The following is a 57,671-nucleotide window of genomic DNA, read 5'->3' as shown; positions in this document are numbered from 1 at the left end:
TGGATATTGAAAGTATTCTATGGTTAGAGAATTTCTTAAAAGAATATGATGGTGCAGTTATTCTGGTATCTCACGATAAAGCTTTTCTAGATGCTGTGACGAATAGAACAATAGAAGTGACCTTAGGCAGAATAGAAGACTACAAAGCCAACTACTCCAAATACCTAGAACTTCGCAAGGAACGAAGAGTACAGGTAGAAAATGCTTATAAAAATCAGCAAGAACAAATTAGACAGATTGAGCGCAACATTGATAAGTTTAGAGCGAAGGCCAATAAAGCGAGTTTTGCTCAATCGCTCATCAAGCAGCTAGAGCGTATGGATAAAATCGAACTCGAAGATGAGGATAATTCCAAACTTAATATCAAATTTCCAAAATCGGTACCCTCAGGAGTGCTTATCTGCGATGTCAAAGAAGTGTCTAAAAGCTACGGTGCTCAGCAGGTTATTAATCATTTCAGCTTTAAGGTTGAGCGCGGAGATCGCATAGCCTTTGTAGGTAAGAATGGAATGGGTAAATCCACTTTAGCGAAAATTCTCGCCAATGATATCGACAATTATCAAGGTACTGTAGAATGGGGACATAACATCGTCAAAGGTTATTTCGCACAGAATCAGGAAGCTGAATTAAACAATAGCAAAACCGTATTTGAAACTATAGACGAAGAAGCTGTCGGGGATATGCGCACCGCCGTGCGTGCCTTGCTAGGAGCATTTCTATTCAGCGGTGAAGATGTCGATAAAAAGGTGAGTGTGCTATCGGGAGGAGAACGAGGACGACTAGCTATGTGTAAACTCATGCTGACGCCAAACAATTTTCTCATTCTCGACGAGCCGACAAATCACTTGGATATTAAATCTAAAGAAGTTTTGAAACAAGCATTAGAAAAGTTTGATGGTACCTTTATCGTAGTATCACATGATAGAGAGTTTCTGCAAGGATTGACCAATAAAACCTATGAATTTACCAATAATGGTATCAAAGAGTTTTTAGGGACAATAGATGAATTCTTGGAAAAGAAAAAGGTCGATGGATTTAGACAGTTTGAACAGGATAAGATAGATAGTGGTCAGAAGTTAGTTGTCAATGGTCAGTCAAAAGTTGTCACTCAGAAACAAGAGTCTATTAATAAGGTTGACAATGGTGTCAAAGAGATTGAGAAAAAAATAGAAAAGCTGGAAGGAGAGATAAAGAAATGGGAAGTGAAAATGGCTTCGGAAGAGTTTCTTGAAAAAGCTGCGAATGATAGTAGTGCTTATGATGCTTATAATAAATTAAAGATGGATTTGGAGCTTGCAATGTCCGAGTGGGAAGCCTTAGTTTAAATTTAGTATGACCAATTTCAAAATACAACTCCTCCTACTCACTCAGCTACCTATTGCATGGATTGCAGGGTTGAAATTATTTTCCTATTCTGAAGAAACTTGTTCGATATCCGTTAAACTCGGTTTTCTAAACAAAAATCCATTTAAAAGTATGTTCTGGGCGGTGCAGGGCATGGCAGCAGAGCTCTCCACGGGGCTGTTGTGCATGGATATTATACAGAAATCGAATCAAAATATTTCTATGCTCGTCATTGAACAAAAAGGTCAGTTTTTTAAAAAAGCTAAAGGAAAAATTATCTTCACTTGTACTCAAGGAAGTGCGATTAAGGATACCATTCAAAAAGCAATTGATACAAAAGAATCACAAACCATTATGCTCACTAGCATAGGAAAGGACGAAGCCTGTGATAAGGTTTCGGCTTTTGAGTTTGTTTGGAGTTTTAAGGTGAAGTAGAGTTTATCTCCTGTCCTCTGTCTCGCTATATTGATAAAGGTTGCCTTTATTCCATACGGTCATGGTATTCGGAGTTAAGTCCCAATAGACCACGCATTGATTTTGCATATGCCATTCTCCCTGAACGACGCCTTTGGATATTTGAACTTTGACACCTTTATAAACTCCCCATAATACGCGATACATATCTTCATATACCAATAAGTCGTCCCAGATATCGTATTTCAAAGGAGTATAGTTCTCTAATTGCCAAGCCTTGCCATTTGTAAATAAATAAAAGTTCCCTGCATTATCAGTATAGGCTAGCATATTTCTTTTTTGCAGTTTTGTTTTGGGAGCAGTGGAGAGTAGGGTATGTGTTTTTCCATTATGATATAAACTCCATTCGTCAACGTTATTTTGGTAAGTAAGAAAATCATTGGATACTTCATAGCGATCAATATGGTAGGACTCCAATTGAATCTTTTCGCCACGGTCGAATACCATAAAATTATCGATATTATCGTGATAGGCGATGATGCCACGCCCCATTTTAAAGTTATTGGGGGTTATATTTTCAAGGTCAAAGACAGCATGCTTATAAAAAACTTTGAACTTATAATCTAAGGTGTGAAAAGCGACCATATTGTCGCTAACTTGAAAGCGACCTGTATCTGAAAAATCCATAAGCTGATAAATCGTGTCATAAACATAAACTTTGAGTCGGTCGTAATTGTCGATATACGCTAAGACGCTATCTCCTAGCTTAAACGCTCCTTTTGTAAAAGTTTCTACTTTTTTAGAGGTTTTTCCATTGAACACCCCTAATTGTAATCCTTGAACATAAGCCATAAGATAATTGGTCACTTTCAAGACATCGGGTGGAACAGGGAAAATTGTGTACTTTTTATGATCAACAACAAGTTTAAAGTTCCCATTTCTGTCGATATAGGTAATATAGTTTAAACTTGGGTAAAAAGATTGAATAGGTAGAATCTCCTGTTTGGAAATACTACCATTCATATAGGTGAAGAAGAATTTTCTATCATCAAAAATTCCCGCTGTGCCCTGGCAAAAAAGCTCAGCATTGAACATTAAAAGAAAAATAATGAAATACCTAGACATCATTACACAAAATTAGACTTGTTTTCTCATATGGGTTTAAAAAAAGAGGCTTTACTCTTTCAAGTAAAACCTCCTCTTTCTAAAAAACCTAAAACAAAAACTAAATTATTGCACTAACTTAATTTGCTATTACAACGCAGAAATCTTTGTTTTAGTATGTAAATTATTTTAATCTCTTGCGTATCATGCGTATCTGACCTCTATGATTTATTTCATCTTCAAAAGCATGAAACCATTTGAAATAATTGTTTCCCTTTTTATTATCCCAAAAATCAGACTCCTCATATAGCCAAGAATCTTCTAGCTTCTGAAAATCTTCTAAGGTCTTTTTTCTAACCTGAGCTAATTGTTCGATATAAAATTCTAGGGAATGACCTTTAATTTTTTCTCTTCCTAGATTTCCAAGTTCTAAGGCTGGACGCCAACATTCCAATTCTTTATCGTCAAGGGCCCTATTCTCAATAGTTTCTTTATGAAAGTCAAATTCTACTGCAGCTATATGCAAAAGCAACATACCGATAGTGTTTGCATTTTCATCTAATAAGAAATCTAAATCTGAAATCGATAAATCTTTGACTGCATCGAAGGTTGTGATACGGGCATAGTTCATCTGTGAAACCAAATGTCCTATTTGAGGCGAAAAGCCTTCCAATGGCTGAATTTTAAATAAGTGATCGAGTTCTAAAAGTTCGGGGGTATACATCTATATTTAAAATTACTCTTGACCAATCTTGCTATGTTTCTTTCCATAAATATAATAAATAATCAGACCTAAAGCCAGCCATACAGCAAGTCGAATCCAATTAGTCCTATCTAACCCCGCCATCATGAGTCCACATGAAACAATACCCAAAATTGGTACAATTGGCATAAGTGGAGTCTTAAATCCGCGAGGTAATTCAGGGTTTGTTTTTCTAAGAACAATGACTCCGACACACACTAAAATAAATGCAAACAAGGTTCCTATACTTGTCATTTCACCTACTATATCGATTGGCACTAGGGCTGCAATAGCCCCTACGAAAACCAATAATATTAGATTGGCTTTGTATGGGGTTTTAAACCTTGGATGAACTTCAGAAAAGACCTTTGGCAATAGCCCATCTTTACCCATCGAAAAGAACACACGGGATTGACCCATTAGCATGACTAAAATTACAGAGCTAAATCCTGCAAGAATAGCAACTGTTACAGCCTTAGCTAGCCAACTAAAGCCAGTCATATATTTTTGAATGGCAAATGCGATGGAAGCCTCCTTTCCATTCGTTCTAAAATCATCGATAGTGGCTACTCCTGTCAGAACATGCGCAAAAAGAACATAAAGTATGGTGCAGATAAGTAGTGAGCCTAAAATGCCTATGGGCATAGTCTTTTCAGGGTTCTTTGCCTCTTGGGCTGCGGTAGACACAGCATCAAATCCAATAAAAGCAAAGAAAACCACACCGGCTGCACTGACTATACCCCAGAATCCGCCAAAATCACTTTTGGCTCCATGTGTATTAATATATGTAGTAACCTCCGGAATATAAGGGGTATGATTAGCAGGATTCATAAATCCCCAACCTATACCTATAATTAAGATCACTATAGCTACTTTGGCTATGACGATAATACCATTGATAAAGGCAGACTCTTCTGTGCCCTTAATTAAAACTAATGACAGTAAACTCACTATAAGAAAAGCGGGAACATTTACGATACCATGATGAGTAACCATATGCTGACTGATAGCAGGTGCAAGATTCGTAGCTATATCTTTTGGTAAAATAAGAGAGCCATTTCCTTGTAAATTGACAACCATTTCTTTAGTTAAAACATTCTCTAACCGACTGATATCCATTCCAGGTACATATTTCAAAATGTTGATACTCTCCATTGGCGAATGACACCACTCATAAGGAATAGGATTCATATTCATGACATGAATCAGAAAATTGTTAAAATATTCACTCCAAGCTATACCGACTGTGGCAGCACCTACAGCATATTCTAATACGAGATCCCAGCCAATAATCCATGCCAATAATTCTCCCATAGTAGCATAAGTATAAGTATATGCACTACCAGCTATGGGAATAGAACTAGATAATTCGGCATAGCATAAACCAGCGAATGCACAACCTAATGCAGCCAAAATAAATGCTATGGAAACAGAAGGTCCTGCATGCTCTGCAGCTGCTCGTGCCGTATTGACAAATAACCCCGCACCGATAATGGCTCCTATACCGAGCATCACTAGTGATGGCGCGGTTAAGGTTCTTTTGAGAGTATCATGTCCTTCTGCTTTAGCTTCAGCTATGAGCGCACCTATTGGTTTTACTCGTGAGAATAGTCTTTTCATTTATTTCAATGTTTTGAGTTTAGATAAATATAAATTTAAATCATTTTTAATCTCTGGGGCTAAAATATAAAGTCCTAAAATATTAGGGAAAGCCATCGCTAGTATCATCATATCTGAAAACTCCATAACGTTAGCTAGACTTGCAGAACTTCCTATCACCACAAAGCACAAATATATTAGGTTATAAGTCATTTTCATTTTTTTTGTTTCACCAAATAAAAAAGTCCATGCTTTCAATCCATAATAGGACCAGGATATCATGGTAGAGTATGCAAAAAACAATATAGAGATTGTTAATACATATTTGAACCAAGGCACTACTGATGAAAAGGCTGCTGAAGTGAGCTCAGAGCCTGTCAATGTGCCACCGGCACTATCAAAACCTGTAAAAATGATAATTAAGGCCGTCATGGTGCAAATAACCACGGTATCTACAAATGGCTCTAGTAAACTTACGATTCCTTCGGTCAATGGTTCATCGGTCTTTACAGCCGAATGGGCTATAGCGGCCGAACCTACTCCTGCTTCATTGGAAAATGCAGCTCGTTGAAACCCGACAGCTATTGCTCCAGCAGCACCTCCAAATAAGGCTTTGGCACTGAAAGCACTAGTAAGTATTTTCATGAAAGCCTCATCAAGTTGAAATATATTTTTGCCAATTATTATCAAACCAAAAATTAAATAGATCGCCACCATCAATGGAACTAATTTGTCGGTTACATTAGCTATTTTTTTAATTCCTCCTATAATTACTATTCCTACAAAAATAGCTAGCAGCACGCCAAATACAAAACCATTGCCAGCGAATTGCGGAAAGACATTGGCCAGTTGGGCGTAGGATTGATTTGCCTGAAACATATTACCGCCGCCGAATGAACCTCCGACACACAATACTGCAAATATTATAGCTAAAAATTTTCCGAGTTTTTCTTTATTGTGCTTTGCTAGACCCTGAGCGAGATAGTACATGGGACCACCAGAGACTTCCCCTTTCGCATCGATATGTCGGTATTTCACACCTAAGGTACATTCTACAAATTTAGAAGTCATGCCTAATAAACCTGCAATAATCATCCAAAAAGTAGCACCAGCTCCACCGAGACTGATAGCGACGGCTACTCCTGATATGTTGCCAAGGCCTACAGTGCCTGATAATGCAGTAACTAGGGCTTGAAAATGAGAAACCTCGCCTTTTGAGCCTTTCTTATCATAGAGCCCTCGAGTTATATCTATAGCATGCTTGAACAAACGAAAATTGATAAATCGAAAATAGATAGTAAAGAAAATTGCTCCTAGGACGAGCCATAAGACTACTATTTTAATATCGAAACCTATAAATGTAAAAGGCTTAAAGAAAATAACACTACTCAAGACTTCTACAGTGGGCTGCACCGTTCGGTCTATTTTTTCTTCCAAACTACCAGCGGCTAGCATAGAAATCGGAGATAATGAAGCTAGAATAATAAAACTTGGATTTAATTTCAAAATGCTTTGGTTAAGTTAATTTATAAAAAACAAATATAGGCTCCTATTCAATTTTAAATTTATTTTTTTTAAATACGTGCTATCTAAATATTTAATAAGTTTGCATATATTAAAATTTATATCCATGACGATTCAAAAGTTGTTTATCATCATTGCTATTATATCTCTTGCTATTTCTTTCTATAGAAAACATAAAAATAAAAGCGATGGACTTTTACTAAATTTCTGTCAATACTTCTTGGGACTTCTTTTTGTTTTCTCGGGATTTGTCAAAGCAATTGACCCACTAGGAACGTCATATAAAATGCATGAATATTTTGAAAGTTTTGCACGCGATGGTATGCCAGCTTTATGGGAACAAATGGCCCATTTTAGTGTGCCTATTTCTATCATAATGATTGTAGCTGAAATTGTCTTAGGGTTTGCTATAATTTTTGGTTGTAAAATGAGATGGGCAGCAATAGGTTTATTGGCCATCAATTTATTTTTCCTATATCTTACAGGCTATTCCTATTTATCGGGATACTGCCTTACAAAGCAAGCAATAATAGTTCCTGCTGTTTTATTAGCAGTCCTGTTTTTGTTTTCATTTGTGCAAAATCACAAAAAGCGATGGCAGGGTTTGACACTTCTAACTCTTGCTGTCCTCTTATATTTCTTGTATTGCAAAATGGGAGGAGCCTGTGCTACCTGTGCCTTTGACAAAACTAAGATGAAGGTGACGGATTGTGGTTGCTTCGGTGATTTTATGAAATTAAAACCATGGGAGACATTTTACAAGGATATTTTCTTGACCATCATGTCGCTCTATGTTGTAGCGTTTTCTCATAAGCTTACCCATGTTCTCGATGAGAAAAAAGCATGTGCATTGACACGGATTTCCCTTTTCTTAGCTACTTTGTTCTGTCTTTATAGTACTTATTGGGGCGAGCCTGTTATCGATTTCAGACACTATGCCGTAGGTAATGATATCAACGAAAAAATGAAAGAAATCAGACCTCGAAAAGCTGACTTTATGTTTATATATAAAAATAATGCTTCAGGTGAACAAAAGGAATTTGACATGAACAATATTCCTACGGACACTGCTTGGAAATTTGTAGATAGAAAAGAAAATGTCATTGATGAAGGGGAACCAGCACCTATTAATAATTTGCGATTTGAAGACCTCGAGCACAATGATGTCACCTATAGTATTCTCAACGAAGAAGCAGAGTCTTACTGGGTAGTGTGCTATGATGTGAATAAGACCAATATGAAAGCATTTGATGAAAAGATCATTCCTTTTGCAAAAGAAATGCGAAAAAAAGGAATCAATGTATATTGTATGGTAGGAACATCTACCCCAGAATTTGATAAAAAAGCAGGGGAACATATGGATATGGTTCGTGCGGATGGTACGCCACTCAAAACTATGATTCGCTCTAACCCTGGAATTATCAAGGTGAAGAAAGGAGTAGTGCTCGAAAAGAAGCATTATAGAAGTTTATAGTTTCTAGCCAATAGTTAAAAGTTAATAGTGAAAATTTTCCAATGCTTTTGCTGTTTGAAAAGAAGTATGGAGTTTATATAACTATTAAAAATTTAGAATTAATCATTCAACATTAAAAATTGGGTACCTACAGAGATTATACCGAAATAGAGGAGAAGCTTAACTATGGAACTCATTTCTGCGGTTTAGTTTTTTACTTGTTTGCTTGTCCATACCTAGTATATCAGGCTGCTATGAAGCCAGATCATGTTAGTATTTCAGGCTTGGTTATTTATTCCATTGGCCTTATTGCTGTATTCTCTACTTCATCTCTCTACCATTTCACTAAAAATAGAGAGCTCAAAACTAAATTTCGCACCTTAGATCATATGGCTATATTTTTACTCATAGGTGGCACCTACACGCCTGTAGTAGGGAAGTATGTGGCTAATCCATTAGGAGCCGTTTTTCTCATTATACTATGGAGCATTTTGATTGCTGGTATCATGTTGAAATTTTTCTTTATGGGGCGATTTAAAACTTTTTCGATTGTTCTATATGTATTCTTAGGTTGTATGGTTTTGTTTATTATAAAGCCTATCCTTGAAAACATGCCAGATGATGTATTTCGATATATTCTATTTGGAGGCATAACTTATTTAGCAGGTGTGGTTTTTTATATCAACAAAAGACGAGAATATACACATACGCTGTGGCATTTATTTGTATTAGCTGCTAGTCTTTTTCATTTTATAGCGGTATTTAAAATAGCTGTTTGAGGCTGTAATAATTATATTATGGGAATTAACTGCCTTCGCTCAAAATATCAACTATGTTAGACAAATTAGAAGGCGAAACCATAGCATTGTTAGCGAGGCAAGCTACAATCCCTGAAATGGAGCGCTATATAGCGCATGTGCTAATCGAAGCAGGGGTCACATCATATAAATTAGCTTGGCTAGACGAACAAAAACGCGAGACTACTTGGCTAGAGCATCAGTATCATTACCAATTTCAAACGCAAAAGGAGCTTGTCAACTATCAGCAGAGAGACATTCTGGTTTGTTATTACAATACAGATTTAGATATAATAAAAATATGGTCAAGTATTCGAGCTTTAGTATTGCATATTTATCTTACGACAGCTTATAGAACTAAAAATGACCGCCGCTATATGCGTCAAGACCTTGAACTAGCCGCTAAGATGCAGCAAATGCTTGTACCTAAAAATCTTTACTGCAATAAATCCTTCTGTGCCTCAGGGCTATATGTGCCTAACTATCAGGTAGGTGGAGACTTCTACGATGTCATCCCTATCAATGATTATAAAATAGGGTTTTGTATAGGTGATATATCTGGAAAGGGAATCAATGCTGCCATAATTATGGCTCACTTTATAGGCTTTATTCGCTCTACATTGATGCGCGATATAAAACTGGAAGAAGCCATCCAACTCATCAACGCTAAAATATATGAACTGACAGATGGCGAAAAATTTATTACCCTATTCCTAGGTGTATATAACACCATAGACAAACGCCTCGTCTATATCAATTCTGGTCATCCACCTATACCTCTCTATGATGAGCAGGAAACCCTGTGGCTAGAAACTGGCACTACCTTGCTCGGTATGTTCCGAGACCTACCATTTATAGAACTCGGCAAGCTGCACTTCCAAAATAAAAAACAACTCCTCCTCTATACTGATGGACTCCTTAATCTTACTATAGACCACGAACCTTTTCTCTCCACTCACGAACTCAGTTATATCCTCCATCATGAATGCCTAGGAAAATCCACACATGAAATTACGGACTATTTCCGCGAAAAAGTCAAAGGGATAAACGTGTCAGAAGATTTGAAGGATGATATTAGTGTTTTGGCTGTTGAGGTGGGGTAGTTTAAAATAAGAATATGAAAACAAGAATTCTAACTATTCTATTTTTACTGACCTGTTCATGTCTATACTCTCAGGTCATTTTAGAACATCTGACTAAAAAAGACGGACTGCCGAGTAATAATATCAGCACTATTAGTCAAGATAAGGAAGGATATATCTGGATAGGGACAGATAATGGTGCCGCAAGATATGATGGCAAAACCATAAAAACATTTACAGTAGATGATGGCTTAACCTCGAATGAAGTGACAGGCTTTTACCCAGACCCATTGGGAAGAGTATGGATAACTTGTTTTGGGGGTGACCTTTGTTTTTATTTAAACGGGAAAATCTATAATAAAATAAATTATCCTAGACTGAAAAATGTCCCGCGCTATTTCTTTTCTAGAATTGATTTTTTAAAACAAAGGGATTCATTTCTCATTAATAGCTATGAAAAGATGGAAAAACAATCAACTAAAGACATTAAAATTGAAATGAATTATTATACGCTTGAGTTAAAGGAGACTCTAATAAGGGATTTAAAAATCAAAGACTGGGATTATAGTTTACAGGGTTCTATTCATGAATTAAAACTAATTGATTCAAGTTACCCATCTATTCTGCATAATTTTAATACTTTAGAATTGAAGATGAAATGTATTGTATTTTATAGTATTGGAGATTTTAAAGTAGTTCAGTTATTAGATTTTACCACCTTCATTCTGGATAAAAGAGGTAAGGTTGTATTTAAGGGTAAAATAGATGGTGTTGTCAGCTTTCCAGTTTTTAATGATAGCAATGCATTTTTCTTCAAAGCCAACAATCATTTGTATTTGTTTACTAATAATAAAAGAGTAGTAAAAGGGCCCTATTTTAAGAGTTTAATAGCAGCTTTTTTAGATAATAATGGTCAGTTATGGATCTCCACATCTAATGGTGTTGTCCGTTTATCCTCAAATACCTTAAGTCTTCCCAAAGTGATTAATGAGTTAAAGCGTCCTGTTTATACCATTAAAAGTTTTGAGGGCAATATTTATGCAGGATTAGATGAAAATGAGGTGGTAAATCTTACGAATGACCAATATTACAGATATCAAAAATTTTCTGAAGGCGCATCAAGAGTTTTAGACTTCTTTAAACTAAATGATGAAGTTTTTACCATAGGAGATCAAACTAGTTATAATCTAAAAACACAACTTCCATTAGACAAGTTTGTCAATTCTTGTAAAAATGCTGTTCAATTAAATAAGAACGAAATTTTATACTCTAATTTTAGAGGGCTAAGACATTTAAAGTATACTAATGGCAAGGTATTAGAATGGGAACCATATTTAGGTAGAGTATTTAATGCATTTCAATCCAATGATAAAAAAATCTGGATTGGTGCAGAAGCAGGTTTAAAATATTCAGATTCAACAATGCAAACTTTCGTAGGAATGAAGTTGCCAGTGCCTAATGCAGAAATGGTAAAACATATACAACAGGATAGTTATGGCACTATGATATTCTCCACTAATAATGGAGTGGTTTTTTGGAGTCAGGGGAACTATTTTCACTTAAACAAATTGAATGGATTATTAGACAATTCCATTAATAGAGCCTATCCAAGTAGGAATGGTAACTATATTAATGTGTGCACTAACTTGGGATTTAATCGAGTAAAATATAGAATAGAAGGTAAGAAATTATATTATACCATTAGTTCCTATACTGCGTCTGATGGTTTGCGGTCTGAAGTAGTATATTCGGCGCTTGAGAGCGAGAGTAATATCTACATTGGCACTCGTGAGGGTATTACAATTATTCCAATGAGAGATTCAATAAAGCAAGTTTCAATCCCCATAAAATTAGAGAGCTATTTAGTTAATGATTCCTTTTACGAATTTAACAATAATGAATGGAATCATCATCAAAACACCTTTCAGTTTAATTTTTCTGCCTTCTATTATCAGCGAAATAGAGAAATGCAGTTTTCTTATCAATTAACGCCTATAGATCAAGCGCCTGTCATTTCAGACAATCCGTCTATCATATATCGTGGTCTAGCGCCAGGAGATTATACCTTGAAAGTTTTTGCTTTTGACAAACACTATCCAAAGTTGAGAAAAAGTAAAGTCTGGACTTATCGTTTTACCATTTCCCCACCATATTACAAAACATGGTGGTTTATTTCGCTGATGACGCTATTAGCAGTTTCAGGAGGATTTCTTTTGTATATCAGCTATTTGCGAAGAAAACAAAAACAAAATCTAGAGGTGCAAACCCTATTGAAACAGATGGCGCAGCATAGATTGGAAGCTTTGAAAGGGCAGATGAATCCTCATTTTATTTTCAATTCTTTGAACACGGTGCAGCATTTTATCTCTACTCACAACGAGCGAGAAGCTATGGACTTTATCGCCAAATTCAGTTCTCTGATAAGAAAAATGTTAGATTTGGCTCGGGTAGATAAATTAAGTTTAGAGAAGGAGATTCAGTTTCTAAAAGACTATGCAGAAATAGAGAAGATACGATATGTGAATAAGTTTGATGTGGATTTTATAGTCGACGTAGTGGATAAAAATGATATAGAACTACCTTCCATGCTAGTTCAGCCACTTCTGGAAAATGCCATAAAACATGGCGTCTCTAATTTGAAAGAGCGAAGGGGACGAATAGAAGTGGTGATTATGACTGTAGATGAACATTGGTTGAATATTAAGATAAAGGACAATGGCAATGGATTGGTCAAGCGAGAAGAAAGTTCAAAATCGTATACATCAGCAGCCTTGGATATCATCCGCGAACGATTAGAGGTCTATGAGGTAGATGGAAGAAAGGGAAGATTGGATATTCGGTTTTCTGAAAATGGAACAGTGTCGGAGTTGGTGGTGCCGATTTAGATTATTATCATTGGTCATAGGATTTAAGCGAAAGTTTTATTGTATATCCTCAGTCTCGAGTTTGTCATTTCGACTGCAGGGAGAAATCCATTTGCCTCCAGAAAGGAAGACATCTCTCTTCGCTCGATGTGACAAACTCGGAAAATACCAATTGAATCAATTATACTTTTTACTTGAACAAACCACACTTCGCTTTTGTCATTTCGGGCCTGTCTCGACAAAGGAGGGAACACGAAAAATCTAATTACCTACCAAACCATAGACATCTCCCGTTGGTCGATGTGACAAAGCGAAAGTGCATAATTTTAAAACAATTGCATGTTGAAATAAAAGTATAGCTTCATTTCATTTGTATGAAGGACCTTGGAGAATTTGGGTAGTACCTCCCTTCGCTTCTCTCCTATGTCGATATAAAATTTTATGACACGGAAATTCATCTAATAAAATTACAAAACAATTTTTATTTTTATCCAATGAAACCAACAGGAACACACAATTATTATGTTTATATTTTAACCAATTACACTAAAACAGTTCTATACATTGGCGTGACAAATGACCTAGAATCCAGACTAGACCAGCACAAAACCAAATCGAACCCTAACTCATTTATCGCAAAATACAACTGTTGCTATTTGGTTTATTATGAAAGATTTCAATATATTCAGCATGCTATCGAACGAGAAAAAGAATTAAAGAAATGGTCGAGAGTAAAAAAGAATAAATTGATAGAAATTATGAATCCTAGTTGGAGTTTTTTAGAGGAAGAATGGGGTTTGTAAGCTAGATTGATTTATTGCTATTTTGAATTAATGTGTTGCAAGTACGACACTTGGCTTTTGTCATTTCGACCGCAGGGAGAAATCTAATACTTCAGTTTAATGTAGACATCTCCCTTCGCTCGATGTGACAAAGCACGTAAGTATGTTTGAAAAAACAATTAGGTTAACGCCAATATAGATGATTTCTCATCTGTCTTTATTTACTTTAGTGACAAACTTGATATATTCCACTTGAATTAATTAGTCAATTGCTTTGGAAACACCACACTTTGCTTTTGTCATTTCGACCATAGTGAGAAATCAATTCACCTTTAATTCTTTAGACATCTCCCTTTTGTTCTCTCCTTCGTCGAGATAAACTTTTGTGACAAGGCGCGTAACTATGTGTGGAAAAACAATTAGGTTAACGCCAAAATAGATGATTTCTCCTCTGTCTAAATTAACTTTAGTGACAAACTCGATATATACCTCTTGAATTAATTAGTCAATTACTTTGGAAACACCACACTTTGCTTTTGTCATTTCGACCAAAAGGAGAAATCAATTCACCTCTGAATTCCAAAACCTTTTTATCTTTAACCCATGAATCCTCAAAAAATCAAAGCCATTATCGTCGATGACGAAGATCGGGCACTCCAGCTCAATGTCAATATGATATCAACCTACTGCCCTCAGGTAGAGATACTCGGTGTTTTTGATTCAATCGATGCGGCGTATGAAGGCATACTACTTCACAAACCAGATTTAGTATTTCTGGATATAGATATGCCTCCTTATACTGGATTTGATTTGCTGCGAAGATTACATCCTGTGTTTTTCGAAGTCATATTCGTGACGGCTTTTAATCACTATGCTATTGATGCCATTCGATTTTCAGCTTTGGATTATCTGATGAAACCAGTAAAGATAGATGAATTGCAAAATGCGGTGCTTAAAGCATCAGAACGTGTTGCTGGCAAAAATAAAGATGCTGTAACCATCCAACCTTTAGACCAGATGAAAGAAATCACCAAACTGGTTATTAATTCGCAACGAGGAACAGAAATACTAGATATAAAAGACATTCTCTATTTTAAAGCAGACAATACCTATACTGAATTTTATACGACCCAAGGAAAAGTCCTAAGTACGAAGACTATGAGCGAATACGAAGATATGTTTCAAGATAAAAATTTTTTCCGTATTCATCGCTCCTATATGGTCAATCTCTATCAAGTGAAATCTGTGGACAAACTAGAAGGAAGTCAAATTGTGCTAAACAATGGCGAAACCTTGCCACTAGCTTATCGCAGAAAACATGAATTCTCCGAGCGATTGAAATCATTGACTTAATTGCGCTCACAAAAATATTACCTACGCTTACTAGAAATTAGATATCGCTCAACGGATGACCGATTATTTGCCTGTGCCTATTCTGCATTTTTGCGGTATTATTTAATTTTAAAATTTACAATTATGAAAAAATTATTTTTAATTTTAATGCTAATTTCTCAAATCAGTATGTCTTCTCAGATTACGGACAACTACAACAATGCAGCGTTGTGGACTGAATTTGATGACCCTAGAGCAAGAATGACTTTTAATGCAGGAAGATTAGGCTGGAATTTAACATGGAATGACGCGCTTGTTAATATTGCTCAATCAAACCTCAGATGTTCTAGAAATCTTAATGGATTAATTTCTACCAGTCCTAATTTTCGTGTAGCTGTTACATATCGAATTACTACTGCTTTACAAACTGGGACTACCGTTTTGGCAATTACAGAAAATAACACCCAATCTCTTGTTACTAGGCTTACAAATACAACTTTCAACTGTAATCAAAATTCTTCGATTACAATAAATATGAATGGAAATGCATTTTTCATTCAAATAAAACCAAACAATGCAGTAACACAAAATAATGCAACTTGCAACCCTATTTTCCAGCAACAGATTAACTTTAACAATCAATTAAATGTAGATAGGAGAATTGAGCTCACTCAAATCGGGAATAGATATAGATTTAGGGTTTTAAATCCTATCACTGGTGCTGAATTACTTAATCAGGTATTTTGTTCTCCAGTTACACCTTCCAATTTGAACTTTATACAACATGGAAATCACCCTTGGGCTGGCGTTAATGGAGGAATAATCGAAGTGGACGATTTGTTTGTTGACAATCCTTCAACTATAGTAGACCCTACCATCAATGCATTTCCTTCTGTGACGATAAATGGTCCGACTGGGGTCTGTGAATTAGACGACCAACCAATAACATTGACGGCTGTGGCTCCAGGTGGCACTTTCGTATGGAATAATCCTCCAACAAATGGAGCAAATCTAAGCGTATCTATACCGGGAACATATACCGTTACAGCTACAGTAAACAACTGTGTTAGTACAGCTACAGCAAATATTGTGGATAACTGTCCTCCAGGATGCGAAGACCCTTGCAGTTGGAGTAAAACAGGCAACAATGGCATAACATCGGCTAATTTTTTGGGAACTAGGAATAATATAGATTTGAATTTCAGAACTAACAAAAAGCTAAATTTGAAATTGGGTAGTTCAGGTAATTTAACACTTAATGAAGGTAAGTCTTTAATGTTTGGCAAGATTACAAATAACACTACTGAGAATCGTTGGGGAATAGAGGAGTTTGATGGTGGATTAAATTTTTGGAAACCGTGGCCTTCAGCTAATAACGGAAATTACAAACTTTTTTTATCAGACGACAAGGTAGGAGTTGATATTGGCAATACTCCGACGTGGGCTAAATCACTAACCTGGAATTGGCATAAATTTCAAGTAAGAGGATGGGGGTTATCAGATGGATGGGCAACATTTTCGGACGAAAGATTAAAGAAAAATTTTATGCCAATCGAAAATGCGATTGAGAAATTGAAATTATTAAATCCCTATCAATATGATTATGACTTTTCAGATTTTCCTGGCGATACAACTAATATTAAAGGTTTAAACATTAATAAGCATCCAAACATGAATGGAATGACAAATAGGTTTGGTTTTAAAGCACAAGAAGTTGAAAAAGTACTACCAAGTCTTGTTCATAAGCCTTTAAACTCAAAAGGATTCATGGCAATGGATTATGATGGTTTTATTCCAATTACTATACAGGCCATCAAAGAACTCAACGCTAAAGTAGAAAAGCAAAATAATGCTGTGATTGAGAATGAAGAACTTAAAGCTAAGATAGCAAAGATGGAAGAGAAATTTGCACTATTAGAAAAAACGATCGCTCAGTTATGTGAGAGTGGCTGTGAAGGTCTGAAAAAAGCTGGTTCTAGCTCTGATTCAAATGTTCTTTTTCAGTCTATTCCTAATCCTACAGACAATGAAGCATTGATAAACTATCACTTATCTAGAGAATATAGAGATGCATCTATCACTGTATCTAGCCAAGATGGCAAGCAATTGATGTCAGTAAAACTAGATACTAAAAAAGGTGCGGGGTCTGTTAAAATCAATTTAGGAGACTTAGCTAATGGCACCTATCTCTATACACTAGTAGCAGGGGAGCGTGTCATAGACACCAAAAGACTCCAGATTATAAAATAAAACAAAAACAACAACATTTGAAAATCGAGAAAGGTCGTCTGCCATTGGTGGGTGACCTTTTTTCATCAGAATCAAAATCTATAAACTAGGGTGAATAAACTTATAAAATTACGCTTACAATAAAAATAGCTACGTTCACAAGAAAAATATTTGCCTGAATTAAATGAGTTATTTTTGTATAAATTATTAATTCTATAGTCCTTGAGCTATATCTAAATGTATAAATTATGAAAAAATTAATTCTATCAATATTCTTATCTACAATTGTCTTAATCGGAAATAGTCAAATAGTTTTAACAGATAATTACACTAATTCTGCAATATGGTCTGAACTCGATGATGTGGACAATCAGATTAACTTGAATAGTGGTCTTTTGATATCAAATACGACATGGTCTCTATCAAATCCCGATCAATCAAATGCAAGAATATATAGATCTCTCGGAACTACATTGAGAAATACCGATAGATTGAAAGTAGATATTGATTTCAAGGTAAGCCAAAACCTGAGCAATCAAAATGGATTAATTTTGTTTTCACTGTGTCAAAATTCAAATCAACCCTACGTGACTCGAAATTCCGATTATAGTTACGATTGTAAAAAGAATTCATCAATTTGTGTTTCACTCGGGGATGGTTTTATATCACTGCAGCTGAAAGGACTAAACTCTTTTCAAAATAATACATCAACTTGTCCCAATTCTTTTTCTAGAGATATTTATGGTCTAAACTTAACAACAGGTGTTAAGTATTATTTCAGATACATAAAACAGATGAATGCACATAGAATTCAAATTTTTTCTAATCCGACTAGATTAAATACTAGCAAAGTGTTTGATACGCTTTTATGTTCTTCTATTGCATCAGATAGTTTAGCATATTTTATGCATGGCAATCAATCTGTCGCTGGCTGGGACAGAACTTTTGAAGTTTCAATAGATTCCACTTCGATAGAAAAAATAAGTAGCGATAATACAACAAACTGTAATTCTTCAAGTATAGCAGATCTTGATAAAAATAATACTGAATTATGGGCCTATCCAAATCCAACGAATGATTTTATTAATATAAATTATACTAAAGCTTTAACGAATAAATCGAGCCGTATAATTATGCATTCAATAATAGGGCAGATTATAAAAGTATATAATGCGGAATCAATATTAGGTAGGAATAGCATGACAATCTCAACACTAGATTTGCCATCTGGCACCTATTTTTATTCTTTAGAGCAGGATGGACAAAGGGTAGCTACTAATAAATTGCAAATTGTTCGTTAGAGATATGTCCTCACACCCCAAACTGCCTCCAATGATGATCCAAATGCTTCCATTGGCCTTTGCGCCACTCATGCGCTGTCATAGAGCCGAAGAGTCCATGCGGTCTTTGGTCTAGAATGTCATCGGTTGTATGAACAAAAGTATGAATGTCTTCAAGCAAGGCTTGTTTTTCTTTTTCAAAATCAAGTCCTTTGTCATTCACTAAAAAATCGGGAGACGTAGGAGAATCTTTTTGAAACGGCTTATCTCCTACAACTGCTGACTTTATCCACTTACCAAAAAATAATTTGAAGAAAAAATTGGGGTTTAGCTGATGCTTACCTAATGGTATTTCTATAGCTTTTCTGCAATGCAACAACATTTCAGCGGCATTCATCTTGCCCCATTGAGGTTGAGTGTCAGGCTTTAAATTGTTTAGCCTATCAATAATCTTTGGAGCAGAACTTTGATTTAGTATAGACATTCCGTATATTTTAATCACAAATCTAAATAAAAACCTTCAAATTTAATTTGCTATATTTGTCTTTCATATTTTGAGGGGATCAATACTGACATTTATCGTCAGGATTGGTAGAGGGCTTGCATGCAAGCGGAATTATTTGGGGGATTAGCTCAGTTGGTAGAGCGCTTGCATGGCATGCAAGAGGCCATCGGTTCGAATCCGTTATCCTCCACCTAAAAATGTGGTCATAGGTTTCCCGCACGAGCGGGATTATCCTCCACTTAACTAACTAATAGCTAATAATGAATAACGAATAGTTGATTATTCAAGGTATGTTATTAGTAGGTATTTGAATCTAACTAAAATTAATAACACCTATTAGTTATTAACTAATTAATTATTAGCTATAAAAATGGTTCCTCTCGAAATTCAATCTATCTCCACTAGCTTTTCTACACGCAACGGTTATAATGTAGTGCTCAAGGAGATTGGAGGTGTTCGCAAATTTCAAATCATTGTAGGAGGTGCTGAAGCACAGGCTATGGCTATTTCGTCAGAAAAAATTATCACTACTCGACCACTTACCCATCATTTCGTTCAAATGATTTTGAATGATTTTGAAATCATGCTCAAGCACATAGTTATTTACAAATATGAAGATGGTGTTTATTATGCGCATGCGGTATTGGAAGACAATTTTGGACATATTAAATATATAGATTGCAGACCATCGGATGCGATATGTTTAGCTTTGAAAATGGAAAAACCTATACTAGCTGTTGAAGAAGTTTTTGAAGATATCCAACAAAGCTATGCCGATAAAGTGGAACACCCTCACAAGTCTTCAAATAATCAAGACTTAGCACAAATCGAGACATCGCGACTAAAATCTATGCTCAAAGAAGCCATAGGTAGAGAAGACTATGAAATGGCAGCCAAGATACAAGAGGAATTGAATAGGAGATAGGTTATAGTTTAGTTAATTACAATTTTCTATGTCAGATTGTATATTAATTCGAGAACTTGTAACTAGTAACTCACAACTAGTTTCTAGCTTCTAATTTCTAACATCTTACTTCTAATATCTCACTTCTCACTTCAAAACAACTATCTTAGCCACTTAAAATGTTATCTGTATGTCTATCAAATTGCGCTTAACAGTAATGAATTTCTTGCAGTTTTTTCTCTGGGGTTCATGGCTGACTTCTATAGGCACTTATCTTACTTCGCTTAATTTTAGTGGAGGAGAAATTGGAGCTGTATTTACTACACTTGGCATCGCAGCCTTTATAATGCCAGCAATTATGGGCATCGTAGCCGATAAATATTTAAATGCAGAAAAATTGTATGGGATATGTCATGTTTTAGGTGGACTTACATTAGTCTGGGCAGCAAATGTCTCTTCTCCTAGTGAGATGTATCGAGCTATGCTTTTGAATTCCCTCTTTTACATGCCTACTATATCACTTTGTTATTCTATCTCCTACCATATATTGTCTAAAAGCCGATTTGATGTTATCAAAGATTTTCCTAATATTCGTGTATGGGGCACCATAGGTTTTATATTAGCTATGTGGATAGTTGATTTTATGGGATGGACAGCCAATAATTACCAATTATATCTTGGCGCTATATCTTCAATTGCTTTGGGAATGTACGCCTTTTCTCTTCCTGCTTGTGAAACTCAACCTGACAATGCTAAAAGTCTCACTTCAGCTTTAGGTTTGGATGCATTGGTTTTATTTAAGAGTTCCAAAATGGTTATCTTTTTTGTCTTTGCAGTTTTATTAGGAGCTGCTTTGCAAATCACGAACGCTTTCGGTCAAGATTTTTTAGTTAGCTTCAAGAGCATAGAAGAATATTCGAATTCATTCGGAGTGCAACATCCAGGCTTTCTCATGTCCATTTCCCAAATATCAGAGACCGTCTTTATTCTCTCGATTCCATTCTTTCTTAAAAAATTTGGAATAAAAAAAGTTATGCTGATGGCCATGATAGCTTGGTTTCTCCGATTCGCTTTATTTAGTATAGGCAATCCAGGAACTGGACTAATCTTGATAATTTTGTCTAATATTGTGTATGGAATGGCATTTGATTTCTTTACCATTTCTGGATCTTTATTTGTTGAAAAAGAAACCGATGCTAAAATTCGTTCGAGTGCACAAGGACTTTACCTAATGGCTACTAATGGAATTGGTATTATTCTAGGAGGTTATTTTAGCGGATATGTTGTCGATATGTACACGATTGATAAAGTAAGACAATGGTCTCAAATATGGCTGGTTTTTTCTAGCTATGCATTCATCATGGCTATTCTATTTTTTATTCTATTCAAGCATAAACACAATCCTGCTGATTTTGAAAATGTATCGCACTAGGTAATTAATAATTTAAAATGAAAGTTATCAATTTACAGATCAGGCATCTAGCCTACTTAGTTTTTTTTACTCTTGTATTCAATCTCTCCTCTTGCTATTTCTTCAAGGCTATGAAGTATAAAAAATATCCATTGGAAAAATTGGATGAATTCCCTATGGTGAAATTTCAACGAAGCGAACAACCTTTTAAATTTTATCAAGGATCAATGAAGCCCGCTATTAAAGCCGAACTTGATAGTTTGCTATATGGTTCGAATAGATATGCTTTTTTAGTTATTCGAAATGATTCTATCTTGTATGAATTCTACAATAATAAAATTGCGGATAGCACTCTGATTCATTCTTTTTCTGTGGCGAAATCCTATGTCAGTGCCTTAGTAGCGATGGCAGTCGAAGAAGGAAAAATAAAAAGCTTAAACGATCCGATAACGATTTATCTTCCAGAATTATTGAAGCGCGATATCCGATTTCAAAAAATAACCATACAGCATGTGCTCAATATGCGCAGTGGGATTAAGAGTTCGGAAAATTATTTCAATCCAATGAGCGACGTTTTACGATTGGGATTCGGGAAGAATGTCAATGGTAAAGCCTTGCGAATTTCTATAGAAAAAGAACCCAATCAAAAATTTGAATACAAAAGTATCAATACACAATTGTTAGGAATGATTGTAGAGCGCGCCACGGGTCGCAAGTTACAAGACTATTATTACGAAAAATTACATAAACCATTGCAGCTAGAGCATGATGCTACTTGGATATACGACGATGAAAAACACAAATCATTGAGAGCATTTTGCTGCATGAATTTGAGTGCGCGAGATTATGCGAAATTTGGCAGACTAATTTTAAATAAAGGAAATTGGCAAGGCACGCAATTGGTGAGCAAGGAATGGGTTGAAACGAATCTTAACCTTGATAATAGAAAAACAACAGAAGGATACAAAAACCAATGGTGGAGCAATATTGGATATAAAATATTCAATGATAGTATCGCTATGCAGAAATTTGTGCTTAATAATCCAAATATTATTAAAGTAGATCGTACAATTCATGCTATTAATCCTGAAGCGATATCTAAAGACCAGAAAGATGAAGTGAAAAAATATAGTATGGTTACCTACTTTAAAGATGGCATTCATGCCCAAGGCCTTATAGGTCAGTATATTATTATATCTCCACTAAAAAATACAATAGTTGTTATTTTATCGAATACCCTCAATCCCAATCAACCATTGAAAAGGGGAGGATTGGAAAGAATAGAATCTATACTTGAATCTGAGTTATGATTATTAGAGAACTCATTTCCATACTAGAACAATGGGCACCATCCGTCTATCAAGAATCCTATGATAATGCTGGACTGCTGACTGGTTCACCGCTTTGGGAAATTTCTAAGGCACTTATCTGCCTAGATTGCACGGAGGAGGTTATAGAAGAAGCAATTCGAGAACGCTGCAATATAGTCATAGCCCATCACCCCATCATATTCTCAGGCCTAAAAAAATTGACGGGAAAAAACTATGTAGAGCGAACAATCATTAAAGCGATTAAGAATGATATCGCTATCTATGCTATTCATACTAACCTGGATAATATTCATACTGGTGTAAATCATATGATGGCGGAGAAGTTAGGTTTATTAAATTGCAAAATTCTGAGTCCAAAAAAGAACCATCTCCGAAAATTGGTCTGTTTTGTGCCCAGTGAAGCCATTGAAAAGGTGAGCCAAGCTATCTTTGACGCTGGGGCTGGTCATATAGGAAATTATAGTCACTGCGGATTTTCGACTGAAGGCAGGGGCAGTTTTATGGGAAATGAATTATCTAGCCCCGCTATTGGCAAGGCTATGACGCTTGAAAATTTATGCGAACAACGATTTGAAACCGTATTTCCTGTTCATTTAGAGAATAAAGTGATTCAGGCTATGCTCAACGCACACCCTTATGAAGAGGTGGCTTATGATATTTATTCTATCGAAAATAGACATAACCAAGTAGGGTCTGGGCTGATAGGGGAACTCCAACAAGAAATGAAACTTGAAACATTTTTACATCAAATCAAGGATGCGTTTTTACTTAAATCCTTAAAATATAGCAAATTAGATCGACCTATAAAGACGGTTGCTCTCTGTGGTGGTTCGGGTAGTTTTCTGCGATTCGAGGCAGCTAGCGCTGGTGCAGATGTCTATCTCAGCGCTGACTTTAAGTATCACGAATGGTTTGATAATGAGGAGCAAATCAGTTATATAGATATCGGGCACTATGAGTCTGAGCAGTTTACTAACGAACTAATTTTAAACTATTTGGAGAAAAATGCACTATCTTTGCAGTCCCAAATTTCTAAGGTCAATACAAACCCAGTAAATTATTTATAAGATATGTGCGCAAAAGCAACAGCTACTAAGAAAAGTGAAGCAAGTGTAGAAGAAAGATTAGAAGCACTTTATGCTCTACAGCAAATAGATTCTAAAATCGATAAAATCAACTTCATAAAAGGCGAGCTCCCTATGGAGGTGCAAGATATGGAGGATGAAATGGCGGGATTGATGACGAGAAAAGGCAATCTGGATTCAGAATTAGCTGAAATAGAAGAAGGAATCAGCGATAGACAGAGAATCAAGGAAGAAACCAAACTTCTAATAACAAAATTAGAAAAGCAACAGAATTCTGTTAAAAACAACAGAGAGTTCGAATCTATTAGCAAGGAAATCGAATTAGCGAAATTGGAGATAGAACTATGCGACAAAAAATTGAAAGACTTCAATGAGAAAAAGAATTCCTTCTCGATTCGAGTAGATGAGGTAGCGAAATTAATTGCAGCTAAAAAAGATGATTTAGCTCTGAAGCAAGAAGAACTTAAAGTAATAGAGGCAGAAACAGACTCGGAGCTCGCTAGTTTAGTAAAGCAGAGTGAAGCAGCTAAAAAGCTAGTAGACGAGAGATTGTTATCTGGTTATAATAGAATTAGAAAAACCTATAGAAATGGTCTAGCCATAGTAACTATAGATAGAGACTCCTGTGGAGGATGCTTTGCAAAAATACCACCACAAAGACAACTTGAAATCAAGCAAAGAAAGAAAGTGTTAGTTTGTGAAAACTGTGGTCGAATCTTCGTTTATTCAAAAGAAAGGGAACTAGAAGATATGAATAAGCCAGTAGAGGAAGCACCAAAAGTGACTCGCTCGCGCTCTAAAAGAGTTAGACAAGATTAATTTACTTAGCGAATAGGTAATAACTTAATAGCGAATAAGTTTTGCTTATGTTACCTTGGCTTTTTCTATCTTCCTTCAAGACGACGAACAATCAAATGATAAACTATTCGTTGTTAGTTATTCGTTAATCATGCCTTTATTATTCGAAAATAAATCCGATGCTGATATCCAGCTCATGAAAGATTGGGCGGAGGTGAGGCAATACGTAGAAAGACATTTCGAGAAGAAACCAGATATTCAGGTTTGTCTATTCTTGATAGGACTCAATGAATTCGGAACAATCAGAGAATTTGAAAAAGAGGAGAAGCAAGACCTGATGCACATAGGAATGTGTACCCTACTGCTCGGAGAATATTATGAATACGAGTATACAGACGCTGATGGATGGCCTCATTTTAGAGATTTACAACCATTATCAGCTATGTTTATAAAAGAGCAAGAAGCTTTTCTTAAACAGAAGATTGTGAAGTATTTTAAGGAGAAGGTGTATTAACAAGGAACTACTAATTTCAATTTACTCGGCAAGACTTTAATTATCAGATCATCTCTTTTCGATTTCTTAGGGTCACCATCTACCTGATAGCCCATTTTTTTATTCTTAAAGTTGATGATTGTAATTTCCTTAGTAGTGAAAAATTCTAGGGCTGAACTCCATTGTGGTTTTTTGATTAAAATACAAAAACTAGCCCACGGCAGTCTCCAGAACGCCACGCTTTTGAGATAGACGACATCGAGTTCACCATCAAATGCACTCGCCCAAGGCAATAATCCTATATTGTATCCGTAAAGATTTGAGTTGAAAATATTGAAGAGATAGGTTGAAACTTCATATTCTTTTTCTCCTAATTTATACTTGATAATTTTGGCTTTGAGTTTGAAAACTCTGCGTAAAGTCAGATAGGCATAAACAAAAAGGGAACGTTTTTTTTTAATCTTAAAATCCTTAGCCACCTTAGCATCCAAGCCCATACCAAAATTGCTAAAGAAAAATTGGTCATTGATTTGTGCTACGTCTATTGCTTTGGTTTTAGCAGCATTTATAGCATCAAAAGCTGCACGAATATCCCTCGGTTTATAGCCTACATGTGTAGCTATTCCATTACCACTTCCAACAGGAACTATGGCTATAGGTATATCTCTATCTATCAATCGCTGACCGAGTTCTAGTAGGGTGCCATCCCCACCAACTGATACTATCATATCCCAATTTTCACTAAGCTTAGCTTCATAAAGCTCCTCAGTCATTTGGGCATCTATAAATAATAGCTTGGCTTCATAGTTATCATTATCCAGAAACATATCGATGCACTTAGGGATATTATACTGCGATACCGTACCAGAGAGATTGTTGACGATAAAAAGAATTTTTTTCTTAGGTGTTGCCACGAATGCACGAATTTAATTTTTCACTCTGTTGCTTAGAATTGAGAATTCAAAATTAAACATTTTAATATGCTTTTAAACTAATATCTAAACTTTTATATGAATACGTGAGACTACCTACGGATACATAGTCTACACCTGTCTCTGCATAACTCACTATAGTTTCAAGGGTTATGCCTCCACTGGCTTCCAATGGTATTTTCCCTGCTACAAAATCGACCGCTTCTTTACACTTCTCTACCGAAAAATTATCTAGCATAATACGATAAACACCTCCTGCTTCGCAAACTTGTTTGACTTCATCTAAATTCCGAGTTTCTACTTCGATAGGAAGGTTTACTCCTATTTCTTTAATATATTCTTTGGCTCGAGTTATTGCTGGGGCTATGCCACCACAGTAATCCACGTGATTATCTTTCAGCATAATCATATCGTACAATCCAAAACGATGATTGACGCCACCACCTATTTTGACAGCTAATTTTTCAAAGTAGCGAAAATTTGGGGTTGTTTTTCTGGTATCTAAAACTTTACATTTTGTATGCGCTATGAGCTTGGCAAATTGGCGAGTTTTTGTCGCTATACCACTCATGCGCTGCATAGTATTGAGCACCAATCTTTCCGCAAGTAAAATTGAAGTTGCACTCCCATGAACTTCTAAACCAATATCACCATAATTCAATTCATCGCCATCTTTAAGCAATATCTGTACTTCAAGATTTTTATCTACTTCTTGAAATATGTTTTTAGCAATATCTAAGCCTGCTATGATTCCAGCATCTTTGATAATCAATCGCGCTCGTTTTTTTTCTTTGGGATTTAGACAGCTAAGTGCGCTATGGTCTCCCTGAGGAATCACACCATTGGGGTCCTGGGTATCTTCTAGAATGGCTAGGCGTATAAATTCTTCAATGGTCATCGTCTTTCTAATTCTTAATCTGTACAAAAATAACTAAGTGATTTTAAGATGGCTTAGCTTATTTTAACTCTGTATCACTTCTTTTCGCAGAAATTGACAAAATAGAAGTCTAATATGAATCTATCTTTGTACTAGTATGAGTTTGCTAACCCGAATAAATCTTAATGAATGTCAAATACTCCACAGAGAAGGGGAGAATCTAATTGATATTTCCTTTTTTGATCAGCTACAAACCGAGGCTATTTTGTCGTCAAAAAGATTTAGTATGAAGTATGTAGTGGATGGTGAAGAAATATATAGAATCAATGAAAGTATATATAAGGTGCAAGCCAAGCAGTATATTCTGGCTAATCATCATTTCAAAGGGTCTATCGAGATTAATAAACCTACCAAAGGAATATGTATAGACCTAGATTTTAAATTGATATCAGAAGTTTTAGAATTTCTGCAAGAGGACAACAAAGAGGTCTCTATTAGTGAGTTAGAAACATTTTTTAATTCAGCCAGCTTTTTAGATAATAAATACGATGCGCATAAAACTATTTTAGGAAACTACCTGATAGCCTTAGATAAAAAATTTCATGAATTCAATCGTGAACAAATGCATATATCGAAAGATCTTTATTATACTCTCGCCGAAAAATTAGTAGAAGATCATCTCCCCATTTATCAAAAACTTCAAAATATTGATGCTGTCAAAGTCTCTACAAAAAATGAAATCTACAAAAAAATAGAAGCTGCTAAACAGCATATAGATGAAGCTTTTAAGAGTGATTTAGATATGGAAAGTGTTGCTAGAAAGTGTTGTATCTCTGAATACCATTTCTTTCGCATGTTTAAAAAAATAATGAATATCAGTCCTTATCAATACTTATTGCAAAGAAGATTAAAGTATGCCGAAGAAGAAATACAAAATGATACTAAAAATATGACAGAGATAGCCCTCGATGCTGGCTTTTCAGATTTATTTACCTTTAGTAAAACGTTTAAGAAGAATTTTGGAATTTCCCCTAGAGCCTATCACAAACTCTATTTTAAATATTAATACATGAACAAAACAGTTTTAATTTGTCTTATATCCCTAGGATATATGCCCAATCTTGTATCGCAAACCACATTTTCTATACAGGGAAAGGTCACTATGGAGGATCATTCAGAACTTCAAGATGGTATAGTTAGTTTATTTCTACAGCGCGACAGTTCTTTGTATAGGACGACACTCATCGATTCTATGGAAATCTTTTTTTTAGATCAGTTAAATCCTGACATCTACATGCTAAAGATACAGGCAAATGGAGCAGAAGACAACTTAATTTATAATCTAGCTATAAAAGAGAATAAAATTCTACGAGAAATAGTTTTAAAAAGAAGAATGTCAAAATCATTAGCTACCGTTCAAATATCTGGAACAAGTAGTTTCGTGCAGAAAAAAATTGATCGTCTTGTTGTAAATCCAAATGCCATTCTATCTAATGCAGGCTTGACAGCTTTTGAGGTTTTGAGTAAATCGCCGGGTATTAGTATCGATATGAATGATAACATTACCGTGAGGGGAAAGCAGGGTGTCCTTATATTTATAGACGACAAACCTACCTATATGAGCAGTGCAGATATAGCAAATTATTTGAAATCGTTGCCTGCTAGTTCTATAGCTACTATTGAGATTATAACAGCACCGCCAGCCAAGTATGATGCCGCAGGTAATGCAGGCATTATCAATATCAAACAGAAAAAGAATAGTACTAAAGGATATAGCGGCGCATTAAGTCTCAGTTACGGACAAGGATTCTATGCCAGAACGAATAATAGTTTAAATTTGAACTACAGAATTAATAAGTGGAACTTTTATTCCATAGCATCATATTCAGAAACAAATTTTTACCAAGATCTTACTATTAAACGAAATTATTATGACTCAAAAGGCAGCTTGGCTTCCGCATTTAATCAGAATAGTTTTTTAAAAATTGAAAAAGATGGCACCAACCTAAAACTAGGGGCAGACTATTATTTATCAAAGAAATCTACTTTCGGATTTTCTGTCAATGGGTTTTTAAATAAAGACATTCACCTCATAACGAATGAATCTAAAATCTATAATGATCAAAGAGAAGTTGTCCAGCTAGCGAGTGCTCAGAATCCATCAGATAGAAGATTTAGAAATCTAAGCTTCAATTTGAATTATCAGTTAAAACTTGATTCTATGGGTAAGGAATTATCCTTAAATACGGACTATCTAAGATATGATTCTCGTCATGATCAAAACTTGTTTAGTGTATTTAGGCGACCTGATTTTAGTTTTATTAGTCAAAGTAATTTAGTGAGTGATTTGCCCGCGAATATCAATATTTATTCAGCTAAGGCAGACTATCTGCATCCCATAAATAGTTCCATAAAAATAGAAGCAGGATCGAAAGCAAGTTCTGTTCAAACAGAGAATATTGCTAACTTTTTTGATGAGGTTAATAGTATAAGAATAAAGAATGAATTATTCTCCAATGATTTTAGCTATAAGGAAAATATTCTTGCTGGATATCTGAACTTTAATATAGAAAAAAACAACTGGTCTATTCAATCAGGATTGAGGGCAGAGAACACAAGTATAAAAGGAGTTCAAAAAGGAAATTCGGTCAACAAAGATTCGAGTTTTATCAGAAATTATTTGAGTTGGTTTCCGACATTCTATTTTAGTTATAATCTAGATTCAATGAAATATCATACACTCGGATTTTCCTATGGTCGCCGAATCGATAGACCAGATTATCAATCTATGAATCCATTCACCTACCCTTTGGATAGATTTACTCTTTATTCTGGCAATCCGTTTTTGAATCCTTCATTTACTCACAATCTAGAACTATCCTATAACTATAAAGGGGTGATTACGGCAGCAGTTTTTTATTCTTCTGTAGAAGACATGATCACCGAAACGATAGAGACAGGTTCTAATATCTTCTATAGTCGTCCAGGTAATATAGGGAAACAAAAAGTTCTAGGGATGTCTATTGATGGCGGAATACCTATCACCAAATGGTGGACACTACAGTTTCATTCGGAATTAGTATATAGCCAGTTTAGAGCCAATCTTTACAATATTCAGCTAGACAACTCAGGTACCTACTGGCAAATAGCCCCTACGAATCAATTTCAGTTGCCTAACAAATGGTCTGCAGAGATTTCAGGATCATATCAGACTTCTGCTCCTTCTGGACAGTTTGTTATTATTCCTGCTGGCATGGTCAATATAGCATTAGCTAAGAAATTATATAATGACCGATTGACGATTAAAGCCTCATTGAATGACGTATTTTTCACCTTTCAACCAGGAGGAGAAATCAAAGGCTTGAATAACTCCGATGCGAGTTGGTTGAGTTATTTAGATACTAGAGTTTTTAATTTATCGGCTTCTTATCGTTTCAAGGAAGGGAAGGCTTTAGCCGCTCGGAAACAAAGTGCAGCAGAGGCGGAGCGGGCGAGAGTGAAATTGTAAAATTATTTGAATTGCTCTTTTATTGTAATCAATAGCCACAATTTTTAAATTCTAAGAAGGTGAAAATTCTCAATTTTGAAAGGTTAATTTAAACTATTATAAGCGATGAATCGAAATTTCATTTTACTCCTAGGTGCACTAGCTATTTTTCTGTTCTCTTTCAAAGCAGACAGTTATATTCCTAATAAAGCAACAGCAGAAGTGGAACAAATAGAGGGGTTTTATGTTTTTACGGATAGCAGACCTATAATGCCATACGATACGCTTGGGAGGGTAGAAATAGGATTCTTAGTAGTTACAGAGTATTGTCCGACAAGGAATAATCTGATTCAGCGTGCTAGAAGAAAGTATAAAGATGGTGACGGAATATTTATTCACTATAGTACAAAATTTTTATCACTTGATTATGCTACGGTTATAAAGTTTAAGTAGGGTAAAAAGTTCATTTAATAAAAGGATAAGTTCCACGAAAATGGGCTGCTGCCTTTATCGTTTTTTTACTATTGTAGAAATAATTCGTATATTTTTCAGAGGTCTATCTTTACTATTAGTAGGAAGTGAACAAATCTTGTCCACTATATCCATACCAGATATCACTTCGCCATAGACGGTATATCGCATATCCAGATGAGGAATACCACCAATTGTTCTATATGTTTTTTCATGCTCTAAAGGCTGAATATAATTATTCCTTTTATATGCTTTAGTCAAAATGGAATCATCGGCTATTTTTCCTTGGACAATATAAAACTGACATGCAGAGGACGCCATGTCAGGTCTATCGTCTCTAGCTTGCGCAAAGGCTCCTCGCTTATGATAGTAGGATGTAACAAATTCTGCAGGAATCGTATAGCCTAAATCTCCATCGCCTAATGTAAAGGTGTCTGAACAATTTTTTGAAACAGGATCGCCACCTTGAGCTACAAAGCCTTTAATCACTCTATGAAAAAGTAAACTATCATAAAACTTTTCACGGCATAGTTTGATAAAGTTATCCCGATGCTTCGGTGTAGAATCATAAAGCATAACTTTAATCATTCCCTCCGTTGTTTTTATCTTCACAACGTAGGTCTGTGTATAGAATTCTGCTCCAAAGATTGTACTTAGGATTAACAGAAATATTCTTTTTTTGAATAACTTATAAAACGCTAAGCGCAGCATCATAACTTGGCTCATGAGCTATTTCTGAAACTAGTTCACTATGCAATACTTTATTGTTCTCATCTAGCACCACAATAGCGCGAGCATGTAATCCTGTAAATTTGCCATCTATAATTTCTACACCATAGTTTTTCCCGAAACTACCATCAATAAAATCAGATAACATAACTACATTACTGATTCCTTCAGCACCACAAAACCTCTTCTGTGCGAAAGGCAAATCTCGTGAAATACATAGAACAACGGAGTTGTCTAGAGAAGCTGCGTGTTGATTGAAAGTGCGAACTGAAGTAGCGCATACACCAGTATCTACACTGGGAAATATATTGAGAATTTTTCGTTTACCAGCATAGGAATCTAGATTCGCTGCGGTCATGTCGACAGTGGTGAGATTAAAATTTGGAGCTTGACTGCCATTGGCAGGAATGTTTCCAGAGGTATTGATAGCGTTTCCGCCTAGAGTGATTTGAGCCATGATGATTTTTTTAATTTAAACAAATGTACTAAAAATTTATCATAGATAAAATTATATGCTTAATCATGTCAAAGCGGTATTATTCTAATCTAGGCTCGAAAATTTGGAGGTTATCAATCCCAAGAATAGTTTTAACTGTTTCGCAACGCTGAAGAAGTATTGATTTATCATACTCCCACTGAAGCAATTTTTCGAGTTGTATGCGATGTTTTGAAGCACAATCATATGTTCGATCAATATACTTTTTTATTTGACTATGGTTAGGTTTTTCTTTATGAAGTGTTTTTTCTAAATCTCGTTTGCAGATTTCGTAGTAATCAAAAACGAGATTAATAACACAATGCGTTTTCCTATCCATCATAAGAAAGCAATGTGTATTGTGAGGGTCTAGTACAGTAGAAAGTAAATAGTTTGTGGAGTCACCAAAGGTATTAACATCTACAAAATAATTAGCTGTCATACGAAAGGGCTGAAAATTAGCTCCATAGATTCTCTTTAATTTCATTTCCCTTTCCCACCAATCAAGATGCCGTAATTCCTTTTCAATGGAATCCAAGTCCTCTTTATCAAATCGGGGAAGGATTGCCGTTTTGTTGTCCCTTAAAAGTATTCTATTACCTGTCCAATGGATGTATGGCCATTCAAATAAACTCAACTTGCGTGTATCTGTAGTATTGGTGAATAGTGTTTTATTCGTGAATACGTTAGAGTCATTAAAAAAATTGGCATTTAATTTTTTATCATCTAGCAAGCTACTTTCATCGTTGTATTTCCAGAAAAACTCGTTGTATGGAAAAGCATTAATTGTTGAGTAATCCTTTTTATAATTATTAGGATTGTAGTTATAATAAGGAAGCTCAAAACTTTCATTATAATCATAAGCATAGAAAATCATATCTGTAGAAATCGTATAATTTGCTTTTCTTCGAGAATTGAATCCACTTTGTTCTCCGCTACTACTATATTCTATGTTAGATTTGAATTCCATCTGATGAAATTTTTTATCCTGATAGGTGGCAACAATTTCAAAACCTATATTTTCTATCTTATCTGCACTAAATAAAGGCAAGAAAGGTGAGCGCTCTGCTACAGGACATACAAGAGAAATTTTTTCCACTTGTAATTTGGTTTTATTGAGCCAAATCCGCGTAGCAAAGTAATATTCCTCTAATTTTTTAGGTTGTAAATAGATGGTATATATGCTATCTTTATATTCATTTGCATATACATCTTCTATATCAATATAAAATTTTTCTTTTAGTTTCTTCTTATTGAGCCACAATGGAGATGTGGGATAAATATCTGATGAATTTGTAAACAGTTTGAGGTCTAAAATAGAATAGGAACTTTCCAAGGAGGTAAAAACTCGATGTAATCTCTTGATTGGTTTTAGCCCTAACCTCCCTGTCTTCATATCAAATCGTTCTACATTGTAGTCTTTGATTTTAGCATTATAATAGCTCTCCACGAGCTCTACCTGTTCTCCGTCTACATAGCTTTTCAATCGGTAGTAGGCTTTTGAATTGTGTTCTATTTTCGCATTAGCTTTTTTGACTTTTTGTATGAGCTCTACTATGTAATCATTATTGCCAGGTCGAATGGTTATCTCACCAATTTGTTTTGAATTTGGATGGAGCTTTACTATATTGGATGAATCAATGGAGCTCTTAGAAAAAATTAATCTTTTATAACCGAGATATCTTATTTCAAAACTGTCATTAACAGTACTACTAGTTAACTGAAATTTTCCAATTTCATTTGTCTTTAAACTTTTATTCTTTGTCTTATTATAAATAGTAGCCAAAGGAATTGGTTCTCCTGATAGGGCATCAACCAAGATGAACTCTTGCTGAGCACTTAAACTTTGAAAACAAAGAAAAGCTAGTATTATTACTATTTGTCTCATATTTTTTCATACAAACTTAAGCTAGAATTTCTAAGACTATCTATGTGTATGTATCAATTCGATTAAAAAATGTGTAATCTTTAGAAAACTATTCTTGAACAAGCAATCCATAATGGAAGATAAAATTTAGATTCGTAAAGTAATAAAAAATTCTTTCACTTTTCCATATTCTATTTATCTTTGCCAAAATTTTTAAATCTGAAATGAAAAATTTACACAAACCATATACATGCACATCCGTGGTAAGATACGATGGAGATATTGTCTGTAGGCAGCGTAGATAGTATTGTGTATATATATAAAATAGAAACCGCTGCCCTTTTGTGCAGCGGTTTTTTTTTTGCTCGTTGCAATTAAAAATAAAAACTAAAATATGAAACGTATAAAATTATTAGTCAATATTATTCGAAAGCGATTGTCGCTTCTCGGTATTGCTTTATTGTTACTTTTTATTAGTGTGGCCATTCGCACCTTAGAACCCAAGGTTATACAAGTTATCTTTGATTATCTCCTTCAAAAGAATTTGACAACAAGTGATATCACATTGAATTGGATAATACAGTTCATACAAATATTTCGATCCTACAGTCTCCTGTATCAGATTTTGATTTTAGCTGGGTTGTATGTGTTGATGGCTGCTTTGCGCAGTGTTACTATCTTATCCTCGCGTGCTATCAGTTATAATGCTTCTGAAAAATCAGTTCAAGAATTTCGTGTGCGACTCTTTGAGCATATTCAAAAAATACCTATGAGCGCATTCAATATTCTCAATAAAGGGGAACTCATTCAGCGGTCAACCGGCGATATGGATACAATAAAGAATTTTATTTCCAATCATACTATAGAATTGATTCGTTTGCTCACCTTGTTTTTTTTCTCGGCCTATATGCTTTTTCAAATTAACTGGCAATATGCGCTATGCTGTGTATCGCTGACACCTCTTATTTTCATCTCGACCTATCTGTTCTTTAACTATGAAGGTAAGGTGTGGCAAGAACACGAAGACGAAGCAGACAAACTGACGAATATAGCACAAGAGAATTTGAACGGCATTCGGACGGTCAAGGTCTATAATCAGATGGCTTCGGAAATGGAAAAGTTTAATAAACAAAATGAAGTGAAACTAAAAGTAGGACTCAAACATATGCGACTGCATACCATATTCTGGCCAGTCAATGATATGCTACTTTATGTGCAAACGGCTATTTTTATTTTACTAGGAGGCATTTATGTAATGAACGGAGAAATGAGCCTAGGGGCGCTCGTGGCGGCTTATACATATAATAGTATGCTGGGGTTTCCTATCAAACAAGCAGGGAGAGTGCTCTCACAAATGAGTATGGCCTTCGTAGCTATCGATAGAATACAAGATATATTAGCACAACAAGTAGAGAGTAAAGATGGCACATTGGCAAAAAATTTGTGCGGTGATATTCGCTTTGAAAATGTTTCTTTTCAGTATGATGCAACTAGCAAAGCAGTGTTATCGAATATATCTTTTGAAATGAAAGGTGGCGAAAAGCTTGCTATCATGGGTAAATCTGCGTCTGGTAAAACTAGTTTAGTGAAACTGCTCACAAGATTGTATCAGTTAAGTGATGGAAACATAACTGTGGATAGTAAGAATATCGCTCGGTATGAGTTGAGTTCATTTCGCAACAGAATAGGTTATGTCATGCAGCAGTCCACTTTATTTTCAATGGACCTAGGTGAGAATCTCGCTTATGCTAAATCGGAAGCGAGCAGTGAAGAAAAAGAGCAAGTGCTAGAACTAGCAGGATTTGAGAACTATCATACCATTCTACCTAAAGGTATGCATACCCAAATCGGTGAGAAAGGAGTTAGTCTTTCCGGAGGTCAGAAACAGCGCTTATCATTAGCCAGAACATTAATCAAAGATCATGATATTCTCATACTAGACGATATCACATCCGCATTGGATAAAAACACGGAGAAAAAAGTTTTAGAAAATGTAATGCGCCAAGCAGTGGATAAAACAGTATGGATCATTACGCATAGATTGTCCACGCTGAAATATGTTGATAAAGTTCTAGTGCTAAATGAACAGGGCAAATTGCAGTCTTTCGGTGAACCAGAGTTGGTTCGAAAAACGGATAGTTATTTGAAAGAATTGGAAGAAATAGAAAAGAACCAGATTGCTGATATGACAATTTGAAAAATTAGAATTTGAAAATTTTAGAATGACTTCATCTTTGAGTCTTAGTGTCTTCGTGGCAAAAAAACTATTTAAAATTAAAAATTGAATGAAATGCAAGAATTAGAATTTAACCAAGATAAAACGATATTTCCTTTTCTCAAACGAATGTTTGTCTATGTATGGACCTACGAGAGAAATAAATTTATACTCATGCTCATAGCGGCAGGTATCGTAGGTTTTATAGATTCTCTTTATCCCTATTTGTTTTCGCAGTTTATCAATGATTGCTTGGTGAATAATAACAAAAGTAATGCTAGTCTTGCGAATCCCTGTCTTCAGAAGTATCTATGGTATCTAGCGGCTATGATAGTAGCAACCTGTAGTTTTGTATTTTTATTTATTTATGCAGCTGGCACTATCTCTGAGCGCACTATTTTTAATATGCGCAAGCAACTTTTTGAAAAATTGCAATTTATGACTTTTTCTTACTTTGATAAAAACTCAGCGGGTTGGTTGCTGAGTAGAATTTCATCGGATACCGATAGAGTATCAGAGGTCATTTCTTGGGGACTCATAGGCATGGCATGGGCTATCGTATCTATCGTCTTTAGCATAGGTATCATGCTGAGCACACATTTCCTTATGGGTTTAATGATTTTACTTTCTATACCTGTTATGATTTATCTCAGTAGTCAAATTCGCAAACTCATACTGAAATATTCAAGACTGAGTAGAAAAATAAATAGCGAAATGGTGGGGCTTATCAACGAGCATATTCATGGAGTAGAACTTAATAAAATTTTGTCGAACGAAGACAAGGCGGTGCAAATTTTCCAATCCAAAGCCATAGAACATCGCAAAGCTTCGTATAAATCCGCTTTCTATTCAGCTGCGTTTTTTCCAATTATCATAATTGTAGGAAATATCGCTGCAGCAAGTGTTTTAGGCTATGGAGTTGTAGATATTATCAAGCTCCAATCAGGATTGACTATCGGTGCACTCTCAGCATTTTTCATTTATTCTATTCAAATATTTGAACCTATATCGGATATATCCAACTATTATTCCATAGCGCAAAATAGCTTGAGTGCTGGAGAACGAATTTTCAATTTGTTGGATGATAGTATAGAAAAAGGCCATGAAAATTTTTTGAATGATTTTACAACTATTCGAGGAGAAATACGATTAGACCATATTCATTTTGCTTACAATGATGAAAAGAAAGTTCTTTCAGATTTTAATTTACACATAGCACCTGGTGAACAGATAGCCCTTGTGGGACCTACAGGTGAGGGTAAATCAACTATAGCTTCTATCTTAGCTCAGTTATATAAACCACAAGAAGGCAAACTGTATGTCGATGAGCAAGATGTATCAAAAATGTCTTTATCTAGTTTTAGACACCATGTAGGGATAGTGCTTCAGCAGCCTCATGTGTTTTCTGGTACGATAGCAGATAATGTTCGCTATGGAAATAAAAAAATCTCCAATGAAAAAGTGAAAGAAATTTTCGAATGGATGGGCTGTGATGATTTGGCTAATAGAATAGAAGAAATTCTGCAACCAGATGGAATCAATCTATCTATTGGTGAAAAGCAGTTAATAGCTATTGCAAGAGTATTTGCTTACGATCCTAAAATTTTGATACTCGACGAAGCTACTTCTTCTATAGATTCTATCACAGAACAAAAATTGCAAAAAGCGGTTAAGCAAGTTCTCAAAGGAAGAACATCAATTGTAATCGCTCATAGATTGTCTACCATCATAGAAAGCGATAGAATATTGTATATTCAAAATGGGCAAATCATAGAACAAGGAAGTCATCAAGAACTCATGACTAAGAAAGGAGTATATTGGAAATTGCATCAGGTTGCGTAGAGATTAAATAGTCCACCCTTTATTTTCCATTACTTTTTTACAGCTCGAACAAAATCCTTTTTCTTCGTCTAGGGGATTCTCGCCTGAGGCATCGCGCATATAGCATGTTTTTTCTGGACAATGCGGAAGACCTTGAGTATGTCCTAGTTCGTGAATAGAGACTTTGTAGAGTTGTTCTTCGAGTTTAGATTTATCTAATCTATAGGTGGAAACTACACAAACATTGCCTGGACTATGCGCCAGACCCATAATACCCCAGTCCTTGATGAGTTTTTTCGTAACGCTGATGTCGCGATGCGTCATGAGTATTAGGATGGTGTCCACACCATATCGATAACGATAATAATTCAAAATACTATCCGCTCGATAGCGGTCTCGTGGTTGATAATAGGCTACGGATGGTAAGTTTATATTCTGCAATAATCGCGAAGATGGAAAGTTTTTTTTGAGATTGGCGAGATTCTTCTTCGCAAGGCCTCGATTAAAGTCTCCAAGAGGTTGAATGATAAGAACTCTTGGTTTCGATACAACAAATTGTACGGTTCTCTTAATATCTTTTGGAACTAAAAATAGGATCAAACAAATAACAACAACAAAAATTGAGACGATTAATTTTCTCAAGACATTATATTTTTTTTATACATAATATAATTCGGATTCGAATGGCGATTGGAAATTTTAAAATCCTTATGGTCTATGATTTCAAAACCATTTTTTTGATAAAACTTAATCGCACGGTGATTCTCTATCCATGTATATAACCATATTCCTTTTTGATTATTTTGTTTTGCTATTTCTAAATTAAAATCAAAGAGAACTTGTCCGAGTTTTTTGTCCAAGGATTTTTCATCAATATAAATTCTATCTAGTTTAGCTAAGGGTTGGTCGAAAACTTTTGGATAGTTGGTCTCTAGACTTATCTTGGAATATCCTACCAATATATTCTCATCGTACAAAAAATGAAAATAGGTATTCTTGTCTTCTAATTCGGAGCGAAGTCTATTCAAAGAATAGGCATAGCGAAGATAGGTGTCGATATCTTTAGAGTCTGCACTATGCCCATGAGACTGTACAAAGGTGGATTTGGATAAGGCTGCAAGTGATTCCAAATCAATGGCAGATATCTGTTTAATCGTTATCAATTCCAATATATTTTTCTACAAAATACATGTTGATCTCTCCTTTATTCTTAGCTTCAATTTTACCTCTATAATGGCATTCAAATTTTTCTTTGACAATAGAATAGGTCGTTTCACTGATGTTTATTTTACCCGGCTCACTGGATGACTCCATTCGCGAAGCTAGATTCACGGCATCACCCCAAATATCGTAAGCAAATTTTTTAATTCCTACGATACCAGCTACCACATTTCCAGTATGCACACCGATGCGTATTTCGAAAAAAGTTTCTCCTTTAGCTTGTTTTTCTTCTTTTCGATTATGAATGAAATCTCTAATCTCTATAGCCGCTCGTATGACATCTTCTGCATGATTTACACTAGGAATGGGCAAGCCACCTGCACACATGTAGGCATCGCCAATGGTCTTTATTTTTTCAATGTTGTACTTTTCAATTATTTTGTCAAAAGCTCTAAAACAAAAATCAATTTCCTCAACCAATTCATGGGGAGATAGTTTTTCACTCACTTGAGTAAAACCTTTAAAATCCGTAAATAAAATTGTGACGGAATCAAAAGCCTTGGCATCTGAACTACCTTTTTGTTTTAACTCTTCCGCTACTTCTTCTGGTAAAATGTTTAATAAAAGCTCATCGCTCCTCTTTTTTTCCTTTTTTATTTTATTTCTTTGAAAGAAAAATATACTCGCAAAAACTAGCATTATCAGTCCTCCCAATGATGAGAAATATATCAACTGACGCTGCTTTGCTAATTCGACTTCCTTAACTTTTTCTAGTTGTTTTTTCTCAGTGGCACGCAATTCAGCGTCTTGTTCTGAGGAGAAAAGAGAGTCTTTTAGTTGTATAGATTCAGAAAATAGCTGGTATGCTTTTTTATAATTGTTCTTGAAGGCATACGTTTTGCCTAATTCTTTTTTTACCAAGATTAAATCGCTATTATCATCGCATTTTATGCAGTAGTCAATGGATAAATTTCCATAATGAATCGAACTGTCTAGATAGACATTTCGCTTCGCTGGATATTGCTGAGACATTTCTCTATAAGCTACTGAAATACTTCCATATTCTGTGGCTAAACCATAAATGTCATTCAATTCCTTTTCAATAACAAGAGCTTTAAAATGAAAATCTAGTGCCTTTCTGTATTCACCCATTTCTTGATAGATACTTCCCGAATTTGAGTTAGCATAGGCGAAAATAGTTTTATTGTTTTTTTTCTGAGCTAGCTCTATTGCCTTTTGATAATAAAAAAGAGCCTCTTTGTTTTTATATGTAGAGCTATAAATTAAGCCCATTGCATTGTATTGAGAAATCAATAAATCAAAATCCTTCGTTTTCAAACCAAGCTGAATAGATTTTTGACAATATTCGAGCGCACGCTGATAATCATTTAAATGTAAATAAATATAGCCAAGATTGCTAAATACTTTGGCTGTTAGAACATCATCATTTAACTCTTCCATTTTTTCCTGGGCAATAAAGTTCATTTTTAAAGCCTTATTGTATTCACCTTTTCTCGTTAGACAGACAGATTGATTGAGCAAAGAAATAACTTCTTCTGAACTCCAGTTTATATCCTTAGCTCGATTGAAGGCTAGTTGGGCATATATTATGCCTGAATCAGGATTTACTACAATATAACTAGATGATAATGAGTTGTATAATTTTACAAAACTTGAATCTGACCTATTTTTTTTTAATTCTACATGCAAGGAATCAATTAATAAACGACCTTCTAATTGTGCGGTTGATACCAAAAATTGTATTAAAAGTAAACCAAGGAGAGCCGCTCGCATAATAAACACATTCTTATATGTAGGGAAACTATATCAATTCGGCTTCAAGGCTAATTTATAAGCAATCCATGCCATAGGAAAATATGCACCAACTAAATCTACGACATTGAACCACATGGGTGATACAGGGTATAAAACTATCACCATATAAAGACCTCCGAGAAAGAATAAAGTCGCTACTAGATTAGACAATAATTTATGCTTAGATAGTGCAATTTTACATGCAACAACACTACCTACTAAAGTACCAACTGCATGCGCAGTAAATGGAACAAGATAGTGAATAGGTTGCAGCAGGTGTATGGTTGATTTGAAAAGTTCAATAGTAGCATGACTATACCCTGGAGGATTAGGAATCAACAGTGGTCCATACTTTACAATAAAGCCGTTGGTCAATGCCCCTATGATACAGCCAAGAACTATTGAACATATATTTCGGAATTTGACATTTTGTTTGATGAAGTTTAAAATCTTTTCCATTTATTTAATTTGTTATAACAAATCTAATACTAATCGCTAAAAAGCCAATATTTTTGTAATATGCAGTCTCAAGGTTCATTTCCTATTAAAATTATTACACAATATCTGTGTTTGATTTTTTCCATTATTTGGTCTATTCAATTCGATGCCCAGCCAAATAAAAGCCACGGAGCTGCAAACAAAATGTTACACTGGGGCAAACTTCTAAAAAACCATCCATATAATCGTTCGCCGAGAGAGATTAAAAAGATTATGAAAATGCCAAAAAAAGATAGACCAGATTTAGCATATGAACAAGATTATTTGATGACCATGGATCCTAATTTAGGACATGTACCTTATGAGAGAAAGGTTTTAGCAAATCTGGCAGTAGATGAAATGCTCAGCAGACCTAGGCATAAAGCTGCTATATCAGGTGTGACATGGCAGGAACGTGGCCCCAATAATGTAGGGGGACGCACGAGGGCTATTGCATTTGATCCCAATGATGGTACGAATAAAAAAGTTTGGGCTGCCGGTGTAGGAGGAGGATTATGGTATACCAATGATATAACCGTAGCGTCACCCACCTGGGTGCATGTAGATGGGTTTTGGGATAATATAGCCATTTCCTGTATTGCATTTAATCCAAGCAATACTCAGGAAATCTATGTGGGAACCGGTGAAGGGTTCTTCAATGGTGGAGCTCAGCGAGGTGGAGGTATTTGGAAATCATCAAATGGAGGAACTACATGGGCATTATTAGGCTCTACAGCCCCAGGAGCATATAATAGCGGTAGTCATTTTCAGTATGTCAATAAAATTGTCATCAAAAATAATGGACATATTTTTGCAGCGACAAGAGGTTTTTATATTAATACTGGGGGTATTATGCGTTCTACGGATGGTGGAGCCACATGGTCTAGAGTTCAAGCTGTGTATACAGGGGCAGGTACACTTTATGATAGGGCAGCTGACATCGAAATAGCCTCAAACGGTGACTTGTATGCATCTTTTGGCATTTTTTCTCAGGGAAAAGTATTTAAATCTACGAATGCTAATAATGGAAATGCAGGCACATGGTCAGACATAAGCTCTAATATTGGCACTTTAAATTCCTCAACAAGAATTGAGCTAGCTTGTGCACCAGCAGATTCGAATGTATTATATGCTGTAGCTAGAGTTGGTAACGGAAATACAGATGTAGATTTTTTAAAAAAATCAATTAACGGAGGCACTACATGGACAAATTGTGCTATTCCACTGATGGTAGATGGCTCAGGAAGTCATTTTACTCGAGGACAAGCTTGGTATGATTTGATTTTAGCTGTACATCCTACTAATCCATGGATAGTAATCGCAGGGGGAATTGATTTACATAGAACACTAGATAGCGGGGCTACATGGACGGGTATTTCACATTGGTATGGCGGATTTTCTAAACCTTATGTTCATGCCGATCAGCATGGTATGGTCTTCAGACCCGGCAATTCCAATGAAGTACTCTTGAGTCATGATGGCGGAGTTACTCTCTCTACTAATGCTGGGAACTCAGGCTCAACTCCTAGTTTTGCAGATAAAAACACAGGATATAATGTAACGCAATTTTATGCTTGTGCTGCTCAAAACTCTGTAAATAGTCATTATTTTTTGGCAGGGGCACAAGACAATGGTAGTCAAAAGTTCACAAGTCCTCAGGTGGGATCCGTCTCTGAAGTCACAGGTGGCGATGGTGCCTTTTGTCATATAGACCAGGATAACCCTACATATCAAATGACCGCATATACGTACAATGTGATCTATCGTTCACTGAATGGCGGAACCACTTTCCCCAACATAGTAAATGAAGATGGAGTAGGGCATTTTATCAATCCTTCTGACTATGATGACACTCGAAACATTTTGTATTCAGCAGCAGGCAATAATACGATAAAGCGTGTATCCAATATTACAGGCAGTGTAACAAATAGTAACCTTTCGGTTAGTGTTGGTACTGCTAAGATTTCCGCTTTAAAGGTGAGTCCATACAATGATGTAGTCTTCCTTGGTATTGAAAATGGAAGAGTATATAAATATGTGAATGCAAGTACAGCTACTCCTACCCTTACCCGTATAGATACCTTTACATCTAATGCTGGATGGGTTTCATCTATCGATGTAGGGGCGAGTGATGATTCTATTCTTATAACCTTCTCAAATTATGGTGTCACTTCTGTCTGGGAAACTACCAATGGTGGGGTTACATGGAGAAATAAAGAAGGCAATTTACCTGATATGCCTATTCGCTGGGCTTTATACAATCCTGATAATAGAAATCAAGTAGTGGTAGCTACTGAATTAGGTGTATGGAGTACAGATAATTTTGGCACAGGAACAGCTAGTACACCAGTATGGGGAGTAAGTAGTATAGGATTGGCTCACACAAGATGTGATATGCTCCAATATAGAGCTGCGGATAAAATGCTTGTAGTAGCTACTCATGGTAGGGGACTATTTACCAGTGATATTTTTGTAACTACACGTGTAGCTGATTTTGCATATAGTCCTTATAGGAGTTGCACAGGGAGTCTTACCGTAAATTTCACAGACGGTAGTCTGAGGCCAAATGGTTTATGGGCCTGGGATGTCAACAATGATGGTATTACCGATTATACAACTCGAAATCCTACACATACTTATATTGCACCTGGGCTATATACAGTAAAACTTAGAATAAATGGTACAGACTCTTTGACCAAAAACAACATTATTCTTGTATCCAGTGTCGGACTGACTGCGAATACTGGATGTACCGTAGCTGCGAATAGCAATAATGGAAACGGAGGCGATGTAGGGATAAGAAATGTAACCTTAGGTACTATTAACAATACAACCTTGTCCAACAATGGGCATTACCAAGATTTTACATGTTCCGCATATACCATATTACTTCCTAATACTACCTATGCTTTGCAAGTAACGACTGGTATATTCAATAATGAAGCAGTGAGAGCTTATATTGATTACAATAACAACAACAATCTAGATGCAGGAGAATCTCTAGGAATTATAACTGCAAATATGAATGGAACCAATACTTTAAATTTTACAACCCCAACAATAGCATCGGGAGTTGTTCTGAATACCCCACTTAGACTAAGAGTGTTGTCCAAATTTAATTCTAGCCCAACTGGTCCTTGCGATGTAGGCACTTTTGGTCAAGCAGAAGACTATACCATTTATATGAAGGCTAACTTAAATCCTCTGCCCGTAAGATTGGTAGATTTCCATTCGAAATGTGAACTTGGCGTAGCTAGATTAAATTGGAGAACAGCTTCCGAAGAGAATAATGAAAAATTTATTGTCGAAAGGTCAAAAGATGGACAGCAATTTGAAACTGTAGGAGAAGAAGCTGGAAAAGGCACTAGTCAGGAGATGAATAATTATTCTTTCGAGGATAGAAATGCTTTCTATGGCACCACCTATTATCGGTTAAAGCAAGTTGATTTTGATGGACAATTCGAATATTCAAAAATCATAGTGAGTAAATGTGTAGATAAAATGAATTTGACTATCTATCCTAATCCAACAAATAATCTAGTTCAAATTAAAGGATTTGGCGCGCATGCGATGATTTCAGTTGTTAATAGTTTTGGAATCACAGTCTTAAAAAGAGAAATAAAAGACAATTCTTGTGATATAGAACTTGGACATTTGACTAATGGACTTTATAACATATTAATTAGCAATGATGATGAAAAGATCATTCGACGAGTTGTTTTAAGTAAGTAAGTAGTTTCTCTAAACAACTGTTTTAGTTTAATTAATTTAAAATTTTATTCTTAGTTAATTTAGAATAATACCTTATTTTCGCTACACTTAAAATCGTATCATTTGAAACCGACTAATATTCAAGATCCAGAGTATTTTCATAAAGTAGTGGACTGTCAATATGCCTGCCCTGCGCATACGCCCGTTCCTGAATATATTCGCTTAATCGCTCAAGAGCGATATACAGAAGCCTATATGATCAATTGGGATTCCAATGTATTCCCTGGTGTCCTTGGTCGCACTTGTGACAGACCTTGTGAGCCGGCTTGTCGCCGAGGGAGAGTAGAAGAAGAACCCGTAGCTATTTGTAGATTGAAACGTGTAGCTGCTGACAATAAATCTAAAGATGATGTGAAGGCACTGATGCCACAAGGACCTTTCAAACCCAACGGTAAAAAAGTGGCTCTTATAGGTGCTGGTCCTGCTTCACTCACTGTGGCGAGAGATTTAGCCCCAATAGGCTATGAAATACATCTTTATGATGAACAAAAACTAGGTGGTGGTTTCATGCGTTCACAAATACCATCTTTCCGATTGCCAGAAGAAGTGCTGAATGATGAGGTAAATTATATTTTAGATTTAGGTATTCATACACATTTCAACCAATATGTTTCTTCTCTCAAAGAAATTTTAGATAAAGACTATGATGCTGTATTTGTGGGTTCTGGTGCACCCAAAGGCAGAGATTTGAACGTACCTGGTCGCCAAGAAGGCGATGCTAATATTCATATCGGTATTAATTGGTTAGCATCGGTAGCCTTTGAGCATACCAGTAAAATTGGCAAGAAAGTAATCGTACTCGGAGGTGGAAATACGGCTATGGATTGCTGTCGCACTGCTCGAAGACTAGGTGGAGAAGAAGTGAAGGTTTGTGTTCGCTCGCCATTTAGCGAAATGAAAGCATCTCCATGGGAAAAAGAAGATGCTATACATGAAGATATTCCTATTCTAGATAATCATGTTCCATTAGAATTTGTCATCAAGGATGGAAAACTAGCTGGAATGATGTTTGACAAAGTAGAAGCTATAAAGGATGAAAATGGAAAACGAAAATTGGTATCTACTGGAGAGCCTCTTATTTTTATAGAAGCCGATGATGTATTGATAGCGATAGGTCAGGAAAATTCATTCCCATGGATCGAGCGAGATTTAGGATTAGATTTCGATGAGTGGGGTATGCCCAAGGTAGATGAATTAACCTATGCATCGACACACCCAAGGGTATTTTTCGGTGGAGATGCTGCTTTCGGACCTAAAAATGTGATAACAGCCGTAGCCCAAGGTCATCAGGGTGCTATCTCTATTGACTTGGCATGTCAAGGTAAACCCTTAATGGATAGACCTGACCCTATGGTCAATCTGCATAGTATGAAAATGGGTATTCACGAATGGGCTTATGATAGCCAGGTAACAACCGACAAGCGATATATTGTCCCAATGGCAGAAAAGAAAAAAGCACTCTCTGATAGAAAATTAGAAGTTGAATTGGGATTTGATGGCTTGACAGGATATAAGGAAGCAGAGCGCTGCCTAAATTGCGATGTGCAAACGGTGTTTACTGAAGATAAATGTATAGAGTGCGATGCCTGTGTGGATATTTGTCCTACCATGTGTATCACATTTACTGAGCCAGAAGAAGATGAACATGTCATGCGTCAAAAGCTGACTATGCCAGCTAACAATTTGACTCAGGATTTGTATGTGTCTGCAGAGTTGAAAACCAAACGCGTGATGGTAAAAGATGAAAATGTATGCCTACACTGCGGCCTATGTGCCGAGCGCTGTCCGACTTCGGCATGGGACATGCAGAAGTTTTTGTATAACACGACCAAGGCGCATACGGCGTGTGGAGAATTATAATTTATCAAATATTAAATTGAGACAATATGATTGAAATTAGTAAAGTGAAAAAAAATCTAGAGATATTAGAATTAGAGCGAAAAGAAATAGAAGTAGAAGATCTTATTGAAAGAATTTTAATATTAGATAAATTAGATCGATCGAATAAACAATCAGAATCTGGAGGTATAACAAGTCATGAAATTTTGAAAAAAGAAGTTGTTGAATGGTTCAAATAAATTGGACAGACGATGCAAAGCTAGATTTAAAGAATATTTTTGAATTTATTTCGAAGGAGAGCAATTATTATGCAGAACTATCTATAGTTCGTATTATAGAAAGAGTTGAAATTTTACAAAACAATCCCGAAATTGGAAAAGTGATAAGAGAATTGAATAATCCAAAATTTAGAGAAATTTTATATAATCATTACAGGATAATGTATAAAGTAATATCAGAGAGTCAAGTTGATATTTTAAATATCTTTCATTCTTCTAGAAATTTCGAGTCAAACTTTGAATAATATATTAAAAATGAACATTAACGATTTCGTAGTCCGCTTTGCCAATGTGAATGGAACAGGTTCTGCTTCGGCAAACTTCCTTTTTACCAAAGCGATTTTCAGAATGGGAGTTCCTGTTACTCCTAAAAATATTTTCCCATCCAATATTCAGGGTTTACCTACTTGGTATGAAGTACGGGTGAGTGAAAAAGGCTATCTCGGAAGAAGGGAAGGTATCGACCTTATGGTAGCAGTCAATCCTCAAAGCTTTGCACAGGATGTTGCCAGCGTGAAATCAGGCGGCTATTTTCTCTATGATAGCACTAAAAAATTGAGCAAAGAGTTTCTGCGCAGCGATATCAATTATATTGAAATCCCTTTGATGCAAATCAGTAATGACAATTATAGCGATCCAAGACAGAGACAATTGTTTAAAAATATAATTTATGTCGGTGCATTGTGTGAGTTATTGAAAATAGAGTTCAATGTTTTTGAGGAGTTATTTGCAGAACAGTTCAAGGGGAAAGAAAAATTGATACCACTCAATGTTAATGCTCTGAATTTAGGTATCAATTATATCAAAGAACATTATCCAAATCCACTAACGATGAAAGTGGAGCGAAGAGATTTATTAAAAGATAAAATCTTAGCGGAAGGCAATGCTGCCTGCGCACTGGGAGCTGTCTATGCAGGAGCTACATTTGCTGCATGGTATCCGATTACGCCCTCTACCTCTGTTATAGATGGCTTTGCGGATTATTGCAAGCAGTTCAGAATAGATAAAGAAACAGGGCGTAAAAATTATGCGATTGTACAGGCGGAAGATGAATTGGCAGCCATGGGTATGGTGCTCGGTGGTATGTGGAATGGAGCGCGTTCATTTACCTCTACGAGTGGACCTGGACTCTCTTTGATGAACGAATTTTTAGGTCTAGCTTATTTCGCAGAAATACCAGCAGTATTGATTGATGTGCAGCGCACAGGGCCGAGTACAGGTATGCCTACGCGCACACAACAATCCGATGTATTAGAGGCAGCTTATGCTTCGCACGGAGATACTCGTCATGTTTTACTGTTCCCAGCTTCTCCTAAGGAGTGTTTCGAAATGACAGCGGATGCTTTTGATTTAGCGGAGCAGTTGCAGACACCTATTATTATGCTGACGGATTTAGATCTAGGGATGAATGATCATATTTCAGATCCTTATGAATGGAATGATTTGCGTCAGTACAAGCGAGGAAAAGTGTTGACGGCAGAGGATTTAGACAATGTGGAGAAATGGGGGCGATACTTGGATAAGGATGGCGATGGTGTGCCTTACAGAACTATTCCGGGTACACATCCTGAAAAAGGTTCTTACTTTACAAGAGGAAGTTCTCATACTGAGTACGCTGCCTATACAGAGAGCTCAGATGAATACCGAAAAGGCATGGAGCGTCTGATGAAAAAATGGGAAACAGCGAAAACCTTAGTTCCATCGTCTGTCGTTTATCCTTCCAAAAAGAAATCGGATATTGGTATTATCTTCTTCGGCACTTCGACCTATTCGGCAGAAGAGGCTATGGATATGTTAGCTGATAAAGGCATTCATGTGGATGCGCTAAGGCTGAGAGCATTTCCATTTGATAAAGCGTTTGAAGATTTTGTGTCCTCTCACAAACAAATCTTTGTCATCGAACAAAACCGCGATGCACAGCTTCGTAGTCTTATGATGATAGAACTCGGTACGGAAGCATCCAAACTTCACTCTGTACTGAACTTCGATGGGATGCCAATAACGGCGGATTTTATTTTTAATCAGATAGCTTCTAGTTTCAAGACGCAGGTGGCTAGCTAGTTTATATTTATGTTATTAATTTGGATACCCTTTATTATCTTCTTTATCTATTGGATAATAAAAAAGAAACCGTTTAAGAAGAAAGTGTACCACTTTCCAAAATCAAAGTATAAGATTGAACTGTAAAACTCTCATATTCTTTTAATGCGTATTGTCCATCTTTCTGATATACATTTAAGCTCATCAAACATTGAAGATTTAGAAATTTTTTATCTAGAAAGTTTAATAACAGATCTCATGAAAGTTAATCGAGAAAAGTCAATTGATTGTATTGTTATAACTGGAGATATTTTGGACAAGGGAGGGATTTCTTTACTTGAAATGCAAAAATTTAACACTTATACAAATGCCTACTTCATATTTGAAGACGTATTCATAAAACCGATTATTGAAAAGGTAGGATTAAGGAGAGAAAACATTATTTGTATTTCTGGCAATCATGATATTATAAGAAAGGAGATTAATGAAGTCGAGGAAGCAGGTCTCATTAGTATAATAAAATCAACTAAGGCTGCAAATGACTTCTCAAATAAAGTACAGACAGAAAATGATTATGTATATTTAAAACGACAAAAGAGTTTTCTAGAATATGAAGAGTTTATTCATTCTAAAGACGCTCGATACATTATATCTAAGTTTGAGTCAAAATTCATTTATGAAAAAGATTATAAGATTGGAATTGGACTAATAAATGATTCTTGGCGTTGCTCGTCAAATCTTAAAAAAGAGAATCATTTTATTGGCACGCATCAATTATTTAATTGTTTAAATCATTTTCATAAAAATTCCTGTGAATATATTCTTTTAGCGATACATCACCCTATTAACAAGATTAATGATGAGGAATATGATGAAATCGAACATATATTGTATAGCAGGGATTTTAATACTATACTATTACATGGGGATGTTCATAAACCTAAGACTGTAGAAATGAATAACGGAAACAAAAAATACTTGAATGTTACATCAAGAGTTGCCTTTAATGATCCTAATGAGTTAGAGACCAATTATCAGCCAGGCTATTATATTATTGATCTGGAAGGTAACGATGTTATAGTTACTAAAAAGAAGTACATGAAGAACAACTATTGTTTTGAATTTGACATGGAAGATGGGAGATCAGAGATTATATTTCAAAACTACAGAATTAATTATTTAAATAATGTAGATGATCTACGTTTAGATATAAATAGCTTCATTCCACCAAATTTGCTAACAGAGTATGAATAGAATAGAGCGAATTGTAGAACTTGATAATAATAATAAATCTTCTAATGGAAAGAACTTAAAGTCACTTAAGACATCACTAATTGATTATGATAAGATTGCACTTCTAGGAGATCCAGGAATAGGTAAAACAAATGAGCTTTATGCTACGGCGAAAGAATTGTGGGAGACAAAGAAGGAAACTGGTATCATCCCGATTTTTATAGACCTAAAGGATTATATATATTCAAAACCTTTTGAGAGTTTAATCAAATATTCTGACTGGAAGAAGTTTTCCCAACTTGTGTTTTTTATAGATGGATTAGATGAAGTAGAACGAATCATTGAATTTAAAAAACAGTTAGAAAGATTTATTGAGGAAAACCCAAAACACAAGTATGTTATTAGTTGCCGAACCAATATTTATGATAAATATTTAATTAATTTAACAGGCTTCAAAATAGCAAGCCTGCCTGAGTTGACCTATTCTCAGGCATTAAAAGTATTGAATAATGAACTTAGTAAGGAACAAGTAGCTGAAATTCCGAATAACGATATTATTGATAAACCATTTTTTAAGACCCCATTCTTCCTTAAACTTTATATTCATTTTATAAAAGATCAGAATAAAATACCAACTAATGAGGCAGATTTATGGAATAAATATGTAGAAAAGTCTTTAACTAGACACAAAAAGAAAATTGAAAGTAAGTATGAACTAAATATCGAAAAACTTAAAGCAGATTCTAAAAAAATGTGTCTTGCACTAGAGCTATCCATGAAGAACACATTTAATGGTGATGAAATATATAGTATAATAAGGGATTCAAATTTAAATTTCCAAGAGAGCCCTTTTATATACAGACGCGAGGATAATAGTTTTGCATTTAACCATAAACAAATCCAAGAGTATTTTGCAGCACTGAGTTTGCTCGATTTAGGTTTTCAATCTTTTCTTTCGCTCCTAAAAATTCCCGAAGCAGATAAAATCAAACCCTCTTTGATGAATACTTTAGGGTTTCTGCTGAATCTGGTGGAAAAGGAAAGTTCGAATTATAAGGAATTGGTTGATTGGTTGTTAACTTATGAACCTGAACTTTTATTTGATATCGAAGTTGATCGATTGGAGAAGGATTTGAGGCTTCAAGTTTTCAAGAGATACTATAGCAAAGAATTCGTTGAAAAAGAACTATTTACTCACTATGAAGAATTAAGAAAACTCGGCAGATTCGCCAACTTTCCTGAAACTTTCGATTATCTTTTTGAGATATTAAGGGATGAGAAACAATACAATGAGAATGTAAGAAAAAATGCCTTAAATCTCTTGGCATATATTGATATCCCTCCTTCTCAAGAGGAAGCTGTCAAAGATTCCTTAATATATCTAATAAAATGCAATATTGACAGACTAAATGAATGGTCTCATATATTTACATATATAGGTAAAACCAAGCTTAAAGAAGACAGGGATTTTGTTAATGAAATTCTTGAGATATATTACAATAATATTTCTGAAGATTTTGGACATTACTTATCGGAAGTCATCTTTAATGTTGACGATAAAGATTGTTATATAAAATTTTTAGAGTCCGAGTTTAGTTATTACCTTGGTGGCAAAGAGAGAAGAAGAGAAACTAGTGTTTACTATTCAAATATGGGTCTGGATTTGATGGCAACTATGCTTAATTCAGAAAACACTTTGAGAATTTTGCCCTACTTTCTAAGTTATAATTCCAACAACTATCTCAGAACATCAGCGGAGCAATTTTTTAAACGATTGGAAGAATATATCAATACAAAGGAAGATTATCTGCATAAGGTACTTGATGTCTATATCGAAACTAAAGCCTATGAGCATGAGTTTCTAAACGATGGAATTTTATATTTGACTATTCAACATTCTGGAAAGGTGATGGAAAGTATAGACTACCTGCATAAGAAGTACGACCTATCTCAGTTTTCGGACTTAATCGCAAAATGGATAACCCGTGAGACCGTAGAGAGAATAATTGAAGTAGTGTTTGATAATCAGTATAAGAAAGAAGACCAACTCAGATTTTATTATCACATTGGCTTTAAAGATGATGGATATGTGATTTTTAAAATGATAGAAGACAAGGCCGTTGAAATTGAACCAAAGATAGAAAGAAGAAAAAATCCGGCACAGTTACAAGAAATAGAATTAAAATTAAAGGAATTTAAGCAAAGTGAGTTCAATAAACTTTTTAATGCTTCTCTAATTTCAGAAGAGGTTGAGTCGTTTTTCTCTGACAATAATATTGAAAATCTATCATCTGAGATATTTTATAAAATAGAGAGAGAAGAATCGGAAAAGGGTAATCATGACCAGTATGAATGGCAGATAAGAAGCAGTAAAGCATTTAGACAAGTGATAACTAATATTCTAAGATATTATAGACAGCACTCATTTGCTAAGAATGAAGTTTTATATATAGTAGAATCAGAAAAAATACTATATTTCGTAATTAAAGATATTTGGGAGAAGAATCAATGGATAGTATTTTCGGATAGCCAGAAAGAATGGATTCAGTCAAAAACTGCTGAATTGACTGATATAAATTCACCGAAATATGAAAAACTGGATATACAAAATGGCACCTATACTTATTGTTTATTAAGTATAGTATATTTCTACAGAAAAGACATAGTGGAATTGGATAGTCAGTATAAATACGATTTATTGAAAATATCTATTCCTAATGAGGTTGATTCCGATATTTCTCTCTTCGATTTTATTGAAATTGAGGATTCGGTTGAATTTAGAAAGCAAGTTATAGTCAATATGCTTGAGGATAAAGTTAAAGATAAGTTAGCACTAGAATCTCATATAAACTACTGCATAACCAATAAAATCAGTGAGACTTTTCCCAACATTGAAGACCATATTCTTAAACTTAATATATACCGCTACAATGATACCGTTCGAGCATATTACAATATTGAAAAGAATGATGAATTTCTAATAAAGTGTATTGAGGTTGATGATTTGAAATATGTTGCCTTAAACATCCTCGTTGAAAATAGAGACAATTTTCCAAAGGTTTATGAGGAGTGTGTAAAATTGAAAAACAGCAAAAGTTCTTATGACTTTGAATTGGCAGTTAAACTATTATTTCAAATGAATCATAAAGATGCGTTTAAAAGTCTTATTGATTTTTCAAACAATTATAACAATGGAAAAGCTCCGAGTTTTACTCAGTACAATAATGCTATAGGTGATTACAATAACATGGATGCAATAAGTGATTTTATAGAAATATTGGTATTAGCAGACCCAGATAAAAGAGAGCCGTTTTCTGTTTTTAGAACCTTACATAATGTTTATATAAATAATACTTGTACTGAGAAAAACAACTTAGATAGAATATGTTCCATTTTGGATAGTATTATTAATGAAAGAAAAGCAAAAGGCTTGTCTGTTTTTTATTTTAGTCAACTGATAGAGCATGCAAATAATGTTTATTTGAATGAGCTGAACAAGCCTATGACATTTAGTGATGCTAAAAAATTGGTGGAAGAATTGTTGTGATGTAAAAAAAATCTTATATTTACCCTTGATTGTGCAATGATTTATTTTCTATAAATGACCTATCTGAATCTTATATTTTAAACTTTAACAACCATGCTAGAAAAGGAAAGAGTGTTAAATACAATAAACGAATTGCCCAATCAGTTTACGATGGACGAGTTGTTTGAGCGACTGAGCTTTATAGAAAGTGTTGAGCGCGGCTTAAAGGATGCAGATAATGGAAAGGTCACTTCGGATGAGGATTTTGAAGAAATCATGGAAGAATGGTTAAAATAGTTTGGACGGATGAGGCTATGAAAAATATGTTAGACATACATGACTATATCGTCCATAGAGGAAGTAAATTTTATGCTGCTCAGACATTAAGGAAAATTAAATCTCATGTTAAAGTACTTTCAAAATACATTCGAATAGGAAAGATCGTACCAGAATTTAATGCTGAAAACATCAGAGAATTAATTGAAGGAAATTATAGAATTGTTTATAGAGTAAAAGATGATGAATTGGCAGAGATAATATCAGTATATCACAGCTATAGAGATATGAATAAATTAAACGTAAAATAAATATAAATCAACTTGTCATGACCTACGTTAAACCCAAATTTCGACACCCAGAATTACCTAAGAATAAACTAGGCTATACTTTAGATTATTACGAAGGTTCACTATCTACACTCTGTGCTGGGTGTGGACATGATAGTATCAGTGGCGCTATTATTCGTGCTTGCTTTGAAGCGAATATCGAGCCGCATAAAGTAGCTAAGATGTCTGGTATCGGCTGTTCGAGTAAGACACCCGCTTATTTCCTGAGCAATTCCCACGGATTTAATTCGGTGCATGGTCGCATGCCTTCTGTAGCTACAGGAGCGAATATGGCGAATCGCGATTTGATATACTTTGGTGTTTCTGGCGATGGAGATACCGCAAGTATTGGTATGGGACAGTTTGTCCATGTGATACGCCGAAATCTGAACATGGTCTATCTCGTGATGAATAATGGCTGCTATGGCTTAACCAAAGGTCAAGATTCTGCTACAGCAGACTGTGGATCGAAAAATAAGTCAGGCAATGTCAATTTGTTTGAAGGAATAGATCTAGTGAGTTTAGGAATAGAACTCGGTGCTGGATTTGTGGCACAGAGTTTTTCTGGAGATAAAGCTCAGTTGGTTCCCCTTATCAAAGCAGCGATGAAGCACCCTGGATTTGCCTTAATCAATGTGGTTTCCCCTTGTGTTACGTTTAATAACAATGTGGGCTCAACCAAGTCTTATGACTATATCCGCGAACATATTGAGGCGACTTCTACCTTTGACTTTGTGCCGGAAATGACAGAGATTAAAACAGAATATTCAGAGGGAGAAACCAAGCAAATAGCCATGCATGATGGTAGCTTAATTCAGTTGAATAAACTAACCAAAGACTGGGATCCCACCAATAGAAGTTCGGCTATGAATGCTATGCTGTATGCTAAGGAAAATAATGAATTTTTAACCGGCTTAATTTATATCAATCCTGATAGTGTCGAGACACATGAGTTGATTCAAACCAGCAAAACACCGCTCAATCAGCTTAGTCAGAATATTCTCTGTCCAGGGAATAAAGCCTTGGCAGATATTAATGCAGAACTGAGATAGAATTTTTTACAATATTTGACGTTTAATATTACAATCTTTCACGAATGAAAAGTATAAAAAATTATTGTTACGGTTTAGTTTTCATACTGAGCTTTATTTTGGTACAATGCTCCAAAGATAGTTCGAATAATAGTGGGCAATCTTACCCAAATGTTGAAGCGGCATTTGGCACTAATATCAATTTGTCGAGTTTAGCGAATTATGCTGGACAGGCTAAACCCAGTTATATCACCAAAGATAATACTGGTGCGAATGCTATAACCAATGCCAAGGCAACCCTAGGTAGGGTTTTATTTTATGACAAAAAACTCAGTATAGATAGCACGGTGGCCTGTGCCAGTTGTCATATTCAGAGATTTGCTTTCGGCGATACTGCTGTAGCTAGTCGAGGAGTATCGGGTGGGATCACTGGTCGTCATTCTATGCGTCTTGTCAATGCACGCTATGCTGCTGAGACTAAATTTTTCTGGGATGAACGAGCCGCAACCTTGGAACAGCAAACAACAAAACCTATTCAAGATCATGCTGAAATGGGCTTTAGCGGTCAGTCTGGAAGACCAGTCCTTAATGACTTATTGACACGACTTGGCGCGATAGGCTATTATCAAGAGCTATTCCAATTCGTATATGGTGATAAAAATATTACAGAAGCTAGATTGCAGGAATGTTTAGCCCAGTTCGTACGCAGTATCCAATCTTTTGATTCCAAATATGATGAAGGAAGAGTACAGGTCACAGCAGATAATCAGACATTCCCAAATTTTACAGCACAAGAAAATATGGGTAAAAATTTATTTCTATCACCTCCTGTATTCGATGCGAATAGCAACAGAACTGGAGGAGGGTTAGGTTGTGCTGGTTGTCATGGTGCACCCGAATTTGATATAGCCCCTAATTCTGGCAACAATGGTATCATAGGAAAGCTAAATGCTGCGGGCTTTGATTTAACTAATACTCGAGCACCATCCCTGCGAGATATAGCGGATATAAACGGGAATCCTAATGGCCCTATGATGCATACTGGAGTTATTACTACACTTCAAGCTGCTATAGGCCACTATGGCACAATTAACGCAGCCGCTAATAATACTAATCTTGACCCTAAATTAAAGCCGAACGGTATAGGTCAAAAATTGAATCTTAATGCCCAAGAGGTCAACGCGGTTATAGCATTCCTTAAAACGCTGTCAGGTAAAAATATTTATACTGATGCCAAATGGAGTGATCCTTTTAAGTAGCTTTAAGTTATTTTGGTATAGCTATTTCTTTGGTGCCTGACCTAGCCTCAATTTTAGAAATAATATATCCCGGCAACCAACCTGCTTTATTGTTTTTTATAAAACCATAATTTTTAGTTCCATTGACGCGTTCAAATTTTTTCATAATACTAAGCAATAAACCGCTACCGCCTATTAGACTCTTTTGGTTAAAAACTTTTTGAACTCTGTATTTTTCATCTATAAATTGTTGGCTATATTCTCCTCCTGTAAGCTTCTCAAAACTTTTAATCAATTGATTGTAAAATTTCTCTACGTCATTATAGCTCAGATCGATATTTTTTTCTTTGATGAGTTCTGGTTTAGCTAAAGTAGCCGTAGCCCATGCGATACCGCCAGAAAATAGAATTTTAAAATCATAATTAGTAATTCCACATTTGTCTACAGCGGCAGGAATATCTTTTTCATTTAACTGACTTAGCTTTTTATCTAAAAGCTTACTGAAGTCAGAAATGGAACATGGAGAATCACATACTTTCTCGACCACGTTTGTTGTTGATTTTGTTCCCCACGGAATGTTGAAAATATTGAATACATTGGGCGATATAAAATATCCACCCTTGGAGTTGCCGCTCCCAATATCTATAATAATTGTAGTCATATTTTCTTCCTTTGGAATAATACTGGTATGCGTATAAATAGATTCTTGG

General features: G+C 35.4%; 47 protein-coding genes and 1 tRNA gene (2 of these 48 only partly in view). 33 read left to right on the top strand and 15 right to left on the bottom strand.

All coding sequences use genetic code 11. The features are described 5' to 3' along the window. Nucleotides 1–1,325: the 3' portion of an ABC-F family ATP-binding cassette domain-containing protein gene (locus tag JNL75_04405; protein ID MBL7789058.1), read on the top strand. The gene continues 580 nt to the left of window position 1, outside the view; only the last 1,325 of its 1,905 coding nucleotides appear in the window; its start codon lies beyond the left edge, outside the window; the stop codon is at nt 1,323–1,325. 7 nt (nt 1,326–1,332) lie between these two features. Further along, nucleotides 1,333–1,779: a thioesterase gene (locus JNL75_04400; protein ID MBL7789057.1), complete on the top strand. Its 447-nt coding sequence runs from the start codon at nt 1,333–1,335 to the stop codon at nt 1,777–1,779. A gap of 3 nt (nt 1,780–1,782) precedes the next feature. Here JNL75_04400 and JNL75_04395 read toward each other — a convergent pair whose 3' ends face one another. From JNL75_04395 to JNL75_04380, 4 genes are all read right to left on the bottom strand, one after another. After that, complete coding sequence (locus JNL75_04395; protein MBL7789056.1) at nt 1,783–2,886, bottom strand: hypothetical protein; 1,104 nt, start codon at nt 2,884–2,886, stop codon at nt 1,783–1,785. Nucleotides 2,887–3,046: 160 nt separating this feature from the next. Then, complete coding sequence (locus tag JNL75_04390) at nt 3,047–3,586, bottom strand: DUF664 domain-containing protein (protein ID MBL7789055.1); 540 nt, start codon at nt 3,584–3,586, stop codon at nt 3,047–3,049. Nucleotides 3,587–3,598: 12 nt separating this feature from the next. Continuing rightward, entirely contained in the window at nt 3,599–5,224 is a 1,626-nt protein-coding gene (locus JNL75_04385) for an amino acid permease (protein ID MBL7789054.1), read from the bottom strand. Next, on the bottom strand, nt 5,225–6,709 hold the full coding sequence (locus JNL75_04380) for an alanine:cation symporter family protein (protein ID MBL7789053.1): 1,485 nt from the start codon (nt 6,707–6,709) through the stop codon (nt 5,225–5,227). It abuts the gene before it with no gap. A 124-nt stretch (nt 6,710–6,833) separates the two neighbouring features. On the opposite strand from JNL75_04380, the gene JNL75_04375 reads away from it, so the two are divergent. From JNL75_04375 to JNL75_04340, 8 genes are all read left to right on the top strand, one after another. After that, the gene (locus tag JNL75_04375) at nt 6,834–8,201 is read left to right on the top strand and encodes a DoxX family protein (GenBank protein MBL7789052.1); all 1,368 of its coding nucleotides are present in this window, start codon (nt 6,834–6,836) and stop codon (nt 8,199–8,201) included. Between the two features lie 119 nt (nt 8,202–8,320). Then, nucleotides 8,321–8,959, top strand: a complete 639-nt coding sequence (locus JNL75_04370) for a hemolysin III family protein (protein ID MBL7789051.1) — start codon at nt 8,321–8,323, stop codon at nt 8,957–8,959. Between the two features lie 53 nt (nt 8,960–9,012). Next, nucleotides 9,013–10,080 carry a serine/threonine-protein phosphatase gene (locus tag JNL75_04365; GenBank protein ID MBL7789050.1) on the top strand — a complete coding sequence of 356 codons (1,068 nt, stop codon included), beginning with the start codon at nt 9,013–9,015 and terminating at the stop codon, nt 10,078–10,080. A 14-nt stretch (nt 10,081–10,094) separates the two neighbouring features. Next, nucleotides 10,095–12,944, top strand: coding sequence for a histidine kinase (locus JNL75_04360; GenBank protein MBL7789049.1), 2,850 nt, complete (start codon nt 10,095–10,097; stop codon nt 12,942–12,944). Between the two features lie 473 nt (nt 12,945–13,417). After that, complete coding sequence (locus JNL75_04355) at nt 13,418–13,726, top strand: GIY-YIG nuclease family protein (GenBank protein ID MBL7789048.1); 309 nt, start codon at nt 13,418–13,420, stop codon at nt 13,724–13,726. A 582-nt stretch (nt 13,727–14,308) separates the two neighbouring features. Then, nucleotides 14,309–15,058 carry a response regulator transcription factor gene (locus tag JNL75_04350; protein ID MBL7789047.1) on the top strand — a complete coding sequence of 250 codons (750 nt, stop codon included), beginning with the start codon at nt 14,309–14,311 and terminating at the stop codon, nt 15,056–15,058. Between the two features lie 123 nt (nt 15,059–15,181). Then, nucleotides 15,182–17,287, top strand: coding sequence for a tail fiber domain-containing protein (locus tag JNL75_04345; protein ID MBL7789046.1), 2,106 nt, complete (start codon nt 15,182–15,184; stop codon nt 17,285–17,287). 227 nt (nt 17,288–17,514) lie between these two features. Further along, nucleotides 17,515–18,567, top strand: coding sequence for a T9SS type A sorting domain-containing protein (locus JNL75_04340; GenBank protein MBL7789045.1), 1,053 nt, complete (start codon nt 17,515–17,517; stop codon nt 18,565–18,567). Between the two features lie 10 nt (nt 18,568–18,577). Here the strand turns inward: JNL75_04340 and JNL75_04335 are convergent, their stop codons facing one another. Continuing rightward, on the bottom strand, nt 18,578–19,030 hold the full coding sequence (locus tag JNL75_04335) for a DUF1569 domain-containing protein (protein ID MBL7789044.1): 453 nt from the start codon (nt 19,028–19,030) through the stop codon (nt 18,578–18,580). Nucleotides 19,031–19,168: 138 nt separating this feature from the next. On the opposite strand from JNL75_04335, the gene JNL75_04330 reads away from it, so the two are divergent. The 7 genes from JNL75_04330 to JNL75_04300 all read left to right on the top strand — a co-directional run bounded on the left by JNL75_04330 (nt 19,169) and on the right by JNL75_04300 (nt 25,094). After that, a tRNA-Ala gene (locus tag JNL75_04330) sits at nt 19,169–19,241 on the top strand. A gap of 180 nt (nt 19,242–19,421) precedes the next feature. Then, nucleotides 19,422–19,976: a bifunctional nuclease family protein gene (locus JNL75_04325; GenBank protein MBL7789043.1), complete on the top strand. Its 555-nt coding sequence runs from the start codon at nt 19,422–19,424 to the stop codon at nt 19,974–19,976. 169 nt (nt 19,977–20,145) lie between these two features. Continuing rightward, the gene (locus JNL75_04320) at nt 20,146–21,387 is read left to right on the top strand and encodes a nucleoside permease (GenBank protein ID MBL7789042.1); all 1,242 of its coding nucleotides are present in this window, start codon (nt 20,146–20,148) and stop codon (nt 21,385–21,387) included. A gap of 17 nt (nt 21,388–21,404) precedes the next feature. Further along, complete coding sequence (locus tag JNL75_04315; GenBank protein MBL7789041.1) at nt 21,405–22,676, top strand: serine hydrolase; 1,272 nt, start codon at nt 21,405–21,407, stop codon at nt 22,674–22,676. After that, nucleotides 22,673–23,764 carry a Nif3-like dinuclear metal center hexameric protein gene (locus tag JNL75_04310; GenBank protein ID MBL7789040.1) on the top strand — a complete coding sequence of 364 codons (1,092 nt, stop codon included), beginning with the start codon at nt 22,673–22,675 and terminating at the stop codon, nt 23,762–23,764. The genes JNL75_04315 and JNL75_04310 overlap by 4 nt, the downstream gene beginning before the upstream one ends. A 3-nt stretch (nt 23,765–23,767) precedes the next feature. After that, nucleotides 23,768–24,601, top strand: a complete 834-nt coding sequence (locus tag JNL75_04305) for a hypothetical protein (protein ID MBL7789039.1) — start codon at nt 23,768–23,770, stop codon at nt 24,599–24,601. 175 nt (nt 24,602–24,776) lie between these two features. Further along, nucleotides 24,777–25,094, top strand: a complete 318-nt coding sequence (locus JNL75_04300; protein MBL7789038.1) for a hypothetical protein — start codon at nt 24,777–24,779, stop codon at nt 25,092–25,094. Here JNL75_04300 and JNL75_04295 read toward each other — a convergent pair. Beyond that, nucleotides 25,091–25,987: an NAD(+)/NADH kinase gene (locus JNL75_04295; protein MBL7789037.1), complete on the bottom strand. Its 897-nt coding sequence runs from the start codon at nt 25,985–25,987 to the stop codon at nt 25,091–25,093. The two genes, JNL75_04300 and JNL75_04295, sit on opposite strands and share 4 nt — an antisense overlap. A 61-nt stretch (nt 25,988–26,048) precedes the next feature. After that, nucleotides 26,049–26,903: a carboxylating nicotinate-nucleotide diphosphorylase gene (gene nadC / locus JNL75_04290; GenBank protein ID MBL7789036.1), complete on the bottom strand. Its 855-nt coding sequence runs from the start codon at nt 26,901–26,903 to the stop codon at nt 26,049–26,051. A 265-nt stretch (nt 26,904–27,168) separates the two neighbouring features. Between nadC and JNL75_04285 the strand changes: the two genes are divergently transcribed. The 3 genes from JNL75_04285 to JNL75_04275 all read left to right on the top strand — a co-directional run bounded on the left by JNL75_04285 (nt 27,169) and on the right by JNL75_04275 (nt 30,822). Then, nucleotides 27,169–27,948: a helix-turn-helix transcriptional regulator gene (locus JNL75_04285; GenBank protein MBL7789035.1), complete on the top strand. Its 780-nt coding sequence runs from the start codon at nt 27,169–27,171 to the stop codon at nt 27,946–27,948. Between the two features lie 3 nt (nt 27,949–27,951). Next, nucleotides 27,952–30,390, top strand: coding sequence for a TonB-dependent receptor (locus JNL75_04280; protein MBL7789034.1), 2,439 nt, complete (start codon nt 27,952–27,954; stop codon nt 30,388–30,390). A gap of 105 nt (nt 30,391–30,495) precedes the next feature. Continuing rightward, on the top strand, nt 30,496–30,822 hold the full coding sequence (locus tag JNL75_04275; GenBank protein MBL7789033.1) for a hypothetical protein: 327 nt from the start codon (nt 30,496–30,498) through the stop codon (nt 30,820–30,822). A 54-nt stretch (nt 30,823–30,876) separates the two neighbouring features. On the opposite strand, the gene JNL75_04270 is transcribed toward JNL75_04275, so the two are convergent. The 3 genes from JNL75_04270 to JNL75_04260 all read right to left on the bottom strand — a co-directional run bounded on the left by JNL75_04270 (nt 30,877) and on the right by JNL75_04260 (nt 33,932). Continuing rightward, nucleotides 30,877–31,452, bottom strand: a complete 576-nt coding sequence (locus JNL75_04270; protein MBL7789032.1) for a peptidylprolyl isomerase — start codon at nt 31,450–31,452, stop codon at nt 30,877–30,879. 76 nt (nt 31,453–31,528) lie between these two features. Continuing rightward, the gene (gene tpx, locus JNL75_04265; protein ID MBL7789031.1) at nt 31,529–32,026 is read right to left on the bottom strand and encodes a thiol peroxidase; all 498 of its coding nucleotides are present in this window, start codon (nt 32,024–32,026) and stop codon (nt 31,529–31,531) included. Nucleotides 32,027–32,105: 79 nt separating this feature from the next. Next, nucleotides 32,106–33,932 carry a hypothetical protein gene (locus JNL75_04260; GenBank protein ID MBL7789030.1) on the bottom strand — a complete coding sequence of 609 codons (1,827 nt, stop codon included), beginning with the start codon at nt 33,930–33,932 and terminating at the stop codon, nt 32,106–32,108. A 373-nt stretch (nt 33,933–34,305) separates the two neighbouring features. Here JNL75_04260 and JNL75_04255 point away from each other — a divergent pair, with 373 nt between their 5' ends. Continuing rightward, nucleotides 34,306–36,108, top strand: coding sequence for an ABC transporter ATP-binding protein (locus JNL75_04255; protein MBL7789029.1), 1,803 nt, complete (start codon nt 34,306–34,308; stop codon nt 36,106–36,108). Nucleotides 36,109–36,201: 93 nt separating this feature from the next. Beyond that, nucleotides 36,202–37,968: an ABC transporter ATP-binding protein gene (locus JNL75_04250; GenBank protein MBL7789028.1), complete on the top strand. Its 1,767-nt coding sequence runs from the start codon at nt 36,202–36,204 to the stop codon at nt 37,966–37,968. 3 nt (nt 37,969–37,971) lie between these two features. On the opposite strand, the gene JNL75_04245 is transcribed toward JNL75_04250, so the two are convergent. From JNL75_04245 to JNL75_04230, 4 genes are read right to left on the bottom strand one after another with little or no spacing between them, the layout of a single operon-like run. Next, entirely contained in the window at nt 37,972–38,589 is a 618-nt protein-coding gene (locus tag JNL75_04245; GenBank protein ID MBL7789027.1) for a hypothetical protein, read from the bottom strand. Further along, nucleotides 38,586–39,110 carry a GNAT family N-acetyltransferase gene (locus JNL75_04240; protein MBL7789026.1) on the bottom strand — a complete coding sequence of 175 codons (525 nt, stop codon included), beginning with the start codon at nt 39,108–39,110 and terminating at the stop codon, nt 38,586–38,588. The genes JNL75_04245 and JNL75_04240 overlap by 4 nt, the downstream gene beginning before the upstream one ends. Next, the gene (locus JNL75_04235) at nt 39,097–40,902 is read right to left on the bottom strand and encodes a tetratricopeptide repeat protein (protein MBL7789025.1); all 1,806 of its coding nucleotides are present in this window, start codon (nt 40,900–40,902) and stop codon (nt 39,097–39,099) included. Before JNL75_04235 ends, JNL75_04240 begins: the two co-directional genes overlap by 14 nt. A gap of 33 nt (nt 40,903–40,935) precedes the next feature. Next, nucleotides 40,936–41,382: a hypothetical protein gene (locus JNL75_04230; GenBank protein MBL7789024.1), complete on the bottom strand. Its 447-nt coding sequence runs from the start codon at nt 41,380–41,382 to the stop codon at nt 40,936–40,938. 60 nt (nt 41,383–41,442) lie between these two features. Here JNL75_04230 and JNL75_04225 point away from each other — a divergent pair, with 60 nt between their 5' ends. The 11 genes from JNL75_04225 to JNL75_04175 all read left to right on the top strand — a co-directional run bounded on the left by JNL75_04225 (nt 41,443) and on the right by JNL75_04175 (nt 56,982). Beyond that, nucleotides 41,443–45,132, top strand: coding sequence for a hypothetical protein (locus JNL75_04225; protein ID MBL7789023.1), 3,690 nt, complete (start codon nt 41,443–41,445; stop codon nt 45,130–45,132). Between the two features lie 102 nt (nt 45,133–45,234). Further along, nucleotides 45,235–47,031, top strand: coding sequence for an FAD-dependent oxidoreductase (locus JNL75_04220; protein ID MBL7789022.1), 1,797 nt, complete (start codon nt 45,235–45,237; stop codon nt 47,029–47,031). 26 nt (nt 47,032–47,057) lie between these two features. Next, on the top strand, nt 47,058–47,249 hold the full coding sequence (locus JNL75_04215) for a hypothetical protein (GenBank protein MBL7789021.1): 192 nt from the start codon (nt 47,058–47,060) through the stop codon (nt 47,247–47,249). After that, complete coding sequence (locus JNL75_04210; GenBank protein MBL7789020.1) at nt 47,237–47,533, top strand: type II toxin-antitoxin system RelE/ParE family toxin; 297 nt, start codon at nt 47,237–47,239, stop codon at nt 47,531–47,533. The genes JNL75_04215 and JNL75_04210 overlap by 13 nt, the downstream gene beginning before the upstream one ends. A gap of 10 nt (nt 47,534–47,543) precedes the next feature. Then, nucleotides 47,544–49,349: a 2-oxoacid:acceptor oxidoreductase subunit alpha gene (locus tag JNL75_04205; GenBank protein ID MBL7789019.1), complete on the top strand. Its 1,806-nt coding sequence runs from the start codon at nt 47,544–47,546 to the stop codon at nt 49,347–49,349. A 144-nt stretch (nt 49,350–49,493) separates the two neighbouring features. Further along, on the top strand, nt 49,494–50,582 hold the full coding sequence (locus JNL75_04200; protein ID MBL7789018.1) for a metallophosphoesterase: 1,089 nt from the start codon (nt 49,494–49,496) through the stop codon (nt 50,580–50,582). Then, a complete protein-coding gene (locus tag JNL75_04195; protein ID MBL7789017.1) occupies nt 50,575–54,108 on the top strand; it encodes a hypothetical protein in 3,534 nt (1,177 codons plus the stop codon). The genes JNL75_04200 and JNL75_04195 overlap by 8 nt, the downstream gene beginning before the upstream one ends. Before the next feature lie 93 nt (nt 54,109–54,201). Next, entirely contained in the window at nt 54,202–54,384 is a 183-nt protein-coding gene (locus JNL75_04190; protein MBL7789016.1) for a hypothetical protein, read from the top strand. Beyond that, nucleotides 54,372–54,674 (top strand): type II toxin-antitoxin system RelE/ParE family toxin, encoded by a 303-nt coding sequence (locus JNL75_04185; protein ID MBL7789015.1) that lies wholly within the window; start codon nt 54,372–54,374, stop codon nt 54,672–54,674. Before JNL75_04190 ends, JNL75_04185 begins: the two co-directional genes overlap by 13 nt. Nucleotides 54,675–54,691: 17 nt before the next feature. Further along, entirely contained in the window at nt 54,692–55,744 is a 1,053-nt protein-coding gene (locus JNL75_04180) for a 2-oxoacid:ferredoxin oxidoreductase subunit beta (protein ID MBL7789014.1), read from the top strand. Between the two features lie 44 nt (nt 55,745–55,788). Beyond that, nucleotides 55,789–56,982, top strand: coding sequence for a hypothetical protein (locus JNL75_04175; protein MBL7789013.1), 1,194 nt, complete (start codon nt 55,789–55,791; stop codon nt 56,980–56,982). A gap of 7 nt (nt 56,983–56,989) precedes the next feature. Here JNL75_04175 and JNL75_04170 read toward each other — a convergent pair whose 3' ends face one another. After that, on the bottom strand, nt 56,990–57,671 hold the 3' portion of the coding sequence (locus JNL75_04170) for a hypothetical protein (GenBank protein MBL7789012.1). It continues 431 nt past the right edge of the window; only the last 682 of its 1,113 coding nucleotides appear in the window; the start codon falls outside the window, past its right edge — the gene reads right to left on this strand; it ends in the stop codon at nt 56,990–56,992.

Source organism: Chitinophagales bacterium, from assembly GCA_016787225.1.
Taxonomy (GTDB): domain Bacteria; phylum Bacteroidota; class Bacteroidia; order Chitinophagales; family JADJOU01; genus CHPMRC01.
The sequence above is the reverse complement of the archived record's forward strand: the minus strand, read 5'-3'. Positions and strand labels throughout refer to the sequence as shown.

Coding starts and splice junctions, on each gene's coding strand:
- JNL75_04400 (MBL7789057.1), top strand. CDS start 1,333: ATGACCAATTTCAAAATACAACTCCTCCTACTCACTCAGCTACCTATT.
- JNL75_04395 (MBL7789056.1), bottom strand. CDS start 2,886: ATGATGTCTAGGTATTTCATTATTTTTCTTTTAATGTTCAATGCTGAG.
- JNL75_04390 (MBL7789055.1), bottom strand. CDS start 3,586: ATGTATACCCCCGAACTTTTAGAACTCGATCACTTATTTAAAATTCAG.
- JNL75_04385 (MBL7789054.1), bottom strand. CDS start 5,224: ATGAAAAGACTATTCTCACGAGTAAAACCAATAGGTGCGCTCATAGCT.
- JNL75_04375 (MBL7789052.1), top strand. CDS start 6,834: ATGACGATTCAAAAGTTGTTTATCATCATTGCTATTATATCTCTTGCT.
- JNL75_04365 (MBL7789050.1), top strand. CDS start 9,013: ATGTTAGACAAATTAGAAGGCGAAACCATAGCATTGTTAGCGAGGCAA.
- JNL75_04360 (MBL7789049.1), top strand. CDS start 10,095: ATGAAAACAAGAATTCTAACTATTCTATTTTTACTGACCTGTTCATGT.
- JNL75_04355 (MBL7789048.1), top strand. CDS start 13,418: ATGAAACCAACAGGAACACACAATTATTATGTTTATATTTTAACCAAT.
- JNL75_04350 (MBL7789047.1), top strand. CDS start 14,309: ATGAATCCTCAAAAAATCAAAGCCATTATCGTCGATGACGAAGATCGG.
- JNL75_04345 (MBL7789046.1), top strand. CDS start 15,182: ATGAAAAAATTATTTTTAATTTTAATGCTAATTTCTCAAATCAGTATG.
- JNL75_04340 (MBL7789045.1), top strand. CDS start 17,515: ATGAAAAAATTAATTCTATCAATATTCTTATCTACAATTGTCTTAATC.
- JNL75_04335 (MBL7789044.1), bottom strand. CDS start 19,030: ATGTCTATACTAAATCAAAGTTCTGCTCCAAAGATTATTGATAGGCTA.
- JNL75_04325 (MBL7789043.1), top strand. CDS start 19,422: ATGGTTCCTCTCGAAATTCAATCTATCTCCACTAGCTTTTCTACACGC.
- JNL75_04320 (MBL7789042.1), top strand. CDS start 20,146: ATGTCTATCAAATTGCGCTTAACAGTAATGAATTTCTTGCAGTTTTTT.
- JNL75_04315 (MBL7789041.1), top strand. CDS start 21,405: ATGAAAGTTATCAATTTACAGATCAGGCATCTAGCCTACTTAGTTTTT.
- JNL75_04310 (MBL7789040.1), top strand. CDS start 22,673: ATGATTATTAGAGAACTCATTTCCATACTAGAACAATGGGCACCATCC.
- JNL75_04305 (MBL7789039.1), top strand. CDS start 23,768: ATGTGCGCAAAAGCAACAGCTACTAAGAAAAGTGAAGCAAGTGTAGAA.
- JNL75_04300 (MBL7789038.1), top strand. CDS start 24,777: ATGAAAGATTGGGCGGAGGTGAGGCAATACGTAGAAAGACATTTCGAG.
- nadC (MBL7789036.1), bottom strand. CDS start 26,903: ATGACCATTGAAGAATTTATACGCCTAGCCATTCTAGAAGATACCCAG.
- JNL75_04285 (MBL7789035.1), top strand. CDS start 27,169: ATGAAGTATGTAGTGGATGGTGAAGAAATATATAGAATCAATGAAAGT.
- JNL75_04280 (MBL7789034.1), top strand. CDS start 27,952: ATGAACAAAACAGTTTTAATTTGTCTTATATCCCTAGGATATATGCCC.
- JNL75_04275 (MBL7789033.1), top strand. CDS start 30,496: ATGAATCGAAATTTCATTTTACTCCTAGGTGCACTAGCTATTTTTCTG.
- tpx (MBL7789031.1), bottom strand. CDS start 32,026: ATGGCTCAAATCACTCTAGGCGGAAACGCTATCAATACCTCTGGAAAC.
- JNL75_04260 (MBL7789030.1), bottom strand. CDS start 33,932: ATGAGACAAATAGTAATAATACTAGCTTTTCTTTGTTTTCAAAGTTTA.
- JNL75_04255 (MBL7789029.1), top strand. CDS start 34,306: ATGAAACGTATAAAATTATTAGTCAATATTATTCGAAAGCGATTGTCG.
- JNL75_04250 (MBL7789028.1), top strand. CDS start 36,202: ATGCAAGAATTAGAATTTAACCAAGATAAAACGATATTTCCTTTTCTC.
- JNL75_04235 (MBL7789025.1), bottom strand. CDS start 40,902: ATGCGAGCGGCTCTCCTTGGTTTACTTTTAATACAATTTTTGGTATCA.
- JNL75_04230 (MBL7789024.1), bottom strand. CDS start 41,382: ATGGAAAAGATTTTAAACTTCATCAAACAAAATGTCAAATTCCGAAAT.
- JNL75_04225 (MBL7789023.1), top strand. CDS start 41,443: ATGCAGTCTCAAGGTTCATTTCCTATTAAAATTATTACACAATATCTG.
- JNL75_04215 (MBL7789021.1), top strand. CDS start 47,058: ATGATTGAAATTAGTAAAGTGAAAAAAAATCTAGAGATATTAGAATTA.
- JNL75_04210 (MBL7789020.1), top strand. CDS start 47,237: ATGGTTCAAATAAATTGGACAGACGATGCAAAGCTAGATTTAAAGAAT.
- JNL75_04205 (MBL7789019.1), top strand. CDS start 47,544: ATGAACATTAACGATTTCGTAGTCCGCTTTGCCAATGTGAATGGAACA.
- JNL75_04200 (MBL7789018.1), top strand. CDS start 49,494: ATGCGTATTGTCCATCTTTCTGATATACATTTAAGCTCATCAAACATT.
- JNL75_04195 (MBL7789017.1), top strand. CDS start 50,575: ATGAATAGAATAGAGCGAATTGTAGAACTTGATAATAATAATAAATCT.
- JNL75_04190 (MBL7789016.1), top strand. CDS start 54,202: ATGCTAGAAAAGGAAAGAGTGTTAAATACAATAAACGAATTGCCCAAT.
- JNL75_04185 (MBL7789015.1), top strand. CDS start 54,372: ATGGTTAAAATAGTTTGGACGGATGAGGCTATGAAAAATATGTTAGAC.
- JNL75_04180 (MBL7789014.1), top strand. CDS start 54,692: ATGACCTACGTTAAACCCAAATTTCGACACCCAGAATTACCTAAGAAT.
- JNL75_04175 (MBL7789013.1), top strand. CDS start 55,789: ATGAAAAGTATAAAAAATTATTGTTACGGTTTAGTTTTCATACTGAGC.